This window comes from Mycobacterium riyadhense (assembly GCF_963853645.1).
Lineage (GTDB): Bacteria > Actinomycetota > Actinomycetes > Mycobacteriales > Mycobacteriaceae > Mycobacterium > Mycobacterium riyadhense.
On record NZ_OY970456.1, the window covers coordinates 4824098 to 4881768 of the forward strand.

Sequence of the window (57671 nt, forward strand, 5' to 3'; positions counted from 1 at the left end):
CACGCTGGTCAGGCGCTCTTCGAGGCGGTCGACAAACTGATCCGGCAGATGCCGGAACTCAAGCGTCCCAAGCTCGTTGTGTTCGGCGAGAGCCTGGGCTCGTTCGGCGGCGAGGCGCCGTTCATGAACCTCAACAATGTCCTGGCCCGCACCGACGGGGCATTGTTCAGCGGACCGACGTTCAACAACACCATCTGGACCGACTTGACCGAGACCCGCGATGCCGGTTCACCGCAGTGGTTGCCCATCTACGACGACGGCCACAACGTCCGATTCGTTGCCCGTCCAGACGATTTGCAGCGCCCGAACGCACCTTGGGGCAGACCGCGAGTGGTGTATTTGCAGCACGCCTCCGACCCGATCGCCTGGTGGACACCCGACCTGCTGTTCAGCAGGCCGGACTGGCTGCGCGAAAGACGCGGCTACGACGTGCTGCCCCAGACGCGCTGGATCCCGGTCGTGACATTCCTGCAGGTCTCTGCGGATATGGCCGTGGCCACGCATGTGCCCGACGGGCATGGCCACCGCTACGTCGCCAACGTCGCCGACGGCTGGGCCGCGGTGCTATCGCCACCCGGCTGGACACCGGAGAAGACGGGCAGGCTGCGCGCGCTGCTGCATTCCGGCGCGAAGCCAATGGGCTCACCCGGCGATGGATCCGGCTGACTGAGTGCGCTCCGCCAGCACCCCAGCACGGGCCGGCGCGTGGTAACCCGCCTACAACATGTGCGAGTAGCCACTTATTTGCGCCCAGTTGGTCGGGAATCCGCCCAAACGCGTCCGTGATCCGGTGTGTGCTCGTTAGCATCACCTCTACCTCTAGTACCGCTGGTTGAGAGGCGTGCCATGTCGTTGGTGTTGGTGTCGCCATCGCAATTGATGGCCGCGGCGGCCGATGTGGCCGGCATCGGCTCGGCCATCGGTGCGGCCAATGCTGCCGCGCTGGCCCCGACATCGGCGCTGGCCGCCGCCGGCGCCGATGAGGTGTCAACCGCGATCGCGGCGCTGTTTTCCGCCCATGCCGGCCAGTATCAACAGCTCGGTGCGCGGGCGGCGCTGTTTCATGAGCATTTCGTGCGGGCGTTGACCGGCGCTGCAGGGGCGTACGCCGGTGCCGAGGCGACCAACGTCGAGCAGCAGCTGCTGGGTCTGATCAATGCGCCCACCCAGGCGTTGTTGGGGCGTCCGCTGATCGGCAACGGCGCCGATGGGACCGCGGCCAGTCCCAATGGTGGGGCCGGTGGGTTGTTGTACGGCAACGGCGGTAACGGCTTTTCGCAAACCAGCGCCGGGCTGGCCGGGGGTGTCGGTGGGTCGGCCGGGCTGATCGGCAACGGCGGCAACGGCGGAGCGGGCGGCGCCGGCGCCGGCGGCGGCGCCGGCGGCACCGGCGGGTGGCTCTACGGCACCGGCGGCAACGGCGGCAACGGCGGGGCCGGGGCCCCCGGCGCGCCAACGATAGCCGGTGGCGCCGGTGGCAGCGGCGGCGCCGGCGGGGCCGCCGGGCTGTTTGGCAACGGCGGCGCCGGCGGCGCCGGCGGCGACGGCGGACAAGGCGGCAACGGCAGCGGAAGCGGCGCCAACGGCGCAACAGGCGGCGCCGCCGGTGCCGGCGGCGCCGGCGGGGACGCCGGCCGGATCTTCGGCCAAGGCGGCCTCGGCGGCGCCGGCGGAACCGGCGGCCACGGCGGAATGGGCACTGACGGCGCCACCGTCGGTAACAGCGGCGGCCCCGGTGGCGCCGGTGGTACCGGCGGCGTCGGTGGGAGCGGCGGCAACGGCGGACAAGGCGGCGGGCTGTTCGGCCCGGGTGGCAACGCCGGTAGTGGCGGAGACGGCGGCAACGCCGGCAACGCTGGCAACGGTGCGAACGGCAGCAGCTCCGCCGGTGCCGGCAGGACCGGAGGAACGGGCGGTAATGCCGGCGGCGGCGGCCAGGGCGGCGGCGGCGGTTGGCTGATCGGCAACGGCGGCGCCGGCGGGACCGGCGGCGCCGGTGGCAGCGGCGGGGCCGGCGGCGCCGCTGGCAACGTGACAGACCTCGGAGCGAGCGCCGCTAACGGCGGCGTCGGTGGCGACGGCGGCAACGCCGGCGGGGGTGGCAACGGCGGACGCGGCGCATGGTTGTTCGGTAACGGTGGGGCCGGCGGCGCCGGCGGCACCGGCGGCGGTAGCAGCACCGGCGGTAACGGCGGTGACATCGACAAAGCCGGCATCGTCGGCACTCCTGGAGGGAACGGCGGGGCTGGCGGGGCAAGCGGCAAAGCCGGAGCCGGCGGGAGTGGCGGGGACGCCGGTAGGTTGTTTGGCGACGGCGGCATCGGCGGTGTCGGCGGCGATAGCAGCACCGGCGGTAACGGCGGCACCGGCGGCACCAGCGGCGACGGCCCCGACGGGCTTGGCGGCACCGGCGGCGATGGTCGCGCGGGAGGTGCCGGCGGCAACGGCGGCGACGGCGGGCTGCTCGGCGGTGGCGGCAACGGCGGTCAAGGCGGTCGCGGCGGCAACGGCGGCCAAAGCGGCGGCGCTTCGGCCGTCAACGGTGACGGCGGTGACGGCGGCGACGGCGGTGACGGCGGCAACGCGCTGACCGGTAACGTCGGCACCGGCGGCACCGGCGGCGGCGGCGGCACCGGCGACAGCGATGGGCTCGACGGGTCCCGTGGCGTCGACGGAATTCGCGGATGGCCTTTCGGCAACTCCGGCACGACCGTTTAAGAGCCGGCCGGGCACTTGCCCCTCGCGCTTACCCGCTCAGCTCGGCCAGCACCCCGGCGGCGGCCAGCGCGTGGTAACCGCCGACGACATCAGTGGCGCGATGTAGGCCGAGGTCCAGCAGCGCCGCAGCCGCCAGGCTAGACGTATAGCCCTCCGAACACAGGATCACCCACTCGACGTCGTCGTCAACTGCCTGCGGCAGCCGGGCGTCACTGGTCGGATCGCAACGCCACTCCAAGACATTTCGTTCGATCACCAACGCCCCCGGTACCTCGCCCTCATGGGCCCGCTGCGCCTGCGGCCGGATGTCGACCAACACCGCCCCGCGCCGCAGCGCCCCAGGCACCTGCTCGGCGGGAAGGCGCCGATAGCGGCTGCGGACGGCGTCCAGCACCCGGTCGATCCGGCTCACAAAGCCCCTTCCGGTTGGTCGGTCAATTCGGTGCGCCTGCGGCGCAGCGTGTTGCGGTCGGTGACCTCGTAATACGACATCGCGCTCAGCGGCGGCGAATAGGCATGCACGCTCAGGGTCGGTTCTGCGGGTCCGGCGAGCACGGCGGGCCGCGGCGCCCACACCACGTCGTGCACCCAGCCCAGCGGGAACCCGGCCTGATCGCCGGCATCAAGCCGACGGCGCCGCAACCGCCGACCGTCCCAACGGAATTCGTTCAGTGAGCCGCTCAGCACAGTCAGCGCTCCAAGCGACCCGCCGTGGTCGTGCAACTCCGTCGCGTGACCGGGGACCCAACTGATCAGCCAGATGTCCAGTTCGTCGTCGCCGTAGATACGGGTGAACCAACGCTCGGTCTCCGAAAACCCGCCCTCGGGCAGTAGGTGGTCGCAACGTCCGCTGAGCACATCGTCGGCGGCTCGGTCGGTGGCGTGCAGCAGATCGGGCACCCGCAACCGCGTGGGTCCCGAAGCTGGGGCTGCGATGGTTGGCGTGACAAGCGGCATGACCATGGACGAACTCCAAGGAGTGGAACGGATAGGGCAAGCGGGGGCGTGTCAGGCCCGACAACACTCGCAAATTCCGTAGCGCTCCATCACGCCAGACAGTGTTGCATAGATTGGGACCGTGCACCGCAGCCGTCATCTTCCCCGGCAGTGGGGGATGGTCATGGCGGCGGCATGTGTGTCGACCCTCGCGGGGTGCTGGCATAGCGACGTCAGCGGCAAGGCCACCGCTACGTCGGCGCGGTCATCAAACGTTTCCAGTTTGCTGCCGCCGGGCGCCATCGGCGTCTCCCCCGCCGGCGTGACGACCAGGGTTGACGTGCCCGCGGACTCGATCGAGGAGGAGTATTTCCAGGCCTGCCACGCCGCCAGAGTGTGGATGGCTGCCCAATCCAGTACGAGGGAATCGCTCATCGAGCGGTATTTGGCGATGGTTCAGGCATCGCCGTCTGGAGTTGCGGGTAGCTGGCATATCCGCTGGGCAGACCTGACGCCGCCAAGACAGTCGGCGGTGATTGTCGCCGCCGTCGCAGCCGCCAACAACGAATGCGGATAGCAATCTGCAATTGAGATCAGGGGTGCACAAAATTGACGGCCGGCTCCGCGGCAGGGCGCCTCGCCGCGCAGAATGAAGGGATGTCCGGACCAGTAGCACTGCGCCCAGGGCGACAATCTGGGACCCGCGTCGCGTTGGCGCTTGGCAGCGGCGGAGCGCGCGGCTACGCCCACATCGGGGTGATCCAGGCGCTGCAAGAGCATGGCTACGAAATCGTGGGGATCTCGGGTTCGTCGATGGGCGCGGTTGTCGGCGGGGTGCAAGCGGCCGGCCGACTGGGCGAGCTCGCCGACTGGGCGAAGTCCCTGACACAGCGCAACATTCTGCGACTGCTGGACCCATCGATTACCGCGGCGGGGGTGTTGCGGGCGGAGAAGATCCTGGACGCGGTGCGCGACATTCTGGGCCCGGTCAACATCGAGCAACTGCCCATCCCATTTACGGCGGTGGCGACGGACCTGCTCGCGGGCAAATCGGTGTGGTTTCAACGCGGACCACTCGACGAGGCCATCCGGGCGTCCATTGCGATACCCGGGGTGATTGCGCCGCACGAAATCCATGGACGGCTGCTCGCCGACGGGGGCATCCTGGACCCGTTGCCGATGGCACCGATCGCCGGGGTCAACGCCGACCTGACCATCGCGGTGAGCCTCAACGGCAGTGAGGCCGTCGGCGGTCGCGAAACGGGTGCCACGGCCGAGTGGTGGAACCGCATGGTGCGCAGCACCTCGGCGCTGTTCGACGCCAGCGCCGCCCGGTCGCTGCTCGAACGGCCGGCGGCTCGGGCGGTGTTGAGTCGCTTCGGCGCGGCGACCCCGGAATCGGATTCCTGGTCGGAAGGCGCAGAGATCGAGCAGCGCCCGGCCGTCCCGGATGAGCCTGCTGACACACCGGCCGCGCCAGGAATCCCCAAGATGGGCAGCTTCGAGGTGATGAATCGCACGATCGACATCGCCCAATCCGCGCTCGCGCGCCATACCCTGGCGGCCTACCCGGCCGACCTGCTGATCGAGGTACCGCGCGCGACCTGCCGAAGCCTGGAATTTCACCGAGCCGTAGAGGTGATCGCCATCGGTCGCGAGCTCGCTACGCGCGCGTTGGATGAATTCGAAATCGAAGCTACTACCGATGCCCCGCCTGCCATCGAGAGCTAATACAAATGCACGCCGAGGAAGCGGGCGACAGCCGCCGCTTCCCGGCGGCCCTGCTGACGTCCGACCCGCGCCGAGCTGGCACGGCAGCGCGGATCCAGCGGGTTGGGACCAAAAGCGGCCACTGAGTCGTCGTCGGCGAACACGGCCAGCGTCGCGCCGGCGAACGCCGCGATCTCGGCGGCCGCCCCCGCGCCGAACGGCGACGGAGCGTTCGCGCCAGCGGGGACCAAGACGACGGCCATGTCGCAATCGTCGGCCGCGGCAAGGTTAACCGAGCTGGCCACCCCGCCGTCCATATAGCGCCGATCTGCGATGGTCACCGGCGGCCACGCGCCCGGCACGGCGCAACTGGCCGCGACCGCGTCGACCAGCTCGACACCCGAGCCTCGATCGAAAACAACAAGTGCACCGGTGGCAGTGTCGATCGCGGTGATCCGCAGAACTTGGGCCGGCCAGTCATGTGACGGCAGGCGCTGGGCGATCACCCGACGCCGAACGGACTCGGGGACGGTCCCGGTTGCCAGCGCGACCGCCCCGATTCGCTGCAATCGCCCCCGTGTCCGGTCAAACCCGGCCGGCCGGGGCTCGCGCAAGGCGTCAAGGAAGAGTTCGGTGATGGCATCGATATCCACACCGGGATCGATCTCGGCCGACGTCTCGGCGAGTTGCCGGTCGAACAGCTCGTCCAGCGTGCAATCGCTGCTGATCTGCGCCGCGACCGCAGCACCGGCCGATGTTCCCACCAGCACATCTGACTCAAGCAACAGCTGGGCCGCCGCGGGCGACTCGTCGGCGATACCGCGCAGAACACCTGTCTCCCAGGCAATTCCGGCCAGCCCTCCGCCGGCCAGCACCAGCGCGCGTCGGGTTGTCACGGCCACCCACTCTGCCAGCCCAGTATCAAGGCAATCGCCGGGTACCCGGCAGCGCGTGCTGCGCGCGTTCCACCGACACGCTGAGGTCCTCGCGTCGCAGCAGATGCCTGGGCGGGTCGGGCAGCACCACATTCCGGCTGACCTCAAGCGTGGCGCCGACATGGACCAACTCACCCGGGGCCACCAGACACCAGCGCGGGTCGTCATCCATCGGCTCGGTGGCAAACACCACCGACGATCGCACCCGCAGCCGCTCCGAGCGCGCCCGGATTCGCTTGGTAGTCAAGTCGAATTCGGGCGCGCCGTCGTGTCGCCGGTCCAGCAGGTAGAGCTCATGAGTCTCTGGGTAGCGCAGCGCCCACATTTCGGTGGCCGTGCTGAGCAATACGTTGACCGCGTAGATTGGCACATTCTCCGCGAGCCATTTGATGGCGTCGACCAAACCGGCCGATGCGTCGCCGTCACGGTCGCGAATCGCAGCACTAATTAAGGCGAACACCCGCTCGGAATCGGTCTGGCCCAAGACCAAATCGTCGGTGCCGACCTCACGCAACCGTTCATCGATCTCATCCAGCCCCTCAAGGACGCCGTTGTGCGCGAAGATTCGACCGTCCTGCAAAAACGGGTGGGTGTTGTGCACACCGAGCGACCCAGTCGTCGCATAGCGAACATGCGCGACGAATGTCGTACCGGTCAGCTGGTGCGCTTCGGTGGCGAACTCGGCGTCCTGCCAGGCCGCTATCGGTTCCTTGTACAACTGCGGGCGGCGGTGCTCGTCAAAGACACCCAGGCCCGTGCCGTCTGGGTTCCTTCGGCTTTGCTCGGCAAGGCTGTCCGGTGCATCCAGTAGCCAAAACGTCGCCTTGACTACGTCGGTCCCGGCATGCAGGCCAAAGAGTCGACACATGGCCCCGACGGTACCGAAACTCAGGTCAGCGGAATCTGGCCTCACGGTCGGCGGCCGCAGTGACCTCGGCCAGCAGGTTAAGCCTGATGGCGAGCCACAGGGTGAATTGGTTCTCCGGTTCGCGGATATCCAGGCCGATCGTTTGCGAGATCCGGTCCAGTTTGGTTAGCAGCGTGTTGCGATGGACGTTGAGTGCACGCGCGGCCTCAGTGACGTTGCCGCCGTGGGCCAGGTATCCGGTCAGCGTCTCCAGCAGGTTGGGACCCGACCGCAGCGGCTCGATAACCTCCCGAACCAGTTGCCGGCTGCTCTCGGTGTCGGCGATCTCGGTCAGCACCGTGAAGCTGCGCAGGTCCTGGTAGGAAATGGCGCAGCGGCGGCCCAACCGACGCGCGATGCCCAACGCGATGCGGGCCTGCCGGTAACTTTCGGACACCTTGCCGGCACCGTGCGACGGCTGGCCGTAGCCGACGGCCACCGCGGAGCGGCATCGCTGCTCGAGTTCGCGGTACATCGCCTGCGCGAAATCGGCCATCTCGCGCTCCTGCGCCGCCGCGTCACCATCGCCGAGGGTACGCACCACCACCACGACGTCGCCGATGACCGTCGCATCGGTTCGGGCTGCGGACTGCGAGGAGATATTGGCGGCATACCGGGCTAACCGGATCATGCCGCCCGCCGGGTTGCCCACCGGGTGCGGGAGCACGCCGTGGGCAACGAACACGCCAAACGGCGAGTCAATCTCGATCTCGTGATGATCGGCACGCGCCCGCAGTTCGTGCTCACTGGAGAAGCTGCCGTGCACCAGGGCTTGGATGAAGTCTCCGCGGGCGCGCTCCTTGGCCTCATCGACGCTGCGCTGGCGCAGCATCTCCGAGCCGATGACCGCCGTCGCCTGCTCGGTGACGATGCGGTGCCGGACCAGCTCTTGGGAGCCCACGCTCGGGTAAGGAACCAATACCACTACCCACCCCTGACACGCCTTGCCGAACTGGATGGCGCTGGCAATGCACGTCCACTCGCTGGCGCGCGGCCCGGCCACCGGATCCACGCGGATGTCATGCTCGCTCGAACGTCGTGCCGCGGGCACACCGGTTGCCAGCATGCGGCGCACCGAGTCGGACAACACGGTGACGGCGTCGGCGGCAAGGCCGCTGTGGGCGACCACGAGCCCGCGTGCGTTGAGCGCCATTGCGGGGTTCCGGGACAGGTTGGACACCTCACGGATGAGCATCTGCAGGCCCGCGCCGCGGTGGAACAGCCCGGCCAGCGCTGCGTACGCATGCGTCGAGTACCGCATCGCCTCCAATTCCTGGCTCAGGGTCCGGTCCGCGACCAGGCGGCTGAGCGCGGCAAAGCCCACCGGGAAGGGCATCTCGACTACCACCAGCCCACCGGGCAAGCCCGAGCGCGGAATATCGGCGGGAATCCGGCCGTCCACCACCAGCATGGTGGCTCCCCGGGCGGCTACCGCGGTCAGCGTGGCGCGGTCGGCGAGCAACGCTTCGGGGCGAGCGTACAACGCGACGGCGTCGAGTGAATCCGGCCGCAGGGGCACTTCCTTGAGCGGCAGCATCCAGGTCAACTCACGGTCGAGTTGGTCGGCACCAGCCAGCACCCGAGCACTCGACATTAGCGGTTCGTCCAGCAGCTGCTGAATCGTCAATCCCCCCGTGTCGATCGACGGCGCAACGCAATAGTTGATCGGAGCTGCCATGATCTGTCCTCCTGTCGACAAACACCGGGATCGACATTTCAGCTATTGCTATGTGATGCGCGGCAACCGCCAGACCCGCACCGACGTACAGGTCGTATCCCTGGTCAGGTCAGGTCGGCGAGGTTGCGCCCCCGCAGCGCTGCTAAGTTGTTGCCTCGGTCGATCGTTTCCCTGTTCTAGGGTCCGCATACCAAATAGTTACTGCCTGCAACTGTATGAATCGGAGCCTACGAGCGGGCTAGACGGCGTGGCAAGGGACGCACGAGACGATATTGCTGTGAATATCCTTAAAGCTGCGCAACGCGCAAAGGTGTATTCGTATTTATTGCACATTCCCAGCATTCGATTCCATCGAATCCGTCGGACAAGTCACTGTTGAAAGATAAGCAAAGATCACCCGCCGTCAGCGCCGCAGTCCCGGCGCGGCCCGCCCGGTGATGAGCGGCAGGTCGAAGAAGCTTTGAATGCCCGCCGGGGCGGCGCACGTGGCAGGGACCGCGTTAACGCAGTGTGCTGCGGTCGCAACGATCCCGGGGTTGTTCGTCAATCCGGCTTCCACGCTCTCCGGCTGCCATCCCTTTACGGTGACAAACGTGTCCGGGTGTCCGCGAATCTCGATCTCGTAGCGTTCGCCCGCAGGCCCGAACGACCAGGGTGGATCTAGATTTTCCTCCCCCATCAACCAGTTCACGGTGATCTCGACGACAACTGTGTCACCGACCAGCGCCTCCCAGTGGAAGCGGCGCCCAGCAACCTGTCCAGGCTCGATCACCCCGATCGGTGAGTCGATGGGCGCAGTCGCAACCGCCACCTCTTGCGATGGGCGGATCTCGGGTTCGGCGGCAAAGCCCAGCTGATCAACGCACAGCCGAACCGACTGAATGAAGCCGCCGTTGAGTAGTTTTTGCATTGGCCCCGTCAAGGCGCTGTCGGGCGTGCCACCGAAACCCATCACATAGCGCAAGACGTCCGGCGCACCGTATGTTCGCAGGTCTGAAAACTCCTCGGAGCGAACAAATGTCACGCCGGTAGACATCACCGACAACAGCAAGGGAAACAGCTCGGTCGCGGCACCGGGCCCAATGCCGGCGCCGTGCAGCGTCGCATTGCCCGCCTGCGCGGCGACCTCGAGGGGGGCGGCTTCTTTTTCGCCCGGGTAGAACCAGCCGAGCGGGGTGACGACGTTCTTGCCCGAGCGCAGTAGTGCCGCGACCTCGTCGGCGCTGGGCATCAATGGCGCGTAGATCACCGCGTCGGCATCCAGCCGGAGCACATCGTCGATGCTGTTGGTCGCGGTCACCCCCAGTGGGGCCGTATTGATGATGTCGCCGACGTCTTTGCCGGTCTTGACCTCGGAATGCACCCAACAGCCCACCAGTTCGAGTTCAGGATGCTCGAGCACGCCTTTGATCGCTGCCACGCCGACCGATCCCGTTGCCCATTGAACGACCCGCAGACTCATGCTCCCTTTCTACCCGCTACCCCCGCGAGCAGACGCAAAAGCCCCCATTTCCCAGGGAAATTGGGGGCTTTTGCGTCTGCTCGCGGAACCTCAGTCGTGCGCCTCGATGACGTCGTAGGCAGCCTCGGCATAGCGGGACCGGATTGCCTTCTTGTCGTACTTGCCCACGCTGGTGCGGGGGATTTCGTCGGCGAAGGCCCATCGTTCTGGCAACCACCACCGAGCAACTTTGTCCGCCAAGAACTTTCGCAGATCACCGGCACTGACAGCGGTGTCTTCCCTGACAACAACGACGGCCAGCGGCCGTTCCTGCCAGCGCTCATCGGGAACTCCGACGACGGCGGCCTCGAGGACGTCGGGGTGGGCGATCAGATTGTTTTCCAGCTCGACCGAAGAGATCCATTCGCCACCGGATTTGATGACGTCCTTCGAACGGTCGGTCAGGGTTATGAAGCCCTGGGCATCGATGCGGCCGACATCACCGGTGCGCAACCAACCCGAATCAAACTTGGATTGGTCATGCCCCCGGTAGTACGAGCCGGTGATCCACGGGCCGCGAACTTCCACCTCGCCCACGGCGTTGCCGTCGTTGGGCAGCACGTGACCCTCGTCGTCGACGATCCGGGTTTCCACACCGCATACCGGCTGGCCCTGGGTTCCGCGAAACGTCCAGTGCTGGTCCTGCGGGGTGCCCGGCGGCGGCCAGGCCATGGTGGCAAGTGGCGACGTCTCCGTCATGCCCCACAGCTGCCGGATCTGCACGTCGTGCTTGTCTTCGAAGGTACGCATCAGCGACACCGGGACCGCCGAGCCGCCGCAGGCGACCAGCCGCAACGAGGACATGTCGTGGCCGGGATCCTTCTCGAGATGGTGCAGCACGTCGTTCCAGATGGTTGGTACCGCACCGGCCAGCGTCGGCCGCAGGTTCTCGACCATGTGGATCAACGATGGGGCGTCCAGATGCCGGTCGGGTAGCACCAGGTCGGCGCCGGCCATCAATGCCGCATACGGCAGCCCCCACGCGTTGGCGTGAAACATCGGCACAATCGGCAACACCCGATCGCTGGACCCCACCCCGATGCCGTTTGTGGTGCACGCCGCCATCGTGTGCAAGTAACTCGAACGATGGCTGTAGACAACGCCTTTGGGGTTCCCGGTGGTACCACTGGTGTAGCACATCGCGGCGGCGGAATTCTCGTCGATGTCCGGCCAGTCAAAGTCGGGGGATTCGGCTGCGATCAATTCGGCATACCGCAACACCGTCTTGCCCGACTGCTGCAGCGGCGCCGTGTCCCCCTCCCCCACCGCGATCACCGTGTGCACGGTGTCCAGATCGGCTAGCACCGGCCCAAGAAGTTTGGCCAGCGACAGATCGACCAGGACAACCCGATCCTCGGCCTCGTTGGCAACGTAGGCGATCTGCTCGGGGAACAGGCGGATGTTGAGGGTATGCAATACCGCTCCCATTGCTGGCGCCGCGAGGTATACGGCTAGGTGCTCGGCGTTGTTCCACATGAAGGTGGCTACCCGCTGGTCGCCGGTAATTCCTAAGCGGCGCAACGCATTTGCCAATTGCGCGGCCTGTTGCCCCAATTCGCGGTAGCTGATGTGCCGGTAACCATTACCCGTCGCGGTGGTGACCGTGCGTGCTCCGTGTACACCGCAGCCGTGCCGCATGATTGCGGTGATGGTCAACGGATAGTCCTGCATCGTGCTGTCCATCGATGTACCGCCTTCAGGATCTCGGCGCAGCACCGCCTCGCCTCCGCTTCGGGCGAATGCTATCGCCGCGCGAAGTCACGAGAAACCCCGGGCCGACCCGGCCAGCACGCGACCGTTCGGGGCGCCGCTTAGGCCAGCGCCGGCTCGTATTGCAGCAGGTCAGGCAGGAACCAGTCGACAGACCTGTTGGGATCCAGGGCCCGCTGCTCGGTGTCGGACGCCCCAGACGTCACAGCGGCCTCGACCGGCGCCACGGTGACGATGCCCGAATAGCCGGCGATGTAAAGGTGCTTCCCATCCGGGCTTTCCGCCACGCACGAGGGCTGGTTGGTCCTCAGGGTCCCGAGCACATCCTGCGTCCTCGTGCACAGCACCGTGACGCGGTCCTCGCTGACCAAATAGGCCCGCTCGCCGTTGCCGCTGACGGTCAACCGGGTGACCAGGCCACCGATGTCGCCGATCTTGCGCGTGCCGCTGATCTTGCTGGTGCGAGTGTCGACGACGTCGACCACCGCACCGAAGTCGGCACCGCAGCTGGCCACGTAGGCCACCGCGCCGTCGGGGCTGAGCGCGACGTCGCGGACCGACGAGCCGATTTCAATGGTGTCCACGACGCGCGGACCCGTCGGCGCCTGCTTGCCCCGTGACTTGGTGGTCTTCTTGCGCCAGCGCGAGCGGCCACCGCTGCCGGCATCCGGGGACTGCGCGCCGGTTGCGATCACGACGAGTTGGCCGCCGGCGGGCCCGTTGGTGCCGACGTAGAGGCGGGTTCCGTCGGAGCTGATGCGCACACACTCCGTGGTGGTGCCCGGCGTGGTCGCGATGTCGATGACCGCGACCTGGTCCGTCGTGGTGTCCAGTATCGCCACGTCAGCCCCGCGAGCACCGTTTCGGGCCGCGTAGACGTATTTTCCATCCCGGCTGACCGTCAGGTCGCTGACACTGAGCGCAAGCGGATGCGTGGCGACAACCGCCCGGGTGGCCATGTCGATGACCGCGATCGAGTCATACGCCGTTGACACGGTGCTGACATACGCACGGTTGCCATCCGCACCGCCGGCGGCGATTGCGAAAGGTTCGTCGATTCCGTCGATGGTCTCAGTGACCCGGCAGGTCTCGGTGTTGACGATCGAAACGCTGTTGTCGCTGTAGTTGGTCACCAACAGTCGGGCGCCGTCGGCACTGATGTCGATGCCGCTGATCGGGCCGTTTTTCACGGCAACTTCGATGATGACCAGACCACCGGCCGCGGCCTCGAAGTCGAAGACCTGGGCTCCCTCGCCATGCCGATCATCCCGGTCGGCCTTCTTGATTCCGCTCATCCTGGCACCGCCTTCGCTGTTTTCGTCGAACCTGCACGCGGGCGACAACGCTCGCCATAACCTCGCGACAACACTGTGCGACACTGCCCGCCCCGGAATTAACCGGATTGGTGCACTAAAAACCCACCATGAGGACTTCTTTGACAGCAGTCAAGCGGCTTAATTCCGATGGCAAATATTTCGATTTGGGTGTTGTTACCTAGGTCACCGTGGATTACTCAGGTAACACTCAGTCAGTGACGATTGAGTATGCAGGCAGGCGCTTGATGGCAAAGGGCAACTACGCTGATGACCAGCATCATAAGCGACTTCCGCTACTATTGAGCAGACTCGCTCCGGCGCAGTTAATTAAGAAATTCTTATAATTCCCGGACAAATAGAGGCAAATATCACATATGCCCGACTAGCTGAATTGGGTTTGCGGCCGGGACAGCGGATCTCCGTCCACAAAGATGTCGAGCTTTTCGTTGTAGAACGCCACCAGCCCAGCGATCGCGGCGACCGCAGGCAGCGGGTAGTGATACGTCCACGCGAGGTCCGGGTGCACGGCGTCGCCAACCCGCACCGACCAATAGCCCGACGTGGTCCCCTTATACGGGCACAGCGTCTGCGTCGAGCTGGGCTCGAGATGCTCGAACGCGACGTCGGTTGGATCGATGTAATACCTTGTGGGAAGGCCGGTTTCGAAGAGCAAAACGGGTGATCGAGTGTCGGCGAGAACGACGCCGCCGAGCTCCACCCGGACATGCCGATGCGAACGCAGCGCGTCGACGCGTGAATACGGGTTCCGCGGGTGGCCGTAGATCTGCTCGTCCTCCTCGAACCACCGCAACCGATCCCACTCGAACCTGACCAGGCCCGCCACCGGGCTGTCGCTGTCGGCATCGAATACGCGTGCGGCCGACGGGTGGGTCTGGCCGGCGCCGACGAGCGAGTACAACCGAGACGGACCCAGCTGCACCTTCTGCGGGTGGTTCTCGTCGCGCAGGAACTCCGCGCGGACGTCGGCCACGGGAACGTAATACGCAGGGTAATAAGGAAATTCCCACACATAGCGCGCCGCGGTGGTGTCGAAAACCAGCTCGTGGCCGAGAAAGCCGCGAACCCGGCGCGGTGCGGGTTCGATCCGTCCTCGGGCGGCGGCCATTTGGGGGTAGTCGTTGGTCATCAGTCACCTACTGTTTCTTGGGCGCCAGGCCGGCGGGAGCATCAATGATCGCCTTGCGGATCCAACCTATCGAGTACGGTCGACCCGTGGCATTTCGGCGGGAAAGCCCGATGCGCGGGCGGCGGCTGCGATTCGATGAGGCGTTGTTGGAGCGCGCGTTTATGAGCCGCCTGGGCACACTGTTGCTGCTGTACGTGGCGCCGCACGTCGACAGGGTGCTGATTCCCCGGACCAAGGGCCGGCTGAGTTCGGCCGGGATCGACCGGGTGGGACTTGTCACGTCCACCGGCGCCAAGTCCGGACTGCCGCGTACGCACCCGTTGGTTTTGATCGAGGAGCCCGACGGGCTGCTGGCGATCGGGTCCAACTATGGGCGCGAGAAGCATCCGGCGTGGAGCGCCAACCTGCTGGCCCACCCCGAATGCACGGTCGAGTTCAAGGGACCGCCCCGGCGATACCGGGCCGAACTGCTCACCGGCGACGCCCGTGCCGCGGCGTGGGACACCGCCGTCGACTTCTACACCGGCTACCAGCACTACCGCGTCAAGTGCGCGCCCCGCGAGATCAGAGTCTTTCGGCTCACGAGACCCTGATCGGGATCGTCATCGATTCCGTTTTGGCGGGCAGCTTGGTCGTGTCTACCGACAGAATCTCGCCGCTGTCCTGAGTGCCGTTGGGCAGCATCTTGGGCTTGAGCCGAAACGGCGGAATGTCCGAAGCCAGCCCGGACAGCCCGAAATCGCTGTCGTTGGCGATGATTAGCGTCATTCCGCCGTCCGGGGAGGTGAGTCCTTCGATCTTGTCGTGCCCGAAGAAGTCACCGTTGGCGTTGAGCGAACGCACCAGCGCCCCTAGATCAAGGTTGAGCGTCTTGGCGGCCACGGTGATCCCGGCGGCTTTGAGTTTGGCTACGGCGTCGGCGTCGGTGCTGACGCCGACCAGGGTCTCGAGCGGAACATTGTTGACAAGCAGACCACCGGCGTCGGCCCGATAGGACGCCCCCGGCACCGTGGAGCGGGGGCCCACATCGGTGGCCGCGGCGATGTCAACCAGGTAGATCTTCTTATTGCCGTCCGGCGCTGTCTTGCTGTCACGCTCGTCGATCAGGAACTCTGTCGCAGTTAGCGCGGTGATCTCGGAGACCGCGACATTCGTCTGCTGGGGATTGGCGAGCGGGTAGAGATACTCGTGCACGATGCTGCGGTCGACGAGATTGATGGTCACGATGCGGGTGACGGGTACCGATTTGGCCGCACCTTGCAGCCCCGGCGTCTGGATGGCCGACTGCATGATCCCCACCAACATGTTGCCGTCCGGGGTGATTGTCAGGCCCTCCATCCCCTGATTCGGCCCGCGCAGTGACAGTTCCTGCGGCAGCGTCCCATCAAACGGCGAAAGGCGTTCCAGCTCTTTGCCGTTGGCGTCGAAATGGATGATGTAAGGGCCGTACTCGTCGGACACCCAGAAAGTACCGTCGAGCGTGGCGGCCAAGCCCTCGGGGTCAACACCGTAGTCGGAAGTCGGAAGTGGTGTGCCCTTGAGGTCCACCAGCGCCTCGCCGGTGTTCGCGTGCGGCTCGACGAGCCCCACCAACGGCGAACCGTCCGACCCGTGCAGCGTGATGGAACGCTCCACGGTCGCCACGCCGTCGGCGAGTTTGAGCTTGGCGATCTGCGGGTGGTAGTCGGGGACGGGAATCACTTTTTCGTTGGGGGTACGTCCATCGACGTTGGGGCCGCGGTCGGTGAGGCCGTAGATCTCATCGGGGCTCCCCGGCACCGCGGCGATCGCAGACCCGTGCGCACTGGCCTTGATGGCGACGCCGCCGATCGTGGCCAGCGGCAGCTGATCCTCGGCATAGAGCTTGACCGCACTGCTGACGGTGACGGTGAGCTGATCGGTACCGGTGAACCCGGCGTCGGGGGTGTACACCATTGCACCGTTTGCACCGTAGGCAATCTTGCCGTGCGCAGGCTTGCCGAACGCTACCGGTGTCACGCCGTCGGTTGCGGCCAACAGCCGTTCCGGGGAGATAGTGAGAGCCGTCCCGGCCGTCGTGGTCAAATCCAGCCTGCCCGGATGCCCGGTCTTGGAGTCCGAGGTGCCCGACGAGCAGGCCGTCAGCAGCAGCAACACCGCTGCCGCCGCGCCCGACCATTTCGTCTTATGTGTCATGCCCATGGCTTAGCAAGATAAGTTGACACGCTGGTGTACGCGAGGCAAGCGCCGCTAGTGCTTTCGGTCGCGGACTTTGTAGGTGGAGGGCCACGATTTTCGCGACTCGTCGCCGGTCAGCGGAGTTCCCATACCGCCGACCTTAACGTTGTAGGCCTCCTTGCCCGGGCCCACTTCGCGGTTGGCGTGTTCCTGGGCGAGGTAATACAACTCGTCGATGGTGGCTTCGTCGTACGCCACGAAGGATGTTTCCCGCGCGACGTCGTCGATTCCGGCCAGCATCCGGTCGGGCAGGTACCGCGACGCCAGCGCCGCGATGCCCAGCAACGAGAACGGAATGACCCAGTAACAGACGAACGACGGCGGGGTCGTGGTGTCGAGAATCGTGGCGTTGCGCGACCCGATCGCCGGTATGGCCGACGACACGGTCATGCCGGCGAACGCGGCGACCCAGATCCAGGTCAATATCATGGTGATCCGATTGAACAACTCGGTCTTGACGACATCCGGAGGCCGCTCCGCGGCGGCGAACTCGCGCACGAACGGCTTGCCGATCAGCACGCCGACGAGCGCCACGAGGAAGATTCCGGCGTTGCTGAGCGGTTGTATCCACCGCGCCATGAACGCGTCGCCGAGCGTCAGGGTCAGCACCGTGAGTACCACAAATGTTGCGACAGCTCCGATTTCGAGCATGCGGCCAGGGTTGCCGGTGGCCCGCCCGACCGCCAACACGGCGACGGCCATTACCAACGCTACCGATACGGCAACGTTGAAGGGGACGTTACCGACGAGCACCCAATAGACGATCCACGGCGCAAAACCAAAGAGCATGCCCACAAGGGGTCAGTGTATGGCTGGCGGTGCGGCGTGACGCCAGCGGCTCAATCTGTAACGTCGGACACGCGCTGGGTCTACCGCCGATGGACCCTGCTCGTCGCGGCGTCGTCACGGCGCGTGGCGGCGTCCACGCCTCCGCAGTCCCACTATCGTCGCCCACGACAGTGCATCGAGCAAAACGTGTCGACGGCGCCGGGGGTCAACAAACGCCCCGGTGCGCAATAACCTGCCGCGGAAGAGATGCCGTCGCGATCTCCCGACACACCGATCCACCGCCCGCAGGGCTGGGTCGACTCTGCGGCTTCGTAAGGCGTTGTGCGACAAGAGCTCTAAAACCCATCGACAGGGTCAACCGAATGTTGAGACGCGACAGGAGCTTTCCAGACCCGACGAAGCAACGGTCCGGTTGCCATGGTCGTGACCAGGGCCATGCACACCATGACCGAGTACAACCGCTGATCCAGAATGCCGAGTTGCAGGCCAGTGGTCAGCACAACAAGCTCGGTCAAGCCACGAGTGTTCAGCAGGATCGCCAGCGCCGCGGCGGATGCGCCTGGGATGCGGAGGACACGAGCAGCTGCGTAACTGCCCAAGAGCTTGCCCCCGGCAGCCGTCACGATGATGAGCAGCAATAGGCCGAAAGCCGACACATCAAATCTCAGATCGAGTTGTAGCCCGGCCACGGTGAAGTACACAGGTAACAACAGCTGACTTGCTCGGTTGGCATAGTCGCGCAGATCACGATCCACCGCTTCGGTAGCCGATCGTGGCGAGACGATGCCCAGCAAGAAGGCTCCGAAGATGAGGTGTAAGCCGATCGTCTGTGTCGCTGCCGCCGAGACAAGCGCACATCCCAGCGTCACCGCGACAGCGATCATCCCGTGTCGAGGATGGGTCGCCGCCCAACGGTGCAAGATCGATAGCGCTGGCCTGGCCACGAACACCAACGACGCCATGAACGGTACCAGCGCAACAAGGCGCGATGGCGCACTATTGCCTGCCGCGGCGGTTGCCAGCGCAAGCAGCGACCAGGCCAGGACGTCGCAGATCACGGCCGACGACAGAGCCAGCCGACCGATGGTTGTGTCGGTCAACCTGGCGTCGCGCAGCATGCGCGCCAGAACCGGTACCGCGGTGACAGACATCGCGGTACCCATGAACAAGACGAAGCCGAGTTTGCCGCCATCGCTGTGGTGACCGGTGTCTGCCGGTCCGAGCGCAAGCAATACACCTGCCGCGAAGGGCAACCCAGTCGAGCCGGCAGCGACGACTGCCGCTCTGCGCGATTCGTCTTTTCCTACCTCACGTCCGAATTCCAGACCGAGCCCGAACATGAACAACACAATGCCGATGTCGGCAAGACCCGCCAGCACAGGCCGAGTTGAGGACGGAAACAGCACAGTCGACCACGATCCGAGAAATGTCGGACCGAACATTATTCCGGCGATCACCTCACCGATAACCGGAGGCTGTCCGAATCGACGAGCCACCCCTGCTAGCAGGTTGGCGAGCGTCAGGATGGCCGCGACGTCGACCAAAAGAAGCGCGGCGCCGGTCAATTGAGCTCCCCGCCGGCAGCATGGAAGTGGTCACCAGGACCGCGCTGCCTCGCGAAGGAAGGCTGCAAGGTCTTCAGAATCTCTATCTCCGTCACCAACTCCACTGCACGCCTTAACATCTCAGCATCCGAATTCGTCGTTGGGGCCATAGCCGCGGGGCCTTAGACCCTTACGGCCACCGTCTCAGATGTTCTCGCGGTAGAGTCCACGGAAAACTCCTCGATGTCTCCGGTCCGCGTCCAGGTGTGGTACTGGCGAAACCCGTAGAGCACGGCCGATATTCGAGTAGTTGCGTGACCCTGACAACCTCACCAAACACCACCGCATGATCGCCGACCGGAGTGGCAGCTGTGCGAATCTCGCAATCGGCGATCGCATGGCTGTCATGTTGCAGGTGCGGCCCGGCGTCGATGTCGTCGAAGTCCCAATCGAGCAGGATGCACATGTACGAGTACGGCGGTAGACCGTGGTAGTAGGGATAGACGGTCTCGCTGTCGGGAAGCTGTACCTGCCAATGTTCGATGCGCTCGGCCAAGGCATCGGGAACGACCCGAGTCTTGGCGTCACGCCAGTAGGGGGTGTCGTTGCGTGCGGCACTGCGGTAGTGCAGTACCAGAAACTCCCGTACCCCCGCAGCACAATCGCGGTCTGGACCGGCGACAGCGCGTTGGAGAAGGTGTTGAAGGTATTGGAGAACGAGCCCATCACGAGGGCGACCTTGCCAATCAGGCCCTGAAGCTCGATGTGGCCGTTGCCGTTCTGCAGCGCGGCGATATCGGGCGTATCCGGTGGAACGCCCCAACGGCCGTAGGCCATGTTCCCATCGCGAGTCTTGCCCGCGGCAGAAGTCGTCACGGCGGTGGATCATGTGGCCACCGACCAGGTGGCGGAAGTCTTGCATGCTTCCGGTCAACGTGGCCGGATCGGCGGCCTCGGTAACGGAACTGGCCTCGGTGCCGCGCGCCGTGAGCGTCATGGGCCGTCCTCAATATTTGACGGATGTCTGGCTCAGAGCGAGAGATTACGAAGCAAGCATTGAATAATTATTGAATCCGTCGTAATGCGCTGCGACACCGCTTGTACCGATCGGTTATGGCGCTAATAATGCTTACGTCTCGGTTGTAGCGACGACAGCTCGAACGTTATTGAGGTTCGGACGCAACGGATCTCAGTACTGACGGAAGCGGGTTAACTGCGATGGTCAATCGCCTATCAGCCGTGCGACCCGCGTGCTTCACTACAGAACATCTTGTCGGCGCGATGCCGCCAGTCGACTTCAATGGCCGACAGGCGCAAGGCAATTACGGCGACGCCTGGCTTATCGAATCACGGTCGAGATCAACGACATTCGTCGGACCGGCTGGCCCGCGCGATCCCGACGCGTGGAACATGCTGCACGCAGCGGGACTCAGGTGATCGATGATGATCGGCGAGAAGGCAGCGGACCTCGTCCTCGGCGTCCGTCGTGCCGACGAACTGAACACGCAGAGCGCCGTCCCCCCGCGCCCGGCGAACATCTGACAATGCCGCCGCGCGCGACCGGCGGGAACATGGACCTGAGGCACCTCGTGCCCAGGAGCACGCTATACCTCCCGGTCGAGGTCGAGGGTGCGCTCTTCTTCGCGGATGACGGGCACGGCGCGCAGGGCGACGGCGAGGTGTGCATCACGGGGCTCGAGACCGGCGTGAGTGGGACGCTCCGGCTCTCCGTCGACAGGCGCAAGAAGGTGTCGGAGCCGGAGTTCGTCACCTTCCGACCGCTGAACGTCGATGCCGGCGCCGCCGGCGACTACGGGACTACCGCTGCCGGGCCGGACCTGTTCGAGTGCAGATCCGCGCGTGGGACTCGAGCTCGGACGTGCGCTTCTGCGTCGTCCCGCGCAGGCCGACGGGGACGGAGCAAATGTCGGAAGCCGAGCTGGCCGCACTGGTCACCCGCGACTCGATGATCGGCACCGGCGAGCCCCTGGAGCCGGCCTCGTGAGCGCGCTCAGGATGCCGGCCTTCATCGCGGACCCGGAGGCCTCGACCGTCGCGACCCCTCCGCGGCGCAACGGCGAGCTCGTCTTCGAGGCGCCGTGGGAGAGCCGCGCATTCGGCCTCGCGGTGGCGCTTGCCGAGCTCAATCGCTACGCCTGGGAGGAGTTTCGGCTGCAGCTGATCGGCGAGATCGCCGATTGGGCCGCCCGATCAACGTAGACGCCGCGCCGGCCGGCGCCCAGCCGCTGAATCCGCCTCCGGTCTCGCTGCGCGAGCTGTGGCCGTGGTGCCTGTTCGGCGCCGCGTCGCCGCCGTCGCCACCGTTGCCGGCTTGGGCTTCGCGGCCAAGCATCTGCGCGTCAGTGAGAACCGCATCAATGTCGGCAAAACGATCGTCACCGACACCCCGAAGTCCAAGGCAAGTAATCGGACCCTTCCGCTGCCTGACGAGGTGGTCGACGTACTCAAGGCGGCACGTAAACGACAGCTCGAGGAGCGACTGGCCTTCGTGGAGTGGCACGGCCCGAGCGGGCACGTCGCGTGCAACGAAACAGGCCAGCCTAACTAACCATCCGAACGTGATCTCTTGGCGGTGGGGCAAGATGCTCGACGTTCTGAAGATCAAGCGAGTCCGGCTGCGCGATGCCCGTCACACGTGCGGAACCCCGATGCATTTACGGGGGTGCTGATCGCGGTGATTGCAGCGTGGTTGGGCCACGCGTCCGCGGCATTCACACTGGTGGTTTACGCACACAGCCAGAAGCGCGGAAGGCCGCCGGGAGCAGTTTTAGTCGGGTTGTGACGTCCGATGACACCGAGGCGATCGCCGAGCTAAACCAAACGCCGCGCACCCCCATTTCACCTGCACAAACACAGTGCCCCCAGTCGGACTCGAACCGACACTTGACGGATTTTAAGTCCGCTGCCTCTGCCAATTGGGCTATGGGGGCCCGACGGCGAATTTAGCGTGCCAACGCCGTGTTCAGGACGTCCCGTCCCCCGGCAACGCCAACCTGCACCGCGGCCTTGCTATGTGTAGGATCGCGCGCCGCGCAGATGAATCATGTGAATCGTGCCTGAGCACATATAACACAGCCGTATCACCCGCCAAGAGCTTGTTAAAACTGCTTGCGTCAGCGTTAAGAGGCCGTAAACGTCCGTCACCATACGCCTTTCGATGAGGACTGTGGAGCCGTGGATGGTTAGCGTTACGCCAACCCACAGGGGTCCTTACGCAAACACACAGGGTCGGCCCGGGGAGTCGAGTCGAAGGGTCGAAGGTCGGCATGTTTCACAAACGAGGAGCAATGAATGTCATTCCTGCAGATATTGCCTGAAGAGTTGACAGCTGCGGCGACTCAGCTGGGGGCCCTTGGCACCTCGATGGCCGCACAGAACGCGGCCGCCGCGGCCCCCACCACGGCCATAGCTCCGGCTGCCTCCGATATGGTGTCGGCGCTTCAGGCGTCACTCTTCACCGCCTACGGCACTCTCTATCAGCAGTTCAGCGCCGAAGCCGCGGCCATTCACGACCAGTTCGTCAACACCTTGGGTATCAGCGCCGGCACCTACGATGCAACCGAGTCCATCAACCAGGCGGCGGCCGTTTCTCCCTTCGATGGAATCTCGGGGGACATCTCGAGCATCGTCCAAGCGACGACCGGGGTCATCCCCGACGAGTTCTCCGGCGGCATCGCCAACATCGCCAACATCGGGGTCGGGAACTATGCCTCCGCCACATCGACCCTGATCGGCCTGGCCGGCGGTGGTCTAATTCCCGCCGAGGAGGCCGCTGAGGGCGCCGCCGAGTTGGGCGGGACAGCCGCCTTGGGAGAACTTGGAGCGGCAGAGGCGGCTCTCGGTGCCGAGGCGGCCCTCGGCGGGGGTGCGGCCGTGGGCGGCATTGGCGAAGCGGCATCAATCGGCGCGTTGTCGGTGCCACCCAGCTGGGCCGGACAGGCCACGCTGGTATCGAGCACGACGACTGGCACGCTCTCCGGCGCCGGCTGGACCGCCGCCGCGCCGGCGGCCGCGCCGGGCGGATTCTATGGGGCGCCAGGATTGGCGTCCGCCGCCCGCAACAGCGCCGGCTTCGGTGCGCCGCGCTACGGCGTCAAGCCCATCGTCATGCCGAAGCCGGTGAGCGTATAGGCACCCGGTGCTAACGCGGTTGCACACGGTCAATAAACGCAATTGAGTTCAAGGGATAGGAACCATGGATTTCGCAGCATTGCCCCCCGAGGTCAACTCCGCACTGATGTACTCCGGTGCGGGTGCAGGACCACTGCTATCCGCGGCGGCGGCGTGGAATGGCTTGGCCGTCGAGCTTAACTCGACGGCGACCTCCTTCGAGGCGGTGATGTCGGAGCTGACCGGCCAGCTGTGGCTGGGTCCGGCGTCGCTCTCGGCGGCCGCCGCAGCCCAGCCATACATAGCCTGGTTGACGTATACCGGTGCAGCGGCGGAGCAGGCCGGCGTGCAGGCCATGGCATCTGCGGCCGCGTATGAGGCGGCGTTTGCCGCCACGGTGCCCCCGCCAGTGATCGCGGCCAACAGGGCTCAGCTGGCGGCACTGGTGGCGACCAACTTCCTTGGCATCAATACTCCGGCGATTCTCGCCACCGAAGCGCTCTACATGGAGATGTGGGCTCAGGACGCTTTGGCCATGTACACCTACGCAGCCGCCTCCGGGGTCGCCGGGATGTTGACACCGATGACGCCGCCTTCGCAAACAACCAACCCCGGTGGCGCTGCCGCTCAGGCCGCTGCGGTCGGTGCGGCTGCCGCAGCGTCCCCAGCCACGCAGTCGATCACCGATCTGATCAGCTCTTTGCCCACCGCGGTGGCATCGCTGGCCTCCCCAGTCCAGTCGGTTCTCGACGCGACTGGACTGAGCGGGATCATTGCCGACATCGACGCCTTCCTCGCCGTTCCGGTCGTTGCAAATACCATCAACGGCGCCATCAACACCTCGGCGTGGTATGTGATGGCTGCCATCCCCACTGCGATATTCCTCGGAAACACCCTTGCTGGCACCGCGCCGCTAGAGGCTGAAATTGCCGAAGGTGCGGCCGGTGCGGCTGCGGCAGCGGGAGGCGCGGCAGCGGGACTGGCCGGCGAGGTGGCACCGGTGGGCGTCGGCGCCGCGCTGGGCGAGGCGTCCCTGGTCGGCAGCTTGTCGGTACCGGCGAGCTGGGCCAGCGTCACTCCGGCCGCGGCGGCGGAAGCGGGTACGGCGTTGGCGGGCAGCGGCTGGACGGTCCCCGAGGAAGCCGCGCCGGTCACCGGGATGGCCGGAATGCCAGGCATGGCCGCGGCCGCCAAGGGTGCTGGTGCATACGCCGGGCCGCGCTACGGCTTCAAGCCCGTCATCATGCCCAAACAGGTCGTCGTGTGATAGGAGAAAAAAGGGAGGACATGTCACTCGTTTGAGGCCACCAATTTACCGCTACGTCGTAATCTATCGGCCATACGGCGAACGCCGTATAGATACAACTGCTAGAACTCCTACAACAACGGACTTCAAGACAAGGAGATACCGAGTATGACCTCACGCTTTATGACCGACCCGCACGCGATGCGGGACATGGCGGGCCGCTTTGAGATGCACGCCCAGACAGTCGAGGACGAGGCCCGCCGGATGTGGGCGTCCTCGCAGAACATCTCGGGTGCCGGTTGGAGCGGTCTTGCCGAGGCAACCTCGCTGGACACCATGGGGCAGATGAACACGGCGTTCCGCAACATCGTCAACATGCTGCACGGGGTGCGCGACGGACTCGTTCGTGACGCGAACAACTACGAGCAGCAAGAGCAGGCCTCCCAGCAGATCCTCAGCAGCTAACACCCAAACCTGCTGCCCTACGACTTCAACTCAGGAGGACAAACCAATGACCATCAATTACCAGTTCGGCGATGTCGACGCCCACGGCGCCCTCATCCGCGCACAGGCCGCAAACCTGGAAGCCGAGCACCAGGCTATCGTTCGCGATGTGCTGGCTGCCGGCGACTTTTGGGGCGGCGCCGGTTCGGTGGCCTGCCAGGAGTTCATCACCCAACTGGGTCGCAACTTCCAGGTGATCTACGAGCAGGCCAACGCTCACGGCCAGAAGGTGCAAAGCGCCGGTAACAACATGGCCCAAACCGACAGCGCTGTCGGGTCCAGCTGGGCCTGATCCACCCGTTTCAAACAAGGTGGCCGCACACCCCGATGGTGTGCGGCCACCTTGTTCTGCTGAGCGGCCTTAGCTCGTGACGCGAGCCCACTGATTCAACGAACCTGCCCCTCGAAATTGCTCGGATCGCCGCGACCAAAGGCTATGCATCGCAGTATCTCTAGCAATTCATTCCACACTAAATTCTCCGATGTAAGCCACACCGATCGCACATGTGCCCAAACAATTACTCCGCGCGCATCACCAGGATCACATTTGAGATTCCTATGAACGCGATGACAACCGCATGTGTGGTTGAAAGAATGACAGCAACATGACGGCAATGTCGGGATACGCGCGCAGTCAACGTCCGCGTCAAGCCATCCTGGGGCAACTGCCCCGAATTAACCGCGCTGATGGTTCACCGATCCGAGTGCTGCTGGTCGACGACGAGCCCGCGCTGACCAATCTGGTCAAGATGGCGCTGCATTACGAGGGTTGGGACGTTGAGATCGCCCACAACGGGCGGGAGGCCATCGCCAAGTTCGACAGTGTCGGCCCTGACGTGTTGGTGCTCGACATCATGCTCCCCGACGTGGACGGGCTGCAAATTCTGCAGCGAGTTCGTGAGTCCGACGCCTACACGCCCACGCTGTTCCTCACCGCACGCGATTCGGTGATGGACCGGGTCACCGGGCTGACCGCGGGCGCCGACGACTACATGACAAAGCCGTTCAGCCTCGAGGAACTGGTCGCGCGGCTGCGCGGGTTGCTGCGCCGCTCCAGCCACCTGGCCCCGCCCGCCGATGAGGCTCTCAAGGTTGGGGACCTCAAGCTCGACGCGGCCAGCCGAGAAGTCACCCGCGGCGGCACGCCGATATCGCTATCGTCAACCGAATTCGAGCTGCTTCGCTTCCTGATGCGCAATCCGCGCCGTGCCCTGAGCCGCACCGAAATCCTCGACCGGGTCTGGAACTATGACTTCGCCGGACGCACGAGCATCGTCGACTTGTACATCTCTTATCTAAGGAAGAAAATCGACGCCGACCGAGAACCGATGATCCATACGGTCCGCGGGATTGGATACATGCTGCGACCACCGGAATGAGCCCGAAAATGACGGGGCACCGAAACACCCCGCGGTGGTTCCCGCGCTCGCTACGCCGGCAATTGCTCTTAGGCGTATTGGCGGTCGTGACGGTGGTGCTCGTGGCCGTCGGCGCCGTATCGGTGCTGAGCCTGCGCGGCTACGTCACCGCAATGAACGACGCCGAAGTCGCGGAATCCATGCATGCGTTCAGTCATGCATACGCCAGATACCGCAACGGCGAACACACTTCGGTGCACACCGGCAACCCGCCGGTGTCCCAGGCGCTGTTGGAGTTCACCGGACAAACGCCGGGAAACCTCATCGCGGTGCTTCGCCACGGTCACGTCGTCGCCTCAGCAGTCTTCTCTGAGGACGAACCGCGCACGGCACCACCGGACGTCATCGACGCCATCGAAGCCCAGTCCTGGACCGACGGTCCATCTCGGGTCGAAACGCTGGGCAGCCTGGGTTCCTACCAGGTTGATAGTCGCGCCGCCGGATCCGACCGGTTGGTCGTCGGGGTTTCGCTCGGCATCGCCGATCAGATCATCTCGCGAAAGCAGATCACTACCAGTGTGCTTGTCGCGACCGCGTTGGTGATCACGGCGGTGCTCACGGTGTGGGTGGTGGGCTTTGCCCTGCGCCCGTTGCGCCGGGTCGCGGCGACTGCCGCAGAAGTTGCCGCGATGCCGCTCGCCGGCGACGATCACCAGATCAGCGTCCGAGTTCGGCCCGAGGATACCGACCCGGACAACGAAGTCGGAATCGTGGGGCACACGCTGAATCGATTGTTGGACAACGTGGATAGCGCACTAGCGCATCGCGTCGAATCCGACCTGCGGATGCGGCAATTCATCACCGACGCCAGCCACGAGCTGCGCACCCCGCTCGCGGCCATCCAGGGCTACGCCGAACTGACCCGTCAGGACAGTTCGGCCCTGCCCCCGACTACCGAATACGCGTTGGCCCGCATCGAGTCAGAAGCTCGACGGATGGCGTCACTGGTCGATGAGCTGCTGCTGCTGTCGCGCCTGGGCGAGGGCGAAGATCTGCAAACCGAAGACCTCGACCTAACCGACCTGGTCATCAACGCGGTGAATGACGCCGCGGTGGCAGCGCCGACGCACCGCTGGGTCAAAGATCTGCCCGAAGGGCCGGTGTGGGTCAACGGAGACCACGCCCGGCTGCACCAACTCGTCAGCAATCTGCTCACCAACGCATGGGTACACACTCCGCCCGACGTGACGGTGACCACAGGGATCACCTGCCACCGCGTCGATTCGAAGGCGCCGTACGTCGAATTGACCGTTGCCAACGATGGACCCGACATCGACCCGGATATCCTGCCTCGCCTGTTCGAACGGTTCGTACGTGCTGACAAGGCACGATCGAATGGGTCCGGCCACGGATTAGGCCTGGCGATCGTCAACTCGATCGTCAAGGCCCATCACGGTTCGGTCGCCGCGGAATCCGCTAACGGCCATACAGTCTTTCGGGTGCGGTTGCCCATGATCGACCAACCAAACTCCGAGCCTACCTAGGCCGTACCTAGGCCGCATGCACCCACTGGATCACTTCGTTTCAACCTGGCGCGACGCGGTTGTGGCCGACCTGGCCAACGCGACCTGTCTTGGCTCAAATTGGTGCGCACCATAGATCGGTCGCATCGCAGCGTCACAACAGTCACATGTGTCGCTGCGCCCGGTGACACACCCGATGTGCCCGGCTGTGAGCGACAATCGCCTGAGCTGCGGTGTTGTGCCCACGTTGGTGGTGGCCGTGCGGGTTTCGCGGTGGCGTTGACCTGCACAAACCGCGTTGTCGCTCTTAGGTGGGCAGCGAGACCATAGCCTCCGGCACAGGCCAGAGTTGCAGATGTGACTACAGAGCAATACAGACAGCCAGAGCAGAACCTCGCGCCAAAATTTGAGTCCTGGTGCGCGCCACCGCAGTTCGGAGTAGCCGCGATTCGGTATCTTCTTCGCGTCCAGGTGCTCCGGAACGACCAGCCCACCATGAAGCCTCCAGCGGCGCGGGTTTCAACCTGGCGCGACGCTCGCCTGTCAGAGGCGATCCAGCGCAAGGTTCAGTTCGAGCACGTTGACCGCGGGCTCGCCGAGGAAGCCGAGACCACGTCCGTCGGTGTGGTCGTCGATCAGCCTTTGCACCTGTCGGATCGAGACGTGGCGCGCCCGCGCCACCCGCGGTGCCTGCAGCTTGGCGTTGGCCACGGAGATGGCGGGGTCGAGCCCGGAACCCGAGCCGGTGACCGCGTCGACCGGAACCAACGTGTCCGCCGGCAGGTTGTTTTCCCTGCGATAGACGTTGACCCGTTCGGCAACGGCCTGCAGCAGCTTGTCGTTCGTCGGTCCGAGGTTCGAGCCGGAACTCGCCGCGCTGTCGTAACCGTCGCCTGCCGATGAGGGGCGGGGGTGGAAGTACTTCGCGTCGGCGAACTGCTGGCCTATCTGGGCGGAGCCGACGACTTTTCCGTCCCGCTCGAGCAGCGAGCCGTTCGCCTTGTCGTGGAACAACAGTTGCCCGACACCGGTCACGACGAGTGGATACACGATGCCGGTGATCGCGGTGAATACCAGCAACATGACAAGCGCGGGCAGTAGTTGACGACGCATCAGGACACTCCCAAGACGACGATGACCAGATCGACCAGTTTGATGCCGATGAACGGAACGACCAGACCACCCAGGCCGTAGATCAGCAGGTTGCGCCGGAGCATCGCCGACGCGCTTTCCGCCCGAAATCGCACGCCACGCAACGCCAGCGGGATCAAGGCGACGATCACGAGGGCGTTGAAGATGACCGCCGACAAAATCGCCGAGCGCGGCGAGTGCAGCGCCATGACGTTCAGCTTGTCGAGCACCGGAAACAGGCCCGCGAACATGGCCGGGATGATCGCGAAGTATTTCGCGACATCGTTGGCGATGGAGAACGTGGTCAGCGCGCCCCTCGTGATGAGCAGCTGCTTGCCGATCTCCACGACCTCAATGAGTTTCGTCGGATCAGAATCCAGATCGACCATGTTGCCGGCTTCGCGGGCGGCCTGGGTACCGGTGTTCATCGCCACCCCCACGTCGGCTTGCGCGAGCGCGGGGGCGTCGTTGGTGCCGTCACCCGTCATCGCGACCAGCCGACCGCCCTGCTGCTCGCGCTTGATGAGCTCAAGCTTGTCCTCGGGCGTGGCCTCGGCCAGGAAGTCGTCGACACCGGCCTCCTCGGCGATCGCCTTGGCGGTCGCCGGGTTGTCGCCGGTGATCATCACGGTGCGAATGCTCATGCGGCGCATTTCGTCGAAGCGTTCCCGCATGCCCGCCTTGACGATGTCCTTCAGGTGGACGACGCCGATGGCCCGGGCATTGCAGCTATCGGTCCATTCCGCAACGACCAAGGGCGTCCCGCCGCCTGAGCTGATGCCGTCAACGATCGCCCCCACCTCGTCGGTGGGATGGCCGCCGTGATCGCGAACCCACTTCATCACCGCCGCCGCGGCGCCTTTGCGGATTCTGCGGATGCCTTGATGAGGTAGGTCTTCGGCGAGATCGACTCCGGACATCCGGGTTTCGGCCGTGAACGGGACGAACGTCGCGTGCCGCATCACGCCCTCGTCACGAGCACGCAGCCCGAACTCGTTCTTGGCAAGCACGACGATCGAGCGGCCCTCTGGCGTTTCGTCAGCCAGGCTCGACAACTGGGCGGCGTCGGCGACCTGCTCGGCGCTCACACCGTTGATCGGCACGAACTCGGTGGCCTGCCGATTACCGAGGGTGATGGTGCCCGTCTTGTCCAGCAGCAGCGTGTTCACGTCGCCCGCGGCTTCCACCGCCCGCCCCGACGTTGCCAACACGTTGTGTTGCACCAGCCGGTCCATCCCGGCAATACCGATCGCGGACAGCAGCGCACCGATCGTGGTCGGGATGAGGCACACCAGCAACGCGACCAGCACGATCACCTTCTGTCCCCCGCCCGAGTAGATGGCAAACGGCTGCAGCGTCACCACCGCGAGCATGAAGATGATCGTCAGCCCGGCTAGCAGAATGTTCAGGGCGATCTCGTTCGGAGTCTTCTGCCGCGAGGCGCCCTCGACCAGGGCGATCATTCGGTCGATGAATGTTTCGCCCTGCTTGGCGGTGATCCGGACGACGATCCGATCGGACAGCACCACGGTGCCGCCCGTCACCGCCGAACGGTCGCCGCCCGACTCGCGGATCACCGGGGCCGATTCACCGGTGATCGCCGATTCGTCGACCGACGCAATGCCTTCGATGATCTCGCCGTCCGACGGGATCGTTTCGCCAGCCGATACCTCGACCACGTCATCGAGCTCCAGCCGCGACGAAGGAACCGATTCGATCCCGCCCGACGGCGTACGCCGGTTCGCCATAGTTTCGGACCTGACCTTGCGCAGCGCCCCCGCCTGGGCCTTGCCGCGTCCTTCGGCCATGGCCTCGGCAAAGTTGGCAAACAGGACGGTGAACCAGAGGAATGCGGCAACGAGTCCGTTGAAGACGTTCTCCTGGACGGTCGAGGACGCGAGGTCCCGCAGGAACGCCAGCGTGGTGATCAAGGCGCCGACGAGGACAACGAACATTACGGGGTTGCGCACCTGTACCCGCGGATCTAGCTTGCGCAGGCTCTCAAACAGCGCGGCACCCATGATGCCCGGATCGAAAAGCGAGCGTTTGGCCAGCCGGAGCTGGGGTGCCGGGTCCTCCTCCGCGGTGCCAGGGCGTGCGATGGTCTCCATGTCTATCTCTTGTCTTCTAGACGGCAAGCTGCTCGACGATCGGCCCCAGCGCCAGAGCCGGGAAGAACGTCAGGCCGCCGACGATCAGGATGATTCCGATGACTAAGCCAACAAAGAGCGGCTTGTGCGTCGGGAACGTGGCGGCGGTGACGGGCGTCGTGCCCTTGCGTGCCATGGAGCCAGCGATCGCCAACACCGGAATGATCAGGAAGAACCTACCGATCAACATCGCCAATCCGATCGTGGTGTCGTACCACCAAGTGGACGCGGTGAGACCGGCGAAGGCCGACCCGTTGTTGTTCGATCCCGACGTGAAGGCGTACAGGATCTCCGAAAGACCGTGCGGACCAGGATTATTCAGCGAACGCAGCGCGGACGGGACCAGCACCGTGGCGGCCGCGAAGCTCAGCACGGCGATCGGCATCGCCAGGATGTAGAGCGTGACCAGCTTCATCTCGGTAGCTTGGATCTTCTTGCCGAGATACTCCGGTGTTCGGCCCACCATCAGGCCTGCGATGAACACCGACAGCATCGCCATCATCAGCAGGCCGTTCAACCCGACGCCGGTGCCGCCCGGGCTGACTTCGCCGAGCATCATGTGCGTCATCGGGATCATGCCACCCAGTGGCGTGTAGCTGTCGTGCATCGAGTTGACCGCGCCATTGGAGGTGCCGGTTGTCGTGGCCGCCCACAAGCCGGACGCGCCGGTGCCGAAGCGGACCTCCTTGCCTTCCAAGTTGCCGCCCGACTGATCGATCGTCGTCGCCTGCGTGACCCCGAGCGCGTCCAGCCGCGGGTTCCCATTTCCCTCGAATGTCATTGCAGCGAACGACATTCCGATCCAGATGATGCCCATGATGGCCAGCACCGCCCAGCCCTGACGACGGTCGCGCACCATCCGCCCGAAGGTGAAGCACAACGCGAACGGGATGATCGCGATGGACCACGTCTCGATGAAGTTGCTCAGCGGCGTGTAATTCTCGAACGGGTGAGACGAGTTCACGTTGAAGAACCCGCCGCCGTTGGTGCCTAGCTGCTTGATCGCGACCTGGCTTGCCGCCGGGCCGCCCGGGATGAGCTGGGCGGCACCTTCGATCGTGTTGGCGACGGTGAACCCGTGCAGGTTCTGGATCACGCCCTGGCTGACCAAGAGGACCGCGACCACGAACGACAGCGGAAGCATGATGCGCAGGACGGTGCGGGTCAGGTCCACCCAGAAGTTACCGAGGGTGCTGGCCTGCCGGCGCGCCAGGCCTCTGATCAATGCTGCCATCACGCAGATGCCGACGGACGCCGAGACGAAATTCTGCACCGCCAGCCCGGTCATCTGGGTGAGGTGGCTCATCGTGACTTCACCGCTGTACGACTGCCAGTTGGTGTTGGTGATGAAGCTGACCGCGGTGTTGAAGGCGACGTGATCGGTTACTGCCGGTTTGTCCGTCGGATTGAACGGCAGCACACCCTGCAGCCGCTCGATCCCGTACAGCAGCAGGAAGGACATAACACTGAACGCAAGCACGGAGAAGGCATAGGTGGTCCACCGTTGCTCGCTGGCAGGATCGACTCGGCACAGCTTGTAGATTCCGCGCTCGATCGGTCCGAACACGCGATCGCCTGGCGTCTTGGCGTCGTCGCCGTAGATCTTGGCCATGTAGCAGCCCAACGGCGGCGCGGTGAGCAGAAGCACCGCGACCAGCACCGCGAACTGCAACCAGTTAGGTCCGGACATCAGAACCTTTCCGGGAATAGCAACGCCGCGAATAGGAATGCCGCCAACGCCACCGCGATCACGACTCCGACGATGTTGTCGACCGTATTCATCGTTGTTCGGCTGCGTCTCGCGTCAGTTCGACCGTCGTTCCACCGATTTCGTCGTGGCGAATGATCCGTTCACAGCCACGGATGTAGAGCACGCATAGCCCGAAAAACGCCAGCACGATGAGCACCAACACAAGGTCGGCCATTTGAGTCCTCTCGATTCTTGAGCGCCACGACCGCAGCGCATCGATAGCCCAGCAGGATGGTAGTTGCCGTACCCCAGACGAAGGGGGTCGTGACGTTACTCTCGGTTGATCTTTGCGCGATCTTTACGCCTTATCAGTGAATTTGGCTCCGGCTCGACCAGGCGGTGGATGATTGCACATGTGACCACCGACGAACGGCCTGCGCGAAGGGCGGTAGACACCGAATACAAGAAAAAGCGTGGGCAATTGCGGATTTATCTGGGCGCAGCTCCCGGCGTGGGCAAGACGTACGCCATGCTCGGTGAGGCGCACCGGAGGCTGGAACGCAGCACCGACGTGGTCGCCGCCGTCGTCGAGACACACGGGCGCAGCAAGACTGCGGTACTACTCGAGGGCATCGAGATAATCCCGCCGCGCTACATCGAATATCGGGGCACCGCGTTTCCCGAAATCGATGTCGAGGCAGTGTTGCGACGTCAACCCCAGGTGGTACTGGTCGACGAGCTCGCCCACACCAACACGCCTGGCAGCAAGCACCCCAAGCGCTGGCAGGACGTCGAGGAGATCCTCAACGCCGGCATCACGGTCATCTCTACGGTCAACATCCAGCACCTGGAGAGCCTGAACGATGTCGTGGAGCAAATCACCGGCATCGAGCAGAAGGAGAAAATCCCTGACGAGATCGTCCGCGCAGCCGATCAGGTTGAGCTGGTCGATATCACGCCGGAAGCGTTGCGGCGCAGGCTTGCTCACGGCAACGTTTACGCGGCGGAGCGGGTAGATGCGGCGCTGTCGAACTACTTCCGCACGGGCAATTTGACCGCGCTGCGCGAGATCGCGCTGCTGTGGCTGGCCGACCAGGTTGATGCGGCCTTGGAGAAGTACCGTGCAGACAAGAAGATCACCGCCACCTGGGAGGCGCGCGAACGCGTCGTCGTCGCGGTGACCGGCGGCCCGGAGTCGGAGACGTTGGTGCGACGGGCATCGCGGATCGCGTCGAAGTCCAGCGCCGAGCTGATGGTGGTTCATGTTGTCCGTGGCGACGGCCTCTCAGGGGTGTCCGGGTCACAGATGGGCAAGGTGCGCGAGCTGGCTGCGAGCCTCGGTGCGACCGTCCACACCGTGGTCGGTGATGACGTGCCCAGCGCGCTGTTGGACTTCGCTCGCGAGATGAACGCCACGCAGCTCGTCGTCGGCACCTCGCGGCGGTCGCGCTGGGCACGCCTGTTCGACGAGGGGATCGGTGCCCGGACCGTCCAGGAGTCGGGCACCATCGACGTCCATATGGTCACCCATCCGGTGGCCAGCAGGGCTTCCGGGTGGTCGCGGATCTCGCCGCGCGAGAGGCATATTGCGTCGTGGCTGGCTGCGCTGGTGGTGCCCTCCGCGATCTGCGCCGTGACGGTGGCATGGCTCGACAGGTTCATGGGCATCGGCGGCGAGAGTGCGGTGTTCTTCGTCGGCGTGCTGATCGTGGCGCTGCTGGGCGGCGTCGCCCCCGCAGCTTTGTCGGCCGTGCTGTCGGGCTTACTGCTGAACTACTTCCTGACCGATCCCCGCTACACCTGGACAATCGCCGAGCCGGACGCCGCCGTCACCGAATTCGTGTTGCTCGCGGTGGCCGTCGCGGTGGCGGGTTTGGTGGACGGGGCGGCCAAACGAACACGCGAGGCCCGGCGTGCATCCCAGGAGGCCGAGCTGCTGGCACTGTTCGCCGGTTCGGTATTGCGCGACGCGGACCTTGGCACCCTGCTACAGCGGGTCCGCGAGGCGTATTCCCAACGGGCCGTGAGCATGCTGCGCGTCCGGGAGGGCGAATCGGACGGCGAAATCGTGGCGTGTGTCGGGACAGATCCATGCCTGGACGTTGACTCCGCCGACACCGCGATCGAAGTCGGTGACGACGAATTCTGGATGCTGATGGCGGGCCGCAAGTTGGCCGCCCGCGACCGCCGGGTGCTGACCGCGGTGTCCAAGCAGGCCGCGGGCCTGGTCCGGCAGCGCGAGCTGGCCGAAGAGGCCAGTAACACCGAGGCCATCGTGCGGGCCGACGAGCTGCGGCGGTCCCTGCTCTCCGCGGTCAGCCATGACCTGCGCACACCGCTGGCCGCGGCCAAGGTCGCGGTATCAAGCTTGCGCGCCGAAGACGTCGCCTTCTCTGCCGACGACACCGCCGAATTGCTGGCCACCATCGAGGAGTCCATCGACCAGCTCACCGCCCTGGTCGGCAACCTACTCGACTCGTCGCGGTTGGCCGCCGGCGTGATCCGCCCGGACCTGCGCCGGGTGTATCTGGAGGAGACGGTGCAACGCGCGTTGGTCAGCATCGGTAAGGGCGCCACCGGCTTCTACCGATCCGCCATCGACCGGGTCAAGGTTGACGCCGGTGACGCCGTTGTGATGGCCGACGCCGGGCTGCTCGAACGGGTACTGGCCAATCTGATCGACAACGCGCTGAGATACGCGCCCGACAGCGTGGTCCGGGTCAACGCGGGGCAGGTGGGCGATCGCGTGCTGATCAACGTCATCGACGAAGGCCCTGGGGTTCCGCACGGGACCGACGATCAGCTCTTCGAGCCCTTCCAGCGACTGGGTGATCACGACAACACCACCGGTGTCGGTCTGGGGATGTCGGTGGCACGCGGCTTCGTCGAGGCGATGGGCGGCTCCATTGCGGCCAGCGACACGCCAGGGGGCGGACTTACCGTCGTAGTGGATCTGGCCGCACCGGAGCGCCGCGAATGACCCGCGCCAGCGACGATGCAGAGCGAAGCGATGAGGAGGAGCGGCGCGAATGACCCGCGCCAGCGACGATGCAGAGCGAAGCGATGAGGAGGAGCGGCGCGAATGACCCGCGCCAGCGACGATGCAGAGCGAAGCGATGAGGAGGAGCGGCGCGAATGACCCGCGCCAGCGACGATGCAGAGCGAAGCGATGAGGAGGAGCGGCGCGAATGACCCGCGCCAGCGACGATGCAGAGCGAAGCGATGAGGAGGAGCGGCGCGAATGACTAGGGTGTTGGTCATCGATGACGAGCCGCAAATCCTGCGCGCGTTACGAATCAACCTATCCGTGCGTGGCTACGAGGTCGTCACCGCGTCCACCGGTATCGGCGCGCTGCGCGCCGCTACCGAGCACAAACCCGACGTGGTGATCCTCGACCTTGGCCTGCCCGACATCTCGGGGATCGAGGTGCTGGCCGGCTTGCGCGGCTGGCTGACCGCGCCGGTGATCGTGTTGTCGGCACGCACCGATTCGTCGGACAAAGTGCAAGCGTTGGATGCGGGCGCCGATGACTATGTGACGAAACCGTTTGGCATGGACGAATTTCTGGCTCGATTGCGCGCCGCGGTGCGGCGTACCACGGCGGCCTCCGAGCTGGACCAGCCGGTGATCGAAACCGACTCGTTCACCGTTGATCTGTCGGCCAAGAAGGTCACCAAAGACGGCGCAGAGGTACATCTGACCCCGACCGAATGGGGCATGCTCGAGGTGCTGGTCCGCAACCGAGGCAAGTTGGTCGGCCGCGCGGAGCTACTCAAAGAGGTGTGGGGACCGGCGTATGCCACCGAAACCCATTACCTACGAGTGTATCTGGCGCAGCTGCGACGCAAACTCGAGGATGACCCGTCGCATCCCAAGCACCTGTTGACCGAGTCCGGTATGGGCTACCGCTTCGAGGCGTGAATCACATCTGCCACACGCGTATCGGCTCGGAGGGGACACACTCACTGCCCACCTCACCGCGACAACTTCGCCACAGCACGCAAAGCGAGCACGCGTTGGTGGATTCGATATTCAGTAGATCGTGGCACGTAGCCGGGCCCGTATCGGCCGCGGCCGAGCCGATACACCCTCCCCCGCTCAACCTCCCAACGCAGCGCATCCGAAATGGCCTTCGAAGCCCGGCCCTGGACCTGAAACCCATGCCAGTTGAGCGCACTGATCAGTTCCGCGATCGTCGCGGGCCCGTGCAGGGCCAACTGGTGCGTGAGAACGTAGCGAAGCTCAATTCCACTTAGTTGCTTACCCATTGGTGAATCGTCGCAAGCAGGTCTGACATCCACCGACGTTGTCGCTGTGAGACATCCCAGCGTTGGAAGAGTCAAGCGCCGGCGGGTTGTCGGTTGGGCCGCAACCGGCAAACCGGGCACTGGAGACGCATCTGCAACGATAATCGTCAACCCCAAGCCGAAAGCAGCACAAGCGATCTCGATCTCCCTTGCCCTGAACAGCATGCGCCGAACGGCGCCGCCGTCAAGGCCCTACGGCCGCTACGCGGTCGGGCTGCGCCCGAACCTTGACCCCGACGCCGACTTCGACGCCCGCCCAGCCAGGACCAGGAAGCTTCAAAACAAGCAAAAACAAACGCAGCCGTGGGGTCTTGACCGCGCGGCCCTCTGCTTCGGGAATGACCTGCAGAAACCCCAGTTGTCGCGGGTACGTTGGAAGAGTCAAGCGGCGGTGAGTTGTCGGTGGGCCCAGGCGGTGTCTTCGTTGTAGAGGGTTTGGTGACGTAGACAACCGTGCAGGATGCCCACGAGGCGGTTACCCAAGGCCCGTAGGGCTTGGTGGTGGGTGTCGCCGGCGGCGCGGTGTTGGTCGTAGTAGGCGCGCACACCGGGACTGCATTGCAGGGCGGCGAACGCCCAGCGGTCGATGGCGTCGTAGAGGCGGTCGTTGCGGACGTAGCGGGCCCGCACGAGTTTTTGTCTTCCCGACGCGACGGTCAACGGTGATGTGCCGGCGTAGTTTTTGCGAGACTTGGCGGTGGTGTAGCGGTTCGGGGCGTCCCCGAACTCACCGAGCACCCGGGCGCTGAGGATGACACCAAGTCCTGGCAGGGAGCGGTAGATGTCGGCGTCCGGGTGCTTTTCACAATGCTCAGCCAGCGTGGTTTCCAACTGGCTGATCTGATCGGTGAGTTCGATCAGCACGTTGACGGTGGCGCTGGTGATGGCGCCGTAGGCCTGTGTGACGGCCTCGGGGGCGGCCAGTTGCTCGGTGCGCAGGGCCGCTTGGATCTGGCGAGCGCGTTCGTCGATGTTGCGTTGGCGCCCACCGGCTTTAAGCGCCGATCCGATTTTGCTAAGACTCAACCGGGCACCTTGTGTGGGGGTGGGAGCTCGGCCCAGCACTGCCAGCGCGTCGCGGTCGCGATCCCGGTCGCCCAGACTGGGCAACGCTTCTAGGGCCGCCGGATAGTACTGCAACAAGTTGGCGCGCAGTGTGGCCGACTGGCGCGCCCGCGTCCAGATCAGGCCCTGATGGGCACGGGCCAGCACCTGGATCGCGTCGCCCTGCGAACTATCGGCGCTAAGTGGGCGGTGGTTGTGGCGGTCGGTGCGGACCAGATCGGCCAGTAACTTCGCATCAGCGGCGTCGGATTTCGCGCCCGAAACCCCATGGCGGTCCCGGTACCGGGCCACCGACCTCGGATTGACCGCGTACACCTGATAACCGGCCGCGACCAGCGCACCCACCCACACGCCGCGGTCGGTCTCGATCCCGATGATCACCTCGCCGGGATCGTCGGCATGCTCGGCGAGCAACTCGTGGAACTGCCCGATCCCGGTCAACCCCTCAGGTAATCGCGTTGCGGCCAAACGTGCGCCAGCCTCGTCCATCAGATACACGTCGTGATGGTCTTGGGCCCAGTCATCGCCAACAAACAACATCACCTCACCACCTTCTCCTCACTGGATCGAACTACTCTTTGTTCGAGCCTGAAGCCACCCGGCTGCGGCCTAATGGTCCAGTGCTCGCATGGCACAACATCCCAGTAGCGCTACAACTGACCCACGACCGGACCGGGGCAACGGTCTACGCCGAAGGAATCAATCGTTCCTGGTGGGCAATAGTGCTCACCGGCCGGCGGCTCACCAATCAGCCTCGCCGATGACCATCCATAAAGCACGGTCAACGACTTACAGCCGATCCATTCCCATTAGGTGGGCAGCGAGTGTGTCCCCTCCGAGCCGATACGCGTGTGGCAGATGTGACTCACGTGACAATCGAAAGCACGATCCCGTCCAGGATGTCGTGTTCGCTTACGGTCAGCTCGTTGATTCCGGCCCGGGTGCGCAGCTCGCGAGCCACCTCCTCGACCACGATCGCACCGCCGCCGATCACGTCGGCCCGGCCCTCATGCATTGGTGGCAGCGCGGCCCGCTGGGAGCGCGTCATGCCGATCAACATGTCACAGACCGCCAGCAGATCGCTGCCTGCGACACGCGAAAGATGAATGGCCGCAGCGTCATACACGGTCATATTGTGTGCCAGCGCGGACAGCGTGGTCATCGTCCCGGCAAGCCCGACCCAGGTCCGCGCCCGCTCGACGGGAACCACACGCAGTGCGGCCTCAAGCTTGTCGCCGACCACCTGCCGCGCTGCCGCCACTTCGTCCGGTGTCGGCGGGTCGGAATGCAAACAGCGTTCGGTCAACCGGACACAGCCGATGTCAGCCGAATAGCTGGCTACGACCTCCGTGCCGCCGAGCACGATCTCGGTTGAACCACCACCCAGGTCCACGACAACGAAAGGCCCACGGGCGCTTTCTAATTCGCTAACCGCTCCGCGGAAGGAAAGCGCGGCCTCCTCGGCGCCGCTGATCACCTCCGCTACCGAACCAGGGATCACGGCGCCCAGCACATCGGCCGTCATCGCAAAGAACACATCGCGGTTGCCGACATCGCGGGCGGCCGACGTGGCGACCATTCGCACCCGTTCAACGCTGTGAACCTTCAGCAACTCGGCGTAGTCAGCCAACGCGTCCCGGGTCCGAGCAATCGCCTCGGGCGCGAACTGACCCGTTGCGTCGACCCCCTGACCCAGCCGCACAATGCGAGTTTCACGATGCACGTCACGCAGTTGCTCGCCCGCCGTATCGGCGATCAACAACCGAATCGAGTTGGTACCGCAGTCAATCGCGGCGACCCGCCTTACGCCCATTCGCCAGCCACCAACGTCGCGGCCATTTCCTGCTCGGCGGCCAGCACCGCCAGCGCCTCGTCACCAAGCGGGTTCACCCCGGGACCTTTGGCCAATGAATGCGCGATCAGCACGTGCAAGCACTTGACCCGGTCGGGCATGCCACCGGCGGAAACTGTAGTCCCCAGTGGCTCGATTGCGTCGCGCTCGGCCAGATACGACTCGTGCGCTCGTCGATACGCGGCGGCCAGCTCCGGCTCGCGGTGCAGCCGCTCGGTCATCTCGCGCATCAGGCCGGTGGTCTCCAATCTGCTTGCGGCCGAGGTCAACACCGGATGGGTCAGGTAGTACAACGTCGGAAACGGGGTGCCGTCAGGAAGTTTCGGCGCTGTCTTCACCACTCCGGGTTCGCCGTTGGGGCATCGGTAGGCGATCTCAAGCACACCGCGGGGTTCACGGCCGAGCTGGCGCGCAACCGTTTCCAGGTCGACAGGATCAACCACCGGGCGCCGTCGGGTTGGATGAGGGCGGCGGCACCGGAACGGAAGGCTCGGCATCCGGCGCGGGCGGCGCTGCTGGTGGCAGGTGTGGTTTGTCGGCGATCGTGTGCCACAGCGAGGTGTACCAGGGTTCGTTGCGGGCAGACGTCGCCGATTCGGCGCCTGGCTGTGGGGTCGCCACCGCCGTTGGTGGCAGCTGGACCTGGAACGGGATGTCCCCGGGTTTCACGAAGCCGAGGCGCTCGCGGGCTTGGGCCGCGACATACGCGGGGTCGGCCAGCTGGCTCTTGCGCTGCTCAAGGTCTGCGATTTGGCGGCGCAACGCGGCTTCGGTTGCCGACAGCTGTTCCATTTCGGTGTGCTGTGCAAAGTAGGTACGTACCGGCCCGGCGATGGTCAGCGTCAGCACGCAGATAACCGCGGCGAGTACCGCCGCTCGCCGAGCAGTGAACCCCAGCCGCTGTTCGGACCGCTGCTCGACCGATTCGGTGAACGATCGCTTGATGGGTTCGACGACATGCTCATGCAGCGTTCGCGCGGTGGTGCGGTTCGCGTGCGGCGCAGGAGACGGTTTGGTGATACGACGGCCCCGACCCGAGTCGCCGGCTTTCCCGGGACGCGATGCCGGGGAGCGTCGCTTCGGATCGGGCTTGGCGGCCAATCTATTTCAACCTATTTTGAGTCCACCGCGTAGCGCGGGAATGCCAGATCTCCGGCGTAGCGTGCCGCGTCGCCCAGCGCTTCCTCGATGCGCAGCAACTGGTTGTATTTGGCGACGCGTTCGCTGCGGGCCGGCGCGCCCGTCTTGATTTGTCCACTGCCCACGGCCACCGCCAGATCAGCGATGATGGTGTCCTCCGTCTCGCCGCTGCGGTGGCTCATCATCGTGCGGTATCCGCTGTGGTGAGCCAGCGTGACCGCGTCGAGTGTCTCGGTCAACGTCCCGATCTGGTTTACCTTGACCAGCAACGCGTTTGCGACGCCTCGCTCGATCCCCTCCTCGAGGCGCTCGGGATTGGTCACGAAGATGTCGTCGCCGACAATTTGCACCCGGTCGCCGATCCCTGCCGTCAATGCCGCCCAACCGTCCCAATCGTCTTCGGACAGTGGGTCTTCGATGGACACCAGTGGGTAGGAATCGAGCAATCCGGCGTAGAACTCCGTCATTTTCTCGGCGGTGCGAGTCGCCCCCTCGAAGGTGTAACCGGTGCCGTCGGTGTAGAACTCGGTGGCCGCCGCGTCGAGGGCTAACGCCACCTCGACGCCGGGTCGCAAGCCCGCCGACTCAATGGCCCGGCTGATCAGATCCAGTGCCGCGGTGGTGCCGGCCACGTCCGGGGCGAAGCCGCCTTCATCGCCCAGACCCGTAGAGAGCCCCTGCTTCTTCAGGACCGACTTAAGCGCGTGGTACACCTCGGCGCCCCAGCGCAGCGCCTCGCCAAAGCTGGGCGCGCCGATTGGCGCCACCATGAATTCCTGGATGTCCACGGCGGTGTCGGCGTGTGCGCCGCCGTTGAGGATGTTCATCATCGGCACCGGCAGAATGTGGGCGTTGGGCCCGCCGACATAGCGAAACAGCGGCAGCTCTGCCGAATCCGCGGCCGCCTTGGCCACCGCCAGCGAGACACCCAGGATCGCGTTGCCGCCGAGCCGGGACTTGTCGGGGGTGCCGTCGAGGTCTACCAGCGCCTGGTCGACCAAGCGCTGATCGTCGGCGCTGAGCCCAATGACGGCGGGGCCGATCTCGTCAAGCACGGCTTGGACGGCCGTTTTTACGCCTTTGCCGCCGTAACGGTCGCCGCCGTCGCGCAATTCGACGGCCTCGTGCTCGCCGGTTGACGCGCCCGAAGGCACCGCAGCGCGAGCGAATGTTCCATCGGATAGCGCCACCTCGACCTCGACCGTCGGGTTGCCGCGCGAATCGAGGATCTCGCGGGCCCCGACCTGCTCGATAATCGGCACTGGGTTCTCCTTTGCGTCCTAGATCTCCGCCCTATCCTTCTACAGCGGATGACCCGCCGCGTAAGCGGTCGCCCAATCACGTACGGCCCGCGCATAAACACCGGAGTTGTTGTAGGCCCGCAACGCGGTGATCCACCCTCTGGGGGTCGCGAGATCTTTTCCGCGCCAACATAAGTAACCCGCCGCCGACAACGCGGCATCGTCGATGTTGTCCGGGCTGGCGATACCGTCGTTGTTGGCATCCACCCCATAGAGCCGCCAGGTCTCGGAGATGAACTGCATCGGCCCCATCGCACGCTCGACTCCGGCGTCGCCGTCCAGGTTGCCGGCGTCGGCGTCCACGATGCGCAGGTTGCCGCCGGTGCCGTCGAGGCGGACACCACGAATGGGCGGCGTAACGTCGCCGTTCGGCGCGATTGTCGCCCCCCGGTAGGTGCCGTTATGGCTCTCCACCTGCCCAATACCGGCCAACGTGGTCCAGGCGATATGGCATCTCGGGTTCTCGACCTCGGCAACCCGGGCCGCGTAGGCATATGCCTCCAGCGCGAGGACCGGCATCTCCAAGGCCGGTGCGCGTTTCTCCGCCCACTCACGCAACTGGTCCGCGGGGCGACCCGGGGCGTGGGTGTCCACCGGGGGTACCGGATCGCCGGGCGGCGGCGGCACGCCCTCCGGGATGAAGAGACTGAGCTGCCAGGTACAACTCGACGCCAGTAGCATCGCGGTCGCCCCTATCACGGCGACCGCGCGCAACCAGCGTCTCGGCGACACATGATCATCGTCGCATGGGTCTGCCGACTAACCCGTGGCTTACGGCGGCTAGCACACACATGTGTCATCGTTATCAAAGGGGTTTTGGTTAGCTGCGGCCGGCAAAAGCAGATGTCGCAAACTTTTTAATGATCGCTTGCTGTGGAAAGTCTCTGAGTCGTCGCAAACATGACGGCGTAGCGATTCTAGCGCCGGCCCTTGCGTTTCTTGGAGCCGCCACGCGACCCTTTGGTGACCTCAACGGCGTCGCCCGGTTCGTCGGATTCGTCGGGCGCCGGATCCGCACCGGACGGCCAGTGGACGAGCCACTCCTCGTCGGTAATGACGCCCAACGGAGTTACATCGAGTTCCTCCGCAACGGTGTCGCCGCGGCGCGCGGCGGCAATCGCTCTCTCGGCACTGCGGACGCTGTTCACAAAATCCAAAACTGCGGCGCGCAAATTGTTTTCCGCATCAACATCAGCAGACACCGAGATCGAAGTGATCTCGTCGGGGATCAGATCGGCGGGCAGCCCGGCCTTCTGGACACGCTGAATAACCTTCTGCGCCAATGCCAATGCCGGCTGCCCGGTCGGAACGTCGTCCAGCACCGAGTTACGTGACTTCCGCGACTTTTCCGACGCCTTGGCTTCCTCCCACTGAGCCAACTGGTCTTCTAGCGAGATCGATTCGCCCGCAAGCACTCCCGGCACCCGATTGCCGAGCTTTCGGATCAGCGTGTCGGCAACATCATCGATGGTGAACGGCAGCAGTGCAGCATCCTCGGCAATGCGCGCATGGAAGAGCACCTGCAGCAACACATCGCCGAGTTCTTCCCGCAGCTGGTCAACATTGCCGCTGTGCACGGCATCCAACAGCTCGTAGGTTTCCTCGAGCAGGTAGCGACGCAACGAGTCGTGCGTCTGTTCACTCTCCCACGGTCCGTTGGCGCGGAGTTTGTCCATCATCGCGACGGCGTCGACCAGTCGCTCGCCACGCTGTCGATCAGGCGCCGAGATCAACCGGGCTCCGGCGGCCAATCGAGCGACCACGGCGGGGTGGTTGGGGTCAGATGACAGCAATACCGGGGCATCGTCGCCGGCATGCACGGGATGGGCGTCGGGCAGTGACCAGGGGACCGCGACCGGCATCTCTTCGGTGTATTGCACCTGACCGCCGAGCAACTCGATGGCGTCGACAGGAATCAGCGACGGGCGGCGGGGGTCGACCAGGACGACAGTAATCACACTTGTCGCTCCTTACTCGACGGCATAGGTTCACTCGTTATACCAACTTCTTGCTGCGGTTTCCCTGCCAGTGCCGTCACCAAGTCGGCCACCAGCTGGACCAACTCGACGTCACGGATCCGCGGCGCACCGATCCCGCCGGCTCGCGGAATGGGTACCTGGACCGTGTTGGTCGTCGCCCGGTACCTGGCTCCCGGATACATCCGCGCCAGGCGCACCTGGGCGGAATCGGGCAACGTCAGCGGCGACAGCCGCACCGTCGCCGCTGACGACGCCGCCACTTCGGTGATGCCGGAGCCGCGGCACAGCAGCCGTAGCCGCGCCACCGCGACCAGCCGTCGGGCCGGTTCTGGCAGCGCCCCGTAGCGGTCGGTCAGCTCTTCCACAACGGCCGCGACCTCAGTATCCGAACCGGCCGCGGCCAGCCGCCGGTACCCCTCCAGCCGGAGCCGATCGCTGGCGATGTAGTCCGGTGGCAGGTGTGCGTCAACGGGCAGATCGATCCGCACGTCCTTGGGCTCCTCGGCGGTGGTCACCATCTTGCCGTCCGCGGCGGCGCGATAGGCCTCCACCGCCTCGCCCACCAACCGCACGTACAGGTCGAACCCGACGCCGGCGACGTGCCCGGACTGCTCAACCCCGAGCACGTTGCCGGCGCCGCGGATCTCCAGGTCCTTCAGCGCCACCGCCATGCCGGCGCCCAGCTCGTTGTTTTGCGCGATGGTCGCCAACCGGTCGTAGGCCGTCTCGGTCAGCGGCGCGTGCGGTGGGTACAGGAAGTAGGCGTAGCCGCGTTCGCGGCTGCGGCCCACCCGGCCGCGCAGCTGGTGCAGCTGCGACAGGCCGAAGGTATCGGCGCGCTCGACGATGAGAGTGTTGGCGTTGGAAATGTCCAGGCCGGTTTCCACGATCGTCGTGCAGACGAGGATGTCGTACTCGCGGTTCCAGAATCCCTGCACGGTGCGCTCCAGCAGGTCCTCGGGCATCTGCCCGTGGGCGACGACCACCCGCGCCTCGGGCACCAGGCCACGCACTCGGGCGGCGGCCCGGTCGATGGAGCTGACCCGGTTATGCACGTAGAAGGCCTGCCCCTCGCGCAATAGCTCGCGCCGCAACGCCGCCGCGACCTGCTTGTCGTCGTGCGGGCCGACGTAGGTAAGCACCGGGTAGCGCTCTTCGGGTGGGGTCAGGATCGTTGACATCTCGCGGATGCCGGCCAGGCTCATTTCCAAAGTGCGCGGGATCGGGGTGGCGCTCATGGTCAGGACGTCGACGTGAGTGCGTAGCGACTTGATGTGCTCCTTGTGTTCGACGCCGAATCGCTGCTCCTCGTCGACGACGACCAGACCCAGATCCTTCCAGCGCACTCCGGTCTGCAGCAGCCGGTGCGTCCCGATCACGACGTCCACCGAGCCCTCGGCGAGCCCATCGATGACCGCGCGGGACTCGGCGGCGTCGGTAAACCGGGACAATCCCTTGACGACCACCGGGAAGCCGGCCATCCGCTCGCTGAAGGTCTGCAGGTGCTGGTCGGCCAACAGCGTGGTGGGCACCAGCACGGCGACCTGTTTGCCGTCCTGAACCGCCTTGAAGGCCGCCCGCACGGCGATCTCGGTCTTGCCGTAGCCGACGTCGCCACAAATCACCCGGTCCATCGGCACCGGCTTTTCCATGTCGGCCTTGACCTCGGTGATCGCCGTGAGCTGGTCGACGGTCTCGGTGAAGGCGAACGCGTCCTCCATCTCGGCCTGCCACGGGGTGTCCGGTCCGAACGCGTGGCCGGCGCTGGCCTGCCGCTTGGCGTACAGCGACACCAGCTCGCCGGCGATCTCTCTGACCGCACTGCGCGCGCGGCTTTTCGTGTTGGCCCAGTCGCTGCCGCCGAGCCGGCTCAGCGCTGGCGATTGCCCGCCGACATACCGCGACAGCTGATCCAGCGAATCCATCGGGACATACAGCTTGTCGGAACCACCACCCCGTTTCGCCGAGGCATATTCCAGCACCAGGTACTCGCGGCGCGCGCCGCCGACGGTGCGTTCGACCATCTCGACGAACCGACCGATGCCGTGCTGATCGTGCACCACCAGGTCGCCCGCGGTGAGTGCCAGCGGGTCGACGGTGTTGCGCCGCTTGGCGGCCAGTCGCTTGCCTTCGACCGCGGTGGCTCGGCTCCCGGTCAGGTCGGTTTCGGTGATGGCGACCAGGTTGGCGCCGGGAACGATCACGCCGTCGTGCAGCGGCCCCTTGAGCACTCCCACCAGGCCAGATTTGGGTGCGGCCCCGGGTTCCAGCATGGCGGCCGGAATCTCGGATTCGGCCAGTCGCTCGACCACGCGATGCGCAGTCCCGGTCCCGGGTGCAACCATCACCGCGTAGCCGCCGGTCGCGACATGGGCGCGCAGCATGGCAAAGATGCCGTCGATGTCACGTTGGTGTCCGCGGGCTGACGGCGCAGCCCGGACGTCGAGTTCGAGCGCCGACTCGTCGGCCAGCTGGCTCAACGTCCACCAGGGATGACCGGCCCGGCCGGCCGCGGCCTGAACCTCGTCGAGCTCGGCGAATCCGGATCCGCCGAGCTGCGCGACGTCAAGGGGGGCGTCCGTTCCGAGTGCAGCCACCGACCAGGACGCCTCGAGAAACTCGCGGCCGGTCTTGATCAGATCTGCGGCCCGAGTGCGTACCTTTTCCGGGTCACACACCAATACCGGTGCGCCGTCGGCCAGCTGGTCGGTGAGCAGTGCGGGAGCCCCTCTTTCCGGGGGATGCAGCACCGAGAGCAGCGCCTCCATGCCGTCGACCGGGATGCCCTCGGCCAGCTTGGCGAGCATGTCGGTGACCGTTCCGGTGACAGCGTTCGCGGCGGCGGGATGCTGCGCGGCCAGCGCGCTGGCCCGCCTCCGCACGTCGTCGGTCAGCAGCAGCTCGCGGCAGGCGACCGCGACCAGCGTGTCGACGTCGATCTCGGTGATGGAGCGCTGATCGGCGACCGAGAACATCCGGATCTCGCTGATCTCGTCACCCCAGAACTCGACCCGCACCGGATGCTCGGCGGTCGGGGCGAAGATATCCAGAATCCCGCCCCGGACCGCGAATTCGCCGCGCCGGCCGACCATGTCCACCCGGGTGTACGCCAGCTCGACCAGCCGGGTTACCAAATCCTCGAAGGGCGTTTCGTCGCCAACGGCGAGCGTCAGCGGTTCCACCAATCCCAGCTGTGGCGTCATCGGTTGCAACAGTGAGCGCACCGCGGTCACCACTACCCGCAACGGCGGGCCCAGCCTCCCATCGTCAGGATGGGCCAGCCGGCGCAGCACCATGAGACGGCTACCGACGGTGTCAACACCGGGCGAGAGCCGTTCGTGCGGCAAGGTCTCCCAGGACGGGAACATCGCCACCGCGTCACCGAAGACACCCCGCAGCTCAGCCGTCAGGTCGTCCGCTTCGCGACCAGTCGGCGTGACCACCAGTAACGGGCCCTGCTGAGCCAGCGCACTGGCAACGAACAGCCGCGAGCTGGCGGGGCCGACGAGCCTCAAGTCGTCGGGCCGACCGGAGGCGCGCTCGATGAGTTGGGCGAATGTCGGCGCGGTCAACGCCAATTCGACGAGCCCCGCGATCGGGGTATCTGGGCAAGCAGGCCCCGGTGCGGTCATGATGCCGCCATTCTATGGTGCAAGAGTTCGTCAATATTGAGCGCAGTGGCGTCAACGGATCGTAAGGAAATCGGCAACCGACCCAAGCTGGGCGCAGGTTGGAAGCATGACGTTACTGGCCATGCTGCCTTCCCTTAGCAAGGCCGCCCCACAGCGGTTCGACCCCGCGACCTGGCCGCTGACTACTTCTTCCGATGAGCACGGACGGCTCTGCATCGGCGACGTGCCGCTCACCGATATCGCCGACGAGTTCGGCACCCCCGCCTATGTCATCGACGAATCCGACTTCCGACGCCGCGCACGCCGATATCGCAAGGCGTTGCGCGACGTGGAGGTCGTCTACGCCGGGAAGTCGCTGCTGACCACTGCTGTGGCGCGGTGGGCGCGCGACGAGGGCCTCGGCGTCGACGTCTGCTCACCCGGCGAGCTGACCATCGCGCTGGCCGGTGGCGTCGACCCGGCCCGCATCATCATGCACGGCAACGCGAAGTCGCCCGACGATCTCCGCGACGCAGTCGCCGTCGGGGTGGGGCGCATAGTGGTGGATTCCGACATCGAGGTTGCCTACCTCGCTGGCCTGGCACGCCGGCGGCAGCGGGTACTGCTGCGGGTGACCCCCGATGACCAAGTCGTCGACACGGTGAAGCACGTTGCGCTCCACCCCAACCTGGATTTGATCGGGCTGCACTGCCATATCGGTTCGCAGGTCACCGACGCGACCCGCTACGGCGAAGCCATTCACCGCATGATCGCGGCCATGGCCGACATCCGTTCGCACCACGGCGTCATCCTCACCGAACTCAACATCGGCGGTGGACACGGCGTCCCGTATATCCGCGGCGATGCCGAACTCAACCTCACCGAATTGGCCGACGTCATCGAGGACGCGCTCGACGAGGCCTGCGCCGCCGAACACTTCCCGCGGCCTGCCGTCGTGGTCGAACCCGGTCGCGGGATCAGCGCGCGGGCCGGCGTCACGCTGTACCGCGTCTGTTCGGTCAAGACGCGGCCCAATGGCCGTACCTTCGTCGCGGTAGACGGCGGAATGAGCGATAACCCGCGAGTGGCTCGGTACGGCGCGCAGTACACGGTCGCGCTGGCCAACCGGCATGCGCTCGGGGTGAAGCGCCCGGTCACTGTCGCGGGCCGGCATTGTGAGGCCGGCGACGAGATCGCCCGCGACGTCGAGCTACCCGCCGACATCCGTCCCGGCGACCTCCTGGCGGTGGCCTGCACCGGCTCCTACCACCACAGCATGGCGTCGAACTACACCATGGTCGGCCGGCCACCGCTGGTCGCGGTCAAGCATGGCCGTATTCGCGAGCTGGTCCGCCGCGAAACGATTGCCGACCTGCTGGTGCGGGATTGCGGTTAAGCCGGCTCCTGCAACTGGGGATCGGCTTCCAGGTGCGTGAGGCCGTTCCAGACCAGATTGACCAGGTGCGCGGCGACCACTTCCTTCTTGGGCTCTCGTGCGTCGAGCCACCACTGCGCGGTCATCGACACCGAGCCCACCAGAGCCTGGGCGTACAGCGGGGCCAGCTCCGGATCCAGACCGCGCCGGGCGAAGTCGCCCGCGAGGATGGAAGCGACCTGGCTAACGGCGTCGTTGAGCAAGCTGGAATAGGTCCCCGAGCTGATCGACGCCGGTGAGTCGCGGATCATGATGCGAAAGCCGTCGGTGCGTTCTTCGACGTAGGTCAGCAACGCCAGCGCAACACGCTCGACGCGCACCCGGGACCGGTTGTTGGTCAGCGACGACGTGATGCCGTCCAGCAGCGCCGACATCTCCCGGTCGACCACCACGGCGTACAGGCCCTCCTTACCGCCGAAATGCTCGTAGACGACCGGCTTGGACACATTGGCGCGCTGTGCGATCTCTTCGATCGAGGTTCCGTCGTATCCGCGTTCGGCAAACAGCGAGCGCGCGATGCCAATCAGCTGGTGGCGGCGTTCGCTACCGGTCATCCTGGCGCGCGGTGCGCGCACTTCTTTGTCCGGGGCTGCCATGCTGATCAGGGTATCGGCTCGCGCGTCACACTCAATACGTCGACTAGAGTCACAGGGTGGCGCGGGGCCGCCGCTAGTGAGCAATCCGTCGTGGTGTAATCGGCAGCACCTCTGATTTTGGTTCAGATAGTTCAGGTTCGAGTCCTGGCGACGGAGCTTCGCTCTTTGCCGCGAGGGTGCGTGAAATGACACGCTTGACGACGTGTCGACGGTCAGACACGCACGCTCGCGAGCCGAGAATGAGGAGAGCTATGACGTCTCGTGGTGACACTGCGGTCCTGGTTCTAGCGGCTGGACCCGGCACCCGGATGCGGTCAGACACCCCGAAAGTGCTGCACACCCTCGGCGGGCGCAGCATGCTGTCGCACTCACTGCATGCGATGACCAAACTCGCACCGCAGCATCTCATCGTGGTACTCGGCCACGATCACCAGCGCATTGCCCCGCTGGTGGCCGAACTGGCCGAGTCACTTGGACGCACCATCGATGTCGCAATGCAGGACCAGCCGCTGGGCACCGGGCACGCGGTGTTGTGTGGGCTGTCCGCCCTGCCCGACGACTACGCGGGCACCGTCGTCGTCGCCTCGGGCGACACCCCGCTGCTGGACGCCGACACGCTGGCCGACCTGATCGCCACCCACAGTGCGGTGTCCGCCGCGGTAACCGTGCTGACGACGACACTGAGCGATCCGCACGGTTACGGCCGCATCCTGCGCACCCAGGACAACGAAGTGATGGCGATCGTAGAGCAGACCGATGCGACGCCTTCGCAGCGCGAGATCCGCGAGGTCAACGCCGGCGTTTATGCCTTCGACATCGGTGCACTGCGCTCGGCGCTAGGCCGGCTGACCTCCGACAACGCGCAGCAAGAGCTCTATCTCACCGACGTCATTTCGATCCTGCGCCGCGACGGCCAGACGGTCCACGCTCGCCACGTCGGCGACAGCGCTCTGGTGGCCGGCGTCAACAACCGCGTCCAGCTGGCCGAGCTGGGCGCCGAACTCAACCGCCGAATTGTGGCCGCCCACCAGCTAGCCGGTGTCACGATCATCGATCCCGCGACCACCTGGATCGACGTTGACGTCACGATTGGCCGTGACACCGTCATCCACCCGGGAACCCAGCTGCTCGGCCGTACCCAGATCGGCGGTCACTGTGTCGTCGGCCCGGACACCACCCTGAGCGATGTCACCGTCGCCGACAACGCCTCTGTGGTCCGCACCCACGGCGCATCGTCGTCGATCGGCGCCGGAGCCACCGTCGGCCCCTTCACCTACCTGCGTCCCGGAACCGTGCTCGGAGCCGACGGCAAGCTCGGCACGTTCGTCGAGACCAAAAACTCCACCATCGGCGCGGGGACCAAGGTGCCGCATCTGACCTACGTCGGCGACGCCGATATCGGCGAACACAGCAATATCGGCGCATCCAGCGTATTCGTCAACTACGACGGGGAGAACAAGCGGCGCACCACCATCGGCTCGCACGTACGCACCGGCTCAGACACCATGTTCGTCGCACCGGTGACCGTCGGCGACGGCGCCTACACCGGAGCCGGCACGGTGGTGCGCGAGGATGTCCCGCCCGGAGCGCTGGCGGTGTCTGCTGGTCCGCAACGCAACATCGAAGACTGGGTACAGCGTAAACGGGCCGGCACCGCGGCGGCTGAAGCCGCCAGACGAGCGACGCAGACACCCGAACCAGAACAGACACCGTGATTTCGCATTCCGGTAACCCGGCTACGATGAGACCTGCTTTTCCCAATTCAGTCCCTAATTCGATCCCTGAACGACGAGGGCAGCGCGTTGAGCCACGACTGGACCGATAATCGAAAAAATCTGATGCTGTTCAGCGGCCGCGCCCACCCCGAGCTGGCCGAACAGGTAGCCAAAGAACTCGACGTCCACGTCACCACACAGGACGCGCGGGAGTTCGCCAACGGCGAGATCTTCGTGCGCTTCCACGAATCAGTGCGCGGCTGCGACGCGTTCGTCCTGCAATCCTGCCCGGCGCCGGTGAATACCTGGCTGATGGAACAGCTGATCATGATCGACGCGCTGAAGCGCGGCAGCGCCAAGCGGATCACCGCCGTCATGCCGTTCTATCCCTATGCTCGGCAGGACAAGAAGCACCGCGGCCGCGAACCGATCTCGGCGAGACTGGTGGCCGACCTGCTCAAGACCGCGGGCGCGGACCGGATCGTCACCGTCGACCTGCACACCGACCAGATCCAGGGGTTCTTCGACGGTCCCGTCGACCACATGCGCGGACAGAACCTGTTGACCGGCTACATCAAGGACAACTACCCCGACGGCAACATGGTCGTGGTCTCCCCCGACTCCGGCCGGGTCCGCATCGCCGAGAAGTGGGCCGACGCTTTGGGCGGCGTTCCGCTGGCCTTCATCCACAAGACGCGCGACCCGCGCGTGCCCAACCAGGTGGTGTCCAACCGAGTGGTCGGCGAAGTCGCCGGGCGCACCTGCGTGCTGATCGACGACATGATCGACACCGGTGGCACCATCGCCGGCGCGGTACAGCTACTGCGTGACGACGGCGCTTCCGACGTGATCATCGCGGCTACCCACGGCGTGCTGTCCGAGCCGGCCGCGGAGCGGCTGGCCGGCTGCGGTGCCCGCGAGGTGATCGTCACGAACACGCTCCCGATTGGCGAAGAGAAGCGTTTCCCTCAGCTCACCGTTCTGTCCATCGCGCCACTGCTGGCCAGCACCATTCGCGCGGTCTTCGAAAACGGCTCGGTCACAGGACTATTCGACGGAGACGCATAGATGGCCGACACCGTCATCTACCACAATCCCAAATGCAGCACCTCTCGTAAGACGCTGGACCTGTTGCGAGACAGCGGTTTCGAACCAACGATCGTTCAGTATCTGAAAACCCCGCCAACCCGGGACCAGCTGGTGCGCATGATCCACGACGCCGGCATTGACGTGCGTACCGCGGTGCGCAAGCGCGAACCACTGTATGCCGAACTCGATTTGGCCGACGCCACGGATGACGAACTGCTCGACGCCATGGCCCAACACCCGATCCTGATCGAGCGGCCGTTTGTTGTCACTCCGAAGGGGACCAGGCTGGCGCGGCCTATTGATGCGGTCCGCGAGATTCTGTGAGACCCTTCGGCATCGCGGTCGCGGCTGCCGCCCTGACGGTTTCAGTGACCGGTTGCGCACCGAAAACCCCTGACTACCAGTCGATCTGGGCGACAAGTTCGACAACGAGCGCCGCGCCGACGACGACAGGCAAGCCCGTCCCGCTGTCGAAGTACCTGGAGAGCAACGGTGTCACCGGCGAGCCGGTGGCGCCCAACGCTTTGACCGATTTGACCGTGTCCATCCCGACACCGCCGGGCTGGGCGCCGCACGGCGATCCGAAGGCCGCGCCGAATGCGGTGATGATCGCCAAGGGTGACAAGTATCCGGCAGCTCTGCTGGTGGTGTTCAAGTTGCGCGGGGATTTCAATCCCGCCGAAGCGATTACGCACGCCAACGCCGATCTCCCCGAGGGCTTCAAGCAGCTGGACGCCTCGACGGCAAACTTCAACGGCTTTCCCTCATCGATGATCCAGGGCAGCTATGACCTCAAAGGCGCACGGATGCATAGCTACAGCCGGGTCGTCATCGCCACTGGCGCACCCCCGGCCACTCAGCGTTACCTGGTTCAGCTGACGATCACCAGCCTGGCCGACGAGGCCGTCACCCAAAGTAACGACATCGAGGCGATCATCCGCGGATTTGTTGTTGCCGCAAAGTAACTCACTAGGCTAGTCAGCTATGACCGGATGTACCGCCGCAGCCCTATCCGTTCGCCCTGACCGAGCTGTACAACGATCACGACGCGGCCGTTGCCGATCTAGTCGAGTTGCCGCCGATGAACACCGAGAAGGACACCACGCGTAAGACCTACGCACCGAAGGCGACGGCCGACGCCTCACCCGAGGACGGCGGCAGCGGCAGCGATGCCGGTCCCGGTGATGTCAGTGCTGAGGTCGTGGACCTTGCCGCCGCCCGGCGCAAGAAGCCGACCCGCAAGCTGTCGCCGGAGACCGTGCAGGAGCAGGCCGTGGCCGAATTGCGTTCGCTTGTAGGCGAAGTCGTCGCAGAAGGTGATCCGGCTTGACCCCTTGCAGGTTGAGATCGCCAGGCAAGACTGTCTCCCTCGGCGCCGTGGATTCCGAAGTAGAGCCGGTGCTGAGTGGGCAGGGTGCCCACAACTCGCCTGTCCGACACCACAGGCAGTCCGGAATAGGTATCCGCTGTCAAATGATCTGCTCATGGGATATGTGCAGGACCCCAACAACCGATATGTGGCCCCTGAAAGGATGGCTGACCTGGATGACCGATGAGCGCCGCGACACGCCTGGACGGTCACGTTGCGGCTCAGCGCCGTCAAAGCGTTCCTGCCTTACGCATCCTACGAAAACCTCATGCTCGTCGCGCTGAGTCAATCAGCCAAAGAACTCAAAGCGCGAGGACACCTCAAAAGGCCCATCGAGTACCTGGCTCCGGGTCCTTTCCTTCACGAAACTTTCACGCCTCAGTCGTCGATGTGCGTCGGTGGGTCAGCGAAGGCGAAACCCCAAGGATGCTGATCAGGACCCATCAAGTCGCAGCGCGTGTCGGGCCCTCGGTAGCTGGAGCCGCTACTCGTCCAGCCAAATACCACACAACGTTGCCAGGTACCGTCAGGCTGGACGGGTCCGTCGCACCTGCTGACTACGAGTCCTCCATACTGGCAGCCGGCGCCGGCCGGCGGCGCTGAGGCGATCAGCTCTCCGGCCATCAGCATGGCAGCCAGTCCTCCGACGAAGCAGAGCTTCATGGTCATCTCCCGTCACATCGCCGCTGGCCCGTTGCCGCATACTTGGGGGGGTGGGGGCAAATACCGTCGACAGCCCAGCCAGTAAACCAACGACGTTATCGCCTGTGCAATTCGTTTTGCTGCCTTTGAGGCCCGTGATCCGAAGCGTTGCCGCCCACTATGAACGCCGAAGCGAACCCTACGATTTCCTCGACACCGTCGGCTGCTCGAGATTGGAGCATAACGACGACACCATCGCTGCAGCGACAGCGGCGGAAACCGTGGCCACTGGGGTTCGATGAAAGCCGTTCAGGAGATGCTGGCCCCGGAGGAGAACGTTCCACACGATCCCAGCTCCGACGACGACGCCGGCGACGAGCTCGAATACGGCATCAGGTGGCTCCCGTGAATCCAGCGCGGCGGGTATCCCCCACCCGCCGTGCCGCCGGAGTGGGCGATCGGGCTAAGTGGGCGTGAGCGTGAACGGCAACCAGTACATGCCTGGACCATCTCCGGGGCATCCGGGTGCGCCTACCGTGAAAGTCCGCTCTCCGTGGAAACTGCCGTCGCCGTTGGGAATCAGGAAGTCTGATCGGGTCGCCGTCACCGTGCCGCCGCCATCACAATGGAATGGATACTCCGAGCTCGATACCCACCGGTCGACAGCCCAGTGATAGTCGAAAAGGGAAGGCGCGTTTGGGTTTTCCTCCAACTTGTTCACTAGCAGCCAGTGCGCAGTACAGCCCGACGCATCACACGTCGTAGAGAAGCTGGCCGCTTGTGTCGATGGTTCCGAACCACGCGGCTGACCGTTGAAGGTCTGCTTCGCGTGGTCCAAGACGGTGTCGTATGAGCCAAAAAGCGGGACTGGTTGCGCTCGGTCGGCACTAGCCGCGGGCGCGGTGACAACCGTGGATGCCGAAGCCAGTGCTAGTGCCAGTGTCAGTGCCGGCGCAACGTATCTGAGCGTCATTGACGATTACCTTAGCGCGTTGGCTAGCTGGCCTTAGGTTGGCGCTTTCTCGTGCCACTGCGTTAGTCAAAACAGTGACCGACTCGTTGACCGGCTCCGATGCTCGCGGCTGCGGTGACGGTGCCTAAGGGCGTGACCCGTGGTGCCCGATCGCGGCGTCGGCTTGGCCCGTGTCGCGCTATTGGATGCCGCCAAAGCTGCCCCACATGGCCGACACCAGCTGCGGCAAACCACGTGGCCGGAGATCGACCAGCACCGCGATTTCATCGTGGCGATGCCCCGGGCTTTGGTGAATCGGCGGACGATCTGGCAGCGGGCTGCGTGACGAGCACAGCCTGACCGCCTCGGTCTCGTCGCTGAAGCGCTATATGGACGCCATCCTGCCTGAAGAGAGCATGCGGCAGCGGGTGACAGTGTTGCGCGAGGATCCGCCGACGGGTGAGGAAGCCCAGATCGACTACGGATATCTGGGGTCATGGACCGATGGGTGGGCCCAGGCGCCGGGTTTGGGCGTTCGTGATGGTGCTGGCGTTGTCGCGGTTGATGTTTGTGCGCCCGGTGCTGAGTTTGGATCAGCGAGCCTGGACGCAATGCCATGTCGGGGCGTTTCGGTTCTTCGGCGGTGTCCCGAAGCGGTTGGTGCCGGATAACCTGGGCACCGGGTGGAGCGCCCGGACCTGTATGACCCGAAGATCAACCGTTCCTGCGCCGAATTATGTTGCCATTACGGCACGTTGGTTGATCGCGCCCGGGCCGGCAAGCCAACGACAAACCGCGGGTGGAAGGCCGATGCCCTATGTGCGGGATTTGTTTGGCGGGGCCGGGAGTGGAGCTCGCTGACCCAGATGCAGCTCGCCGCCGTGGTGTGGTGCCGCGACGTGGCGGGGCGCCGCTCGTGTCGGCCGCTGCAGGGCGCTTCGGCGATGTCGGTGTTCGTAGCGGTCGAGGTCAAGTCGTTGATCTTGACAGGATTATGAAGGGCGGGACAATAACCCATATACCCACCAGTCGCGTGGTTGGCCTTTTCGATATGCCCGCTGACGTAACATTCCTTCTCTCTCGAAACCTATTTTGAGTGCCACGGCGTTCGACCTCTCATTTCCCACAATTACCCAGCCCTCGATTCGGTGTATGGCTAGTTGATCAAATCCCCATTGGCACAATCTTCGCGCTGCTTCGATGGTGAATCCGCCATTGCGACAATCCGGCGCAGTCCAATAGCCGAGTTCTACGACTCCGCGCAGATGGGTTTTCATTAGCGCACAGGTGCCGGCAAGCTGATCCGTTGCGGTGTCATAAAATCCGAAGCCGTAAGTGGTGTCTTCGGCCCAGCCGACGGCTGAGTCGGCAATAAATTTGCGAGCATCTTCGTGAGTATATGGCACTGGGAACGGCAAATAATCCACTATCAGTGGATCGTTACAGGCTTGAACGATGGCATCCTCGTCGGCCGACGTCACGCAATGTAAGACTAAGCGGTCGGTCGCCAATACTGGAGGCTTCATAATACGCAATTGTCGAGGACCAAGGGGCCATTGTCAACGAGTCGCGATTAGGTCCCGGGGAACGGCGTCTATTCGTATTATCCTCGCGCAGCCACTAGCGCTTGATTAGTCCGTGCCGGCTGCGCCGGTAGTGCCGGTGTTGCCGCCCTTTCCGCCGCCCCCGCCGGCGAAACCAGTGGGACCGGCGTCACCAGACCCACCACATCCGAGGCGATCGACACATACGACATCAAGGACTCCGCCATCCCAG

At 65.0% G+C, this 57671-nt stretch carries 54 protein-coding genes, 2 tRNA genes and 2 pseudogenes (2 of these 58 running past the window's edge); 25 read left to right on the plus strand and 33 right to left on the minus strand.

Going from position 1 to position 57671, the window contains the following annotated elements:
- Both AADZ78_RS21290 and AADZ78_RS21295 read left to right on the plus strand, forming a co-directional pair.
- Nucleotides 1-666 carry the 3' portion of an alpha/beta hydrolase gene (locus AADZ78_RS21290; RefSeq protein WP_085253408.1) on the plus strand. It extends 1089 nt beyond the left edge of the window, so 666 of the gene's 1755 nt are visible here — the last part of the coding sequence; the start codon falls outside the window, past its left edge; the stop codon is at nt 664-666.
- 180 nt (nt 667-846) lie between these two features.
- Nucleotides 847-2718: a PE family protein gene (locus AADZ78_RS21295; RefSeq protein ID WP_085253407.1), complete on the plus strand. Its 1872-nt coding sequence runs from the start codon at nt 847-849 to the stop codon at nt 2716-2718.
- Between the two features lie 28 nt (nt 2719-2746).
- Here the strand turns inward: AADZ78_RS21295 and AADZ78_RS21300 are convergent, their stop codons facing one another.
- Nucleotides 2747-3130 carry a rhodanese-like domain-containing protein gene (locus tag AADZ78_RS21300; RefSeq protein ID WP_085253406.1) on the minus strand — a complete coding sequence of 128 codons (384 nt, stop codon included), beginning with the start codon at nt 3128-3130 and terminating at the stop codon, nt 2747-2749.
- The gene (locus AADZ78_RS21305; RefSeq protein ID WP_085253405.1) at nt 3127-3681 is read right to left on the minus strand and encodes a cysteine dioxygenase; all 555 of its coding nucleotides are present in this window, start codon (nt 3679-3681) and stop codon (nt 3127-3129) included. The genes AADZ78_RS21300 and AADZ78_RS21305 overlap by 4 nt, the downstream gene beginning before the upstream one ends.
- A gap of 115 nt (nt 3682-3796) precedes the next feature.
- On the opposite strand from AADZ78_RS21305, the gene AADZ78_RS21310 reads away from it, so the two are divergent.
- Complete coding sequence (locus AADZ78_RS21310; RefSeq protein WP_372510629.1) at nt 3797-4231, plus strand: lipoprotein LpqV; 435 nt, start codon at nt 3797-3799, stop codon at nt 4229-4231.
- A gap of 80 nt (nt 4232-4311) precedes the next feature.
- Nucleotides 4312-5385, plus strand: coding sequence for a patatin-like phospholipase family protein (locus tag AADZ78_RS21315; RefSeq protein WP_085253403.1), 1074 nt, complete (start codon nt 4312-4314; stop codon nt 5383-5385).
- On the opposite strand, the gene AADZ78_RS21320 is transcribed toward AADZ78_RS21315, so the two are convergent.
- From AADZ78_RS21320 to AADZ78_RS21350, 7 genes are all read right to left on the minus strand, one after another.
- On the minus strand, nt 5382-6260 hold the full coding sequence (locus tag AADZ78_RS21320; RefSeq protein ID WP_139829090.1) for a patatin-like phospholipase family protein: 879 nt from the start codon (nt 6258-6260) through the stop codon (nt 5382-5384). The two genes, AADZ78_RS21315 and AADZ78_RS21320, sit on opposite strands and share 4 nt — an antisense overlap.
- A gap of 25 nt (nt 6261-6285) precedes the next feature.
- Nucleotides 6286-7167 (minus strand): class II glutamine amidotransferase, encoded by an 882-nt coding sequence (locus AADZ78_RS21325; protein WP_085253401.1) that lies wholly within the window; start codon nt 7165-7167, stop codon nt 6286-6288.
- 25 nt (nt 7168-7192) lie between these two features.
- Nucleotides 7193-8884, minus strand: coding sequence for a helix-turn-helix domain-containing protein (locus tag AADZ78_RS21330; protein ID WP_085253400.1), 1692 nt, complete (start codon nt 8882-8884; stop codon nt 7193-7195).
- 403 nt (nt 8885-9287) lie between these two features.
- Nucleotides 9288-10346: a dihydrodipicolinate reductase gene (locus AADZ78_RS21335; protein WP_085253399.1), complete on the minus strand. Its 1059-nt coding sequence runs from the start codon at nt 10344-10346 to the stop codon at nt 9288-9290.
- 90 nt (nt 10347-10436) lie between these two features.
- Entirely contained in the window at nt 10437-12068 is a 1632-nt protein-coding gene (locus AADZ78_RS21340; protein ID WP_085253426.1) for a long-chain fatty acid--CoA ligase, read from the minus strand.
- A gap of 128 nt (nt 12069-12196) precedes the next feature.
- Nucleotides 12197-13390 (minus strand): YncE family protein, encoded by a 1194-nt coding sequence (locus AADZ78_RS21345; RefSeq protein WP_085253398.1) that lies wholly within the window; start codon nt 13388-13390, stop codon nt 12197-12199.
- A 403-nt stretch (nt 13391-13793) separates the two neighbouring features.
- The gene (locus AADZ78_RS21350) at nt 13794-14558 is read right to left on the minus strand and encodes a DUF427 domain-containing protein (RefSeq protein WP_085253397.1); all 765 of its coding nucleotides are present in this window, start codon (nt 14556-14558) and stop codon (nt 13794-13796) included.
- A gap of 86 nt (nt 14559-14644) precedes the next feature.
- Between AADZ78_RS21350 and AADZ78_RS21355 the strand changes: the two genes are divergently transcribed.
- Nucleotides 14645-15151, plus strand: a complete 507-nt coding sequence (locus AADZ78_RS21355; RefSeq protein WP_239655073.1) for a nitroreductase family deazaflavin-dependent oxidoreductase — start codon at nt 14645-14647, stop codon at nt 15149-15151.
- Here AADZ78_RS21355 and AADZ78_RS21360 read toward each other — a convergent pair.
- The 4 genes from AADZ78_RS21360 to AADZ78_RS21375 all read right to left on the minus strand — a co-directional run bounded on the left by AADZ78_RS21360 (nt 15138) and on the right by AADZ78_RS21375 (nt 20105).
- On the minus strand, nt 15138-16733 hold the full coding sequence (locus AADZ78_RS21360) for an esterase-like activity of phytase family protein (RefSeq protein WP_085253425.1): 1596 nt from the start codon (nt 16731-16733) through the stop codon (nt 15138-15140). The genes AADZ78_RS21355 and AADZ78_RS21360 overlap by 14 nt on opposite strands.
- Before the next feature lie 54 nt (nt 16734-16787).
- Nucleotides 16788-17570: a hypothetical protein gene (locus AADZ78_RS21365; RefSeq protein ID WP_085253396.1), complete on the minus strand. Its 783-nt coding sequence runs from the start codon at nt 17568-17570 to the stop codon at nt 16788-16790.
- A 329-nt stretch (nt 17571-17899) separates the two neighbouring features.
- A complete protein-coding gene (locus AADZ78_RS21370) occupies nt 17900-19129 on the minus strand; it encodes a cation:proton antiporter (protein WP_085253395.1) in 1230 nt (409 codons plus the stop codon).
- A gap of 169 nt (nt 19130-19298) precedes the next feature.
- A complete protein-coding gene (locus AADZ78_RS21375; protein ID WP_204903345.1) occupies nt 19299-20105 on the minus strand; it encodes a tryptophan 7-halogenase in 807 nt (268 codons plus the stop codon).
- A 574-nt stretch (nt 20106-20679) separates the two neighbouring features.
- On the opposite strand from AADZ78_RS21375, the pseudogene AADZ78_RS29230 reads away from it, so the two are divergent.
- The 4 genes and pseudogenes from AADZ78_RS29230 to AADZ78_RS21390 all read left to right on the plus strand — a co-directional run.
- Nucleotides 20680-20799: pseudogene (locus AADZ78_RS29230) on the plus strand (acetamidase/formamidase family protein); the annotation flags it as partial.
- Nucleotides 20800-20954: 155 nt separating this feature from the next.
- Nucleotides 20955-21113 (plus strand): nitrile hydratase subunit alpha, encoded by a 159-nt coding sequence (locus AADZ78_RS21380; RefSeq protein WP_264033554.1) that lies wholly within the window; start codon nt 20955-20957, stop codon nt 21111-21113.
- Nucleotides 21110-21328 carry an SH3-like domain-containing protein gene (locus AADZ78_RS21385; protein ID WP_085253393.1) on the plus strand — a complete coding sequence of 73 codons (219 nt, stop codon included), beginning with the start codon at nt 21110-21112 and terminating at the stop codon, nt 21326-21328. Before AADZ78_RS21380 ends, AADZ78_RS21385 begins: the two co-directional genes overlap by 4 nt.
- 58 nt (nt 21329-21386) lie before the next feature.
- Nucleotides 21387-21677: a hypothetical protein gene (locus AADZ78_RS21390; protein ID WP_085253392.1), complete on the plus strand. Its 291-nt coding sequence runs from the start codon at nt 21387-21389 to the stop codon at nt 21675-21677.
- Nucleotides 21678-21985: 308 nt separating this feature from the next.
- On the opposite strand, the gene AADZ78_RS21395 is transcribed toward AADZ78_RS21390, so the two are convergent.
- A tRNA-Leu gene (locus AADZ78_RS21395) sits at nt 21986-22059 on the minus strand.
- Between the two features lie 361 nt (nt 22060-22420).
- On the opposite strand from AADZ78_RS21395, the gene AADZ78_RS21400 reads away from it, so the two are divergent.
- The 6 genes from AADZ78_RS21400 (at nt 22421) to AADZ78_RS21425 (ending at nt 27891) form a co-directional block, all read left to right on the plus strand.
- Nucleotides 22421-23260, plus strand: coding sequence for a PPE family protein, SVP subgroup (locus AADZ78_RS21400; protein WP_085253391.1), 840 nt, complete (start codon nt 22421-22423; stop codon nt 23258-23260).
- Nucleotides 23261-23324: 64 nt separating this feature from the next.
- Nucleotides 23325-24506, plus strand: a complete 1182-nt coding sequence (locus AADZ78_RS21405; RefSeq protein WP_085253390.1) for a PPE family protein — start codon at nt 23325-23327, stop codon at nt 24504-24506.
- Nucleotides 24507-24653: 147 nt separating this feature from the next.
- Nucleotides 24654-24950 carry a type VII secretion system protein EsxW gene (esxW, locus tag AADZ78_RS21410; RefSeq protein WP_085253389.1) on the plus strand — a complete coding sequence of 99 codons (297 nt, stop codon included), beginning with the start codon at nt 24654-24656 and terminating at the stop codon, nt 24948-24950.
- 46 nt (nt 24951-24996) lie between these two features.
- Entirely contained in the window at nt 24997-25281 is a 285-nt protein-coding gene (locus AADZ78_RS21415) for a WXG100 family type VII secretion target (protein ID WP_085253388.1), read from the plus strand.
- Between the two features lie 313 nt (nt 25282-25594).
- Nucleotides 25595-26368, plus strand: coding sequence for a response regulator transcription factor (locus AADZ78_RS21420; protein WP_085253387.1), 774 nt, complete (start codon nt 25595-25597; stop codon nt 26366-26368).
- Nucleotides 26369-26376: 8 nt separating this feature from the next.
- A complete protein-coding gene (locus AADZ78_RS21425; RefSeq protein ID WP_085253386.1) occupies nt 26377-27891 on the plus strand; it encodes a sensor histidine kinase in 1515 nt (504 codons plus the stop codon).
- Nucleotides 27892-28413: 522 nt separating this feature from the next.
- Here the strand turns inward: AADZ78_RS21425 and AADZ78_RS21430 are convergent.
- Genes AADZ78_RS21430 through AADZ78_RS21450 form a run of 5 tightly spaced genes read right to left on the minus strand, consistent with a single transcriptional unit; the run spans nt 28414 to nt 33076 of the window.
- Nucleotides 28414-28983, minus strand: a complete 570-nt coding sequence (locus AADZ78_RS21430; RefSeq protein ID WP_085253385.1) for a K(+)-transporting ATPase subunit C — start codon at nt 28981-28983, stop codon at nt 28414-28416.
- Nucleotides 28983-31112 (minus strand): potassium-transporting ATPase subunit KdpB, encoded by a 2130-nt coding sequence (gene kdpB, locus AADZ78_RS21435; RefSeq protein WP_085253384.1) that lies wholly within the window; start codon nt 31110-31112, stop codon nt 28983-28985. The genes AADZ78_RS21430 and kdpB overlap by 1 nt, the downstream gene beginning before the upstream one ends.
- 16 nt (nt 31113-31128) lie before the next feature.
- Nucleotides 31129-32841: a potassium-transporting ATPase subunit KdpA gene (gene kdpA / locus AADZ78_RS21440; protein WP_085253383.1), complete on the minus strand. Its 1713-nt coding sequence runs from the start codon at nt 32839-32841 to the stop codon at nt 31129-31131.
- Nucleotides 32841-32933 (minus strand): K(+)-transporting ATPase subunit F, encoded by a 93-nt coding sequence (gene kdpF / locus AADZ78_RS21445; RefSeq protein ID WP_085253382.1) that lies wholly within the window; start codon nt 32931-32933, stop codon nt 32841-32843. The genes kdpA and kdpF overlap by 1 nt, the downstream gene beginning before the upstream one ends.
- The gene (locus AADZ78_RS21450) at nt 32930-33076 is read right to left on the minus strand and encodes a potassium transporter Trk (protein ID WP_085253381.1); all 147 of its coding nucleotides are present in this window, start codon (nt 33074-33076) and stop codon (nt 32930-32932) included. The genes kdpF and AADZ78_RS21450 overlap by 4 nt, the downstream gene beginning before the upstream one ends.
- Nucleotides 33077-33165: 89 nt before the next feature.
- Here AADZ78_RS21450 and AADZ78_RS21455 point away from each other — a divergent pair.
- Nucleotides 33166-35821, plus strand: a pseudogene (locus AADZ78_RS21455) (DUF4118 domain-containing protein).
- A gap of 261 nt (nt 35822-36082) precedes the next feature.
- Nucleotides 36083-36763 (plus strand): response regulator, encoded by a 681-nt coding sequence (locus AADZ78_RS21460; RefSeq protein WP_085253379.1) that lies wholly within the window; start codon nt 36083-36085, stop codon nt 36761-36763.
- Nucleotides 36764-36816: 53 nt separating this feature from the next.
- Here the strand turns inward: AADZ78_RS21460 and AADZ78_RS21465 are convergent, their stop codons facing one another.
- From AADZ78_RS21465 to mfd, 9 genes are all read right to left on the minus strand, one after another.
- Nucleotides 36817-37110 carry a hypothetical protein gene (locus AADZ78_RS21465; RefSeq protein ID WP_139829087.1) on the minus strand — a complete coding sequence of 98 codons (294 nt, stop codon included), beginning with the start codon at nt 37108-37110 and terminating at the stop codon, nt 36817-36819.
- A gap of 420 nt (nt 37111-37530) precedes the next feature.
- Entirely contained in the window at nt 37531-38754 is a 1224-nt protein-coding gene (locus AADZ78_RS21470; RefSeq protein ID WP_204903344.1) for an IS110 family transposase, read from the minus strand.
- Between the two features lie 325 nt (nt 38755-39079).
- Nucleotides 39080-40027: a Ppx/GppA phosphatase family protein gene (locus AADZ78_RS21475; RefSeq protein WP_085250947.1), complete on the minus strand. Its 948-nt coding sequence runs from the start codon at nt 40025-40027 to the stop codon at nt 39080-39082.
- Nucleotides 40018-40509: a DUF501 domain-containing protein gene (locus AADZ78_RS21480; RefSeq protein WP_085250946.1), complete on the minus strand. Its 492-nt coding sequence runs from the start codon at nt 40507-40509 to the stop codon at nt 40018-40020. The genes AADZ78_RS21475 and AADZ78_RS21480 overlap by 10 nt, the downstream gene beginning before the upstream one ends.
- Nucleotides 40502-41167 (minus strand): FtsB family cell division protein, encoded by a 666-nt coding sequence (locus AADZ78_RS21485; protein WP_085250945.1) that lies wholly within the window; start codon nt 41165-41167, stop codon nt 40502-40504. Before AADZ78_RS21485 ends, AADZ78_RS21480 begins: the two co-directional genes overlap by 8 nt.
- An 11-nt stretch (nt 41168-41178) precedes the next feature.
- Nucleotides 41179-42468, minus strand: a complete 1290-nt coding sequence (eno, locus tag AADZ78_RS21490; protein WP_085250944.1) for a phosphopyruvate hydratase — start codon at nt 42466-42468, stop codon at nt 41179-41181.
- A gap of 39 nt (nt 42469-42507) precedes the next feature.
- Nucleotides 42508-43239 (minus strand): lytic transglycosylase domain-containing protein, encoded by a 732-nt coding sequence (locus tag AADZ78_RS21495; protein WP_085250943.1) that lies wholly within the window; start codon nt 43237-43239, stop codon nt 42508-42510.
- Between the two features lie 185 nt (nt 43240-43424).
- Entirely contained in the window at nt 43425-44462 is a 1038-nt protein-coding gene (locus AADZ78_RS21500; protein WP_085250950.1) for a nucleoside triphosphate pyrophosphohydrolase, read from the minus strand.
- Nucleotides 44462-48118: a transcription-repair coupling factor gene (gene mfd / locus AADZ78_RS21505; protein WP_085250942.1), complete on the minus strand. Its 3657-nt coding sequence runs from the start codon at nt 48116-48118 to the stop codon at nt 44462-44464. Before mfd ends, AADZ78_RS21500 begins: the two co-directional genes overlap by 1 nt.
- 106 nt (nt 48119-48224) lie before the next feature.
- Between mfd and AADZ78_RS21510 the strand changes: the two genes are divergently transcribed.
- A complete protein-coding gene (locus tag AADZ78_RS21510; RefSeq protein WP_085250941.1) occupies nt 48225-49493 on the plus strand; it encodes a diaminopimelate decarboxylase family protein in 1269 nt (422 codons plus the stop codon).
- On the opposite strand, the gene AADZ78_RS21515 is transcribed toward AADZ78_RS21510, so the two are convergent.
- Entirely contained in the window at nt 49490-50086 is a 597-nt protein-coding gene (locus AADZ78_RS21515; protein WP_139828760.1) for a TetR/AcrR family transcriptional regulator, read from the minus strand. The genes AADZ78_RS21510 and AADZ78_RS21515 overlap by 4 nt on opposite strands.
- Before the next feature lie 126 nt (nt 50087-50212).
- Here AADZ78_RS21515 and AADZ78_RS21520 point away from each other — a divergent pair.
- From AADZ78_RS21520 to AADZ78_RS21545, 6 genes are all read left to right on the plus strand, one after another.
- Nucleotides 50213-50284: transfer RNA gene (locus tag AADZ78_RS21520), tRNA-Gln, on the plus strand.
- Nucleotides 50285-50379: 95 nt separating this feature from the next.
- Nucleotides 50380-51843, plus strand: coding sequence for a bifunctional UDP-N-acetylglucosamine diphosphorylase/glucosamine-1-phosphate N-acetyltransferase GlmU (gene glmU, locus AADZ78_RS21525; protein ID WP_085250939.1), 1464 nt, complete (start codon nt 50380-50382; stop codon nt 51841-51843).
- 87 nt (nt 51844-51930) lie between these two features.
- The gene (locus AADZ78_RS21530; protein WP_085250938.1) at nt 51931-52911 is read left to right on the plus strand and encodes a ribose-phosphate diphosphokinase; all 981 of its coding nucleotides are present in this window, start codon (nt 51931-51933) and stop codon (nt 52909-52911) included.
- Nucleotides 52912-53256 (plus strand): arsenate reductase (glutaredoxin), encoded by a 345-nt coding sequence (gene arsC / locus AADZ78_RS21535; RefSeq protein WP_085250937.1) that lies wholly within the window; start codon nt 52912-52914, stop codon nt 53254-53256. It abuts the gene before it with no gap.
- Nucleotides 53253-53897, plus strand: a complete 645-nt coding sequence (locus AADZ78_RS21540) for an LpqN/LpqT family lipoprotein (protein ID WP_085250936.1) — start codon at nt 53253-53255, stop codon at nt 53895-53897. The genes arsC and AADZ78_RS21540 overlap by 4 nt, the downstream gene beginning before the upstream one ends.
- 116 nt (nt 53898-54013) lie before the next feature.
- Nucleotides 54014-54262, plus strand: coding sequence for a hypothetical protein (locus tag AADZ78_RS21545; RefSeq protein WP_085250935.1), 249 nt, complete (start codon nt 54014-54016; stop codon nt 54260-54262).
- A 417-nt stretch (nt 54263-54679) separates the two neighbouring features.
- Here the strand turns inward: AADZ78_RS21545 and AADZ78_RS21550 are convergent, their stop codons facing one another.
- Nucleotides 54680-54964: a CDGP domain-containing protein gene (locus tag AADZ78_RS21550; protein ID WP_085250949.1), complete on the minus strand. Its 285-nt coding sequence runs from the start codon at nt 54962-54964 to the stop codon at nt 54680-54682.
- A gap of 442 nt (nt 54965-55406) precedes the next feature.
- Complete coding sequence (locus tag AADZ78_RS21560; RefSeq protein WP_139828759.1) at nt 55407-55916, minus strand: hypothetical protein; 510 nt, start codon at nt 55914-55916, stop codon at nt 55407-55409.
- A 662-nt stretch (nt 55917-56578) separates the two neighbouring features.
- On the opposite strand from AADZ78_RS21560, the gene AADZ78_RS21565 reads away from it, so the two are divergent.
- Nucleotides 56579-56893: a hypothetical protein gene (locus AADZ78_RS21565; protein ID WP_239656696.1), complete on the plus strand. Its 315-nt coding sequence runs from the start codon at nt 56579-56581 to the stop codon at nt 56891-56893.
- Here the strand turns inward: AADZ78_RS21565 and AADZ78_RS21570 are convergent.
- A complete protein-coding gene (locus AADZ78_RS21570) occupies nt 56888-57421 on the minus strand; it encodes a GNAT family N-acetyltransferase (protein WP_085250932.1) in 534 nt (177 codons plus the stop codon). The two genes, AADZ78_RS21565 and AADZ78_RS21570, sit on opposite strands and share 6 nt — an antisense overlap.
- Nucleotides 57422-57526: 105 nt before the next feature.
- Nucleotides 57527-57671 carry the 3' portion of a hypothetical protein gene (locus AADZ78_RS21575; RefSeq protein WP_204806093.1) on the minus strand. Its footprint extends 8 nt past the window's final position, so the window shows 145 of its 153 coding nt (coding positions 9-153); its start codon lies beyond the right edge, outside the window; its stop codon occupies nt 57527-57529.

Bases quoted from the DNA above. Each gene is read 5' to 3' on its own strand.
- AADZ78_RS21295 (WP_085253407.1), top strand. From the start codon at position 847: ATGTCGTTGGTGTTGGTGTCGCCATCGCAATTGATGGCCGCGGCGGCC.
- AADZ78_RS21305 (WP_085253405.1), bottom strand. From the start codon at position 3,681: ATGGTCATGCCGCTTGTCACGCCAACCATCGCAGCCCCAGCTTCGGGA.
- AADZ78_RS21315 (WP_085253403.1), top strand. From the start codon at position 4,312: ATGTCCGGACCAGTAGCACTGCGCCCAGGGCGACAATCTGGGACCCGC.
- AADZ78_RS21325 (WP_085253401.1), bottom strand. From the start codon at position 7,167: ATGTGTCGACTCTTTGGCCTGCATGCCGGGACCGACGTAGTCAAGGCG.
- AADZ78_RS21330 (WP_085253400.1), bottom strand. From the start codon at position 8,884: ATGGCAGCTCCGATCAACTATTGCGTTGCGCCGTCGATCGACACGGGG.
- AADZ78_RS21335 (WP_085253399.1), bottom strand. From the start codon at position 10,346: ATGAGTCTGCGGGTCGTTCAATGGGCAACGGGATCGGTCGGCGTGGCA.
- AADZ78_RS21340 (WP_085253426.1), bottom strand. From the start codon at position 12,068: ATGGACAGCACGATGCAGGACTATCCGTTGACCATCACCGCAATCATG.
- AADZ78_RS21345 (WP_085253398.1), bottom strand. From the start codon at position 13,390: ATGAGCGGAATCAAGAAGGCCGACCGGGATGATCGGCATGGCGAGGGA.
- AADZ78_RS21350 (WP_085253397.1), bottom strand. From the start codon at position 14,558: ATGACCAACGACTACCCCCAAATGGCCGCCGCCCGAGGACGGATCGAA.
- AADZ78_RS21360 (WP_085253425.1), bottom strand. From the start codon at position 16,733: ATGACACATAAGACGAAATGGTCGGGCGCGGCGGCAGCGGTGTTGCTG.
- AADZ78_RS21375 (WP_204903345.1), bottom strand. From the start codon at position 20,105: ATGACGCTCACGGCGCGCGGCACCGAGGCCAGTTCCGTTACCGAGGCC.
- AADZ78_RS21400 (WP_085253391.1), top strand. From the start codon at position 22,421: ATGTCATTCCTGCAGATATTGCCTGAAGAGTTGACAGCTGCGGCGACT.
- AADZ78_RS21405 (WP_085253390.1), top strand. From the start codon at position 23,325: ATGGATTTCGCAGCATTGCCCCCCGAGGTCAACTCCGCACTGATGTAC.
- esxW (WP_085253389.1), top strand. From the start codon at position 24,654: ATGACCTCACGCTTTATGACCGACCCGCACGCGATGCGGGACATGGCG.
- AADZ78_RS21415 (WP_085253388.1), top strand. From the start codon at position 24,997: ATGACCATCAATTACCAGTTCGGCGATGTCGACGCCCACGGCGCCCTC.
- AADZ78_RS21420 (WP_085253387.1), top strand. From the start codon at position 25,595: ATGACGGCAATGTCGGGATACGCGCGCAGTCAACGTCCGCGTCAAGCC.
- AADZ78_RS21425 (WP_085253386.1), top strand. From the start codon at position 26,377: ATGACGGGGCACCGAAACACCCCGCGGTGGTTCCCGCGCTCGCTACGC.
- AADZ78_RS21430 (WP_085253385.1), bottom strand. From the start codon at position 28,983: ATGCGTCGTCAACTACTGCCCGCGCTTGTCATGTTGCTGGTATTCACC.
- kdpB (WP_085253384.1), bottom strand. From the start codon at position 31,112: ATGGAGACCATCGCACGCCCTGGCACCGCGGAGGAGGACCCGGCACCC.
- kdpA (WP_085253383.1), bottom strand. From the start codon at position 32,841: ATGTCCGGACCTAACTGGTTGCAGTTCGCGGTGCTGGTCGCGGTGCTT.
- kdpF (WP_085253382.1), bottom strand. From the start codon at position 32,933: ATGAATACGGTCGACAACATCGTCGGAGTCGTGATCGCGGTGGCGTTG.
- AADZ78_RS21450 (WP_085253381.1), bottom strand. From the start codon at position 33,076: ATGGCCGACCTTGTGTTGGTGCTCATCGTGCTGGCGTTTTTCGGGCTA.
- AADZ78_RS21460 (WP_085253379.1), top strand. From the start codon at position 36,083: ATGACTAGGGTGTTGGTCATCGATGACGAGCCGCAAATCCTGCGCGCG.
- AADZ78_RS21465 (WP_139829087.1), bottom strand. From the start codon at position 37,110: ATGGGTAAGCAACTAAGTGGAATTGAGCTTCGCTACGTTCTCACGCAC.
- AADZ78_RS21470 (WP_204903344.1), bottom strand. From the start codon at position 38,754: ATGTTGTTTGTTGGCGATGACTGGGCCCAAGACCATCACGACGTGTAT.
- AADZ78_RS21475 (WP_085250947.1), bottom strand. From the start codon at position 40,027: ATGGGCGTAAGGCGGGTCGCCGCGATTGACTGCGGTACCAACTCGATT.
- mfd (WP_085250942.1), bottom strand. From the start codon at position 48,118: ATGACCGCACCGGGGCCTGCTTGCCCAGATACCCCGATCGCGGGGCTC.
- AADZ78_RS21510 (WP_085250941.1), top strand. From the start codon at position 48,225: ATGACGTTACTGGCCATGCTGCCTTCCCTTAGCAAGGCCGCCCCACAG.
- AADZ78_RS21515 (WP_139828760.1), bottom strand. From the start codon at position 50,086: ATGACCGGTAGCGAACGCCGCCACCAGCTGATTGGCATCGCGCGCTCG.
- glmU (WP_085250939.1), top strand. From the start codon at position 50,380: ATGACGTCTCGTGGTGACACTGCGGTCCTGGTTCTAGCGGCTGGACCC.
- arsC (WP_085250937.1), top strand. From the start codon at position 52,912: ATGGCCGACACCGTCATCTACCACAATCCCAAATGCAGCACCTCTCGT.
- AADZ78_RS21545 (WP_085250935.1), top strand. From the start codon at position 54,014: ATGAACACCGAGAAGGACACCACGCGTAAGACCTACGCACCGAAGGCG.
- AADZ78_RS21550 (WP_085250949.1), bottom strand. From the start codon at position 54,964: ATGAAGCTCTGCTTCGTCGGAGGACTGGCTGCCATGCTGATGGCCGGA.
- AADZ78_RS21560 (WP_139828759.1), bottom strand. From the start codon at position 55,916: ATGACGCTCAGATACGTTGCGCCGGCACTGACACTGGCACTAGCACTG.
- AADZ78_RS21570 (WP_085250932.1), bottom strand. From the start codon at position 57,421: ATGAAGCCTCCAGTATTGGCGACCGACCGCTTAGTCTTACATTGCGTG.